The sequence below is a fragment of the Enterobacter cloacae complex sp. S2 genome (assembly GCF_015159675.1).
GTDB lineage: Bacteria > Pseudomonadota > Gammaproteobacteria > Enterobacterales > Enterobacteriaceae > Enterobacter > Enterobacter intestinihominis.
Genome location: NZ_JADDTS010000002.1, coordinates 1 through 56,959 on the forward strand (window position 1 = coordinate 1; position 56,959 = coordinate 56,959).

The following is a 56,959-nucleotide window of genomic DNA, read 5'->3' on the forward strand; positions in this document are numbered from 1 at the left end:
TTATTCGCACCTTCCCTAACAAAACTTTGTTAAGCACCGGCATTACTACCGCTCAAATCAGCGCTAATGATGCTGATAGCACCGCTCATACTGCGTTAGCTGCTGCTGGAAATGCTCAAATCACCGCAGACAACAATGCAAAAAATATTGCTGTCGTGGCAGATCAAACACGTATCAATAGCGGGTTAATTAGTATTAACGATACCCGTATCACTGCACTTGAGAATGCACCAGTGCCGAAAGATGGTATTGATGGTAAAGAAGGTGCAAAAGGTGATGCAGGTGCTCAAGGGATTCAGGGTGTAGCAGGTGCTATCGGGGCTGAAGGTAAACCCGGAGCTAAAGGCAATGATGGTAAAGATGGTGCTGATGGTAAAGACGGTAAAAACGGTGTAACAACAATCATCACGAAGAAAGAAGTTGATACAGCTACTATCAACAAAATTAAATTACTCAATACTCAAACAGCGGCACAAGCTGCTGACCTGAAAGCCACTCAACATGTTTTTGCCCAAGCACAATCTTCAAGCAATGCTCAATTCAAAAGCCTGCAAAATGAAGTTGACGAGAACAAGAAAGAAGCGCGTAGCGGCGTTGCCTCTGCTATCGCTCTCGCTTCCATGCCACAAGTAGAGAAAGAGCAATCTGTAATGTTCTCCGCCGGTGTGGGGTCATTTAAGAATGAGCAAGCTATCAGCGCAGGAGCATCTTTCCATGCAGGTGAACACGCTGTAATCAAGGCTGGTATAAGTGATTCTACAAACAGCGATCTTGCTATGGGTGCAGGCATCGGTATTGGCTTTTAAATCAAAAGCCTAAAACCTCTATAATATTACTTGTATAACTTAACAACTATTCGACGTCACACTTTTATTCATTAAACAGAACATGCTCAAACATATTTTTATTTCAGCTGCCCTGTACGTGATGCTCATTTCAATCGGGATCTGGATCGGCATGATGTACGTTTCTTATTATTTGTGTCGTTTTTAAGGCGATAAAATGAAAAAATTAATGATATTAGTCATAAGTACTGCCGTGCTTACAGGTTGTGTCTCGCCTGAGCAACGCATCGCAAATTGCACTGCGAAAGGGGTCAGTTACGATACCTGCTATCTTTCTGAACAACAAAGGCAACAAGGCATCAACAATGCGTCACTCTCTGCTGCATATGCAAATGCCGCTCGTGCGGCGGACGCTAATCAAAAACATCACCACCATAATTAAGGGTATTTATGAAAACTAAATTTACGCTGTTGGCGTTACTTTTCTCTGTGGTGGTGACGCCTGCGCACGCCATAAACGCCCATTATCGCGCGCAATTAGAGCGTTCGGGATGCACGCAAATTAGCGCTGGCGATGGCTCTTGCGATATCAGCAAAACCAAAGCGGAAAATGCGGCACAACACGAACCAACGACATCCGTTCACGATCCCCTGCGTGAAGCCTCGTTCTCGTCGGATACGGTTAACGCCACGCTTTCTAACGGCTTCTTTAGCGCCACCGTAAACGGCAAAAAAGCCAGCGTTAAACGTCTGAATGCGAATTTCTATGAGATCCGTGGTAATGGTTTTGTGATATCGCTAAGCCTGGATGAAAACGGTATTACGGACGCGTCGTGGAATAAAACGAAGGGACGTGAACACGGTATTTTACGCGTTAGCCAGAAATAAACAGCGTAAGGAGGCTCACTGCCTCCTTTTCACCTGACAATCGCACGATTTGTCACACTCTTTTGTCTGATTTTACAATGCGGATAAATCATACGTAAGCTGCTGTTTTTATTTAGCATAAAGTGCAATCTCTCCCATACAAACGGCGATCTTCCCTGCCCTGTGCCCTGTGTCACAAAACAGTAAGCAAATTAACCATTGAGCCCGGTGACAAAAGGCTCTATATTGGCGGCGTTTTTTTCAGGCCCCATCTGTTTTTTAACTTTTTATTCAATCGTTGCTCATAACGAAGCGGCGGTTGTAGGAGTGATATGATGACGGATAAAGTCCGTATTGACACCGTAGATGCCCACAAAAGCAACGAAACCTATCTGGCCCGTCAGGCCGAATTTGAATCTAACGTCAGGAGTTATCCGCGCAAATTGCCTTTAGCGATTACGAAAGCAGAAGGCGTGTGGATCACCGATGCAGATAATAAAGAATACCTTGACTGTTTAGCAGGCGCAGGCACCCTCGCGCTTGGACACAATCATCCTGATGTGCTGAAAAGCATCCAAAATGTCATTACCAGCGGCTTGCCGTTACATACCCTGGATCTGACCACGCCGTTGAAAGACGCGTTTTCAGAATACCTGCTCTCTCTGTTGCCTGGTCAGGGCAAAGAGTACTGCCTGCAATTCACTGGCCCGTCCGGGGCTGACGCCGTTGAAGCGGCGCTGAAGCTGGCGAAAAAAGTGACCGGTCGTAGCGGTATCATCAGTTTCTCTGGTGGTTACCACGGTATGACCCACGGCGCACTGTCCGTCACCGGCAACCTGTCTCCGAAAGAAGCGGTTGACGGTATGATGCCAGAAGTCCAGTTCATGCCTTACCCACACGAGTATCGTTGCCCACTGGGTATCGGTGGTGAAGCGGGCGTGAAGGCGCTGACCTACTACTTCGAAAATCTGATTAACGACGTCGAAAGCGGCGTGCGTAAACCTGCCGCGGTGATCCTCGAAGCCGTTCAGGGTGAAGGTGGCGTGAACCCGGCGCCTGTTGAGTGGTTGCAGCGCATCCGTAAAGTCACTCAGGAACACGGTATCCTGCTGATCCTCGACGAAGTCCAGGCTGGCTTTGCCCGTACCGGTAAATTCTTTGCCTTCGAACACGCTGGCATTGAGCCAGACATCATCGTGATGTCTAAAGCAGTCGGTGGCGGTCTGCCGCTGGCCGTGCTCGGTATCAAAAAGCAGTTCGATGCATGGGCGCCAGGTCACCATACCGGTACTTTCCGCGGCAACCAGCTGGCGATGGCTACCGGTCTGACCACGCTGAAGATCCTGAAAGACCAGAACATCGCGGGCAAAGTAGCCGCACAGGGCGAATGGCTGAAAGGCCAGCTGAAAGAGATGGCGAAACGCTATCCGGTGATCGGCCACGTTCGCGGTCTGGGCATGATGATCGGTATTGAAATCGTTAAGCCACATGAAGCCGCCGATCACATGGGTTGCTTCCCGGGCGATGGCGAGCTGTCTGCACTGATCCAGAAGAAATGCTTCGAAGCCGGCCTGATTCTGGAGCGTGGCGGCCGTAACGGTATCGTTCTGCGTCTGCTGCCTTCTCTGCTTATCAGCGATGACGAGCTGAAAGTCTTCCTGGATAAATTCGAGCAGGCACTGCTTGCTGCGGGCGTTAGCCCGGCATAACAGGAGTTGTTGAATACGATGTCTGATTCAAACCCAATTTTGTTCTCCTCTGCGCAGAGCATTGAAGCTTACCAGCAGGCGATTGAACAAAGCACTCAGGCTGTGATGCAGTGGCTGAAACAGCCTGAGATGTACCAGGGCAAAACGGTCGCAGAGCTGCGCGACCGTATTAAGCTGGATTTCAACCCGAAAGGGCTGGGCAACGAAGCGGCGATCGAACGCGCCGTGGAGTTCTTCCTGAAAGACAGTTTGTCCGTTCATCACCCGCAGTGCGTGGCGCACCTGCACTGCCCAAGCCTGGTGGTTAGCCAGGCGGCGGAAGTGCTGATCAACGCCAGTAACCAGAGTATGGACTCCTGGGATCAAAGCCCGTCCGCAACCATCATTGAGATCAAACTGATCGAATGGCTGCGTACCCGCGTGGGTTATCAGGCTGGCGACGCAGGCGTCTTCACCAGCGGCGGCACCCAGAGTAACCTGATGGGGCTGATGCTGGCGCGTGACGCGTTCTTTGCGCGTCAGGGCCACTCGGTTCAGCAGGACGGTCTGACAGGCGATCTGCGTAAGATCCGCGTGCTGTGTTCGGAAAATGCCCACTTCTCCGTGCAGAAAAACATGGCGCTGATGGGTCTGGGCTACCAGTCCGTGGTGCAGGTGAAAACTGACGAATTCTCCCGCATGGATCTCACCGATCTGGCGGCGAAAATCGAACAGTGCAACGCGAACGGCGAGCAGATCCTGGCGATTGTGGCCACGGCCGGTACGACCGATGCGGGTGCTATCGATCCGCTGCGTGCTATTGCTGAGCTGGCTGCGAAACAGAATATCTGGGTGCACGTTGATGCGGCCTGGGGCGGCGCGCTGCTGATGTCTGAGCAGTATCGTCACTACCTGGACGGTATCGAGCTCGTGGATTCCGTCACCCTGGACTTCCACAAGCAGTTCTTCCAGACCATCAGCTGCGGTGCGTTCCTGCTGAAAGAAGCGCGTCACTATGAACTGATGCGCTATCAGGCGGCCTATCTGAACTCTGAGTTCGATGAAGAAGCGGGTGTACCTAACCTGGTCTCCAAATCTCTGCAAACCACGCGCCGTTTCGACGCGCTGAAACTGTGGATGAGCCTGGAAGCGCTGGGTCAGGAGCAATACGCGGCAATCATCGATCACGGCGTGACGCTGGCACAGCAGGTTGCGGCTTACGTGAAAGAGCAGTCTGCTCTGGAACTGGTGATGCAACCCCAGCTGGCAAGCGTGCTGTTCCGATTCCGTCCGCAGGCGCAGATGGATGACGCCGGTATTGCCCTGCTGAACCAGAAAATTGGCGATGCGCTGCTGGAGTCTGGCCGTGCAAACGTCGGTGTGACCGAGCATAACGGTATCACCTGCCTGAAGCTGACCCTGCTGAACCCAACCGTGACGCTGGAGGACGTAAAAATCCTGCTGTCTCTGGTTGAGCGTACCGCGCAGGAAGTGATGGCGAAGTAATACTTATCCCTCTCCCACCCGGGAGAGGGATTGTTTTTCCCGCGCTAACGCCTTTCCCCTTTTTTCCTCGAAGCATAACCGTATTCATACTGGCTGTACCCCGAGCTGTAATACAGCGCTGCGGATTTAACAATATCGTTGAGGATTGTGCCGCTGACCTTCACGCCGACGTGCTGTAACCGTTTAACGGTATTCTCCATCTCTTTCACGCTGGTTTTATCGAAACGGGCAACCATTAGCGTTGTTCCGGCTGCTCTGGCGACCAGCGCGGCATCGGTGACGGCCAGGACCGGCGGTGTATCAATGATGACGATGTCATATTGCTCGTTAACCCAGGACATGACGGAAAGGAATCGTTCGCTTAACAGCAATTCTAACGGGCGCAGGGGTTCCGGGCCGCAGGTGATGACGTCAATTCCCCCTTTTTCAGCATGCTGAATGACCTCCGCTAAGTCGCGTTTCCCTTCGAGCAGGCAGGACAATCCGTGGCGGTTCTCCAGACCAAAAATATTATGAACATAGCCCTGGCGCATATCCGCATCAATAAACAGCACCCGCTGACCGCTCTGCCCGGCGATGGCCGCCAGATTCGTCGCCACCAGCGTTTTTCCGCAGTCCTGCGTGGGGCCAGAAATCATCACAATGCGGTTCTCAGCCTCCATCATGGTGAAATGCAGACTGGTCCGCAGCCCGCGTACTGCTTCAACAAACATATCAGCAGGGCGATCGACGGGCAGGAAAGGCACATCCGAGGTTTTGTGTTTCCAGCGACGAGAAAACGGATTTTTTCTGCGCAACTGCGTTTTACTCCACAGCCACTGTGAACGTGGCAACGTAGCCAGAACCGGCATCCCCTGCGCTTCCAGCTGTTCGGAAAGCGTGATCCCACGTTTGAACGCCTGACGTACCAGCACGGTCCCCATTGAGAGCATTAGCCCGAACAGCGCGCCAAGAACGATGATTAACGCTTTACGCGGCTTTATCGGGTCCGGCAGCGTAACAGCCTCATCAATGATCCTCACGTTTCCGACAGCGCTGGAGCGGGAAATATTCAGCTCCTGCTGGCGCGTCAATAGCTGTAAATAAATCGTGCGACCCGACTCAACATCGCGGCTCAGGCGTAAAATCTCCTGCTGCGTGGAGGGCATAGCTGACACACGGTTATTGAGACGCTCCCGTTCCCGCTCAAGGGTCTGTCTCTTTTCATGCAATGCACGATAGGTAGGGTGACTTTTTTTAAAGAGCTGGGAGATCTCAGCCTCCCGGAACGTCAGCTCATTTAGCTGATTCTCAACGTTAACAACCTGATCCAGGACAGATTTTGCCTCCAGAGACAGGTCCACCGAGTCTCGCTGCGCCCGGTAGGCATTCAGCCGCGCTTCTGCCTGATCAAGGTCCGCGCTGATTTTCGGCAACTGCGCCTGTAAAAAATCCAGACTACGAGAATCCTGAGCCTCCTGGCGCGCGATATTTTGCTGGAGATAATTTTCAGCAATTGCATTCAGCACCCGGGCGATGCTGTCAGGATCTTCGCCCGTCAGGGTTAAGGTCACGATACCGCTCTGTTTCTCCGATTCCGCAACCGTGAGACGCTTCTTCAGCGCGTTGATCGTCTCAAGCCGCGCCAACGACTTAAGCGAAAATTGCGTGCCTGGCTCAGCCTCAATCGACGTCACCAGCAGAACGATCCCTTGCGTAACCAGCGTTTTCCCAACCTGGCCGTCGGCCTCAATGTTTTCGCCCGTCAGGTGATATTTTCCCGCTTCCTGTACGGTCAGCGTGAGCTCTTGCGCTTTGCCTTCCACCTGCGGGATCTGGAGTTCGCCTAACGTGATTTTGCCCTGCTCACGCCCTTGCAGACGCTGCCAGAGACGCCCCACCACAGGCAAAACGCGCTGCTTTGCCTGCTGTGTCAGAGCTAATTTGTCAACGGTCTCGCCGAGGATCATGCGGGATTTCAGCAGTAAAATTTCAGGGGCAACATCCGGCGACACATCGGTGCCCAGCTGGCTCAAACCTTTGAGCAGGTTGTTATCGTGTTTGTTTTCAATTTGCACCATGGCATCCGCCTGATAAACAGGTGGCGCAATCCAGGCATAGAGACCGGCGCACAGGATGAACAGGAACGTCACGCACAGAATCATCGTGCGGTGGTCGATCATCTCGACGAGCAAACGAACGAGATCGACTTCATGTTGTTGGGGTGCCGCTGCACCATAATTGTCTGTTGTGTAAGACGACATTAATGCTTCATTCCTTTCTGACCTAAACGACGTGCCCATTCCTGACTGGCTTTACCCAATAGCCCAAACACATATTCAAACGCTTCCCGGCTTTGACGGTAGGGATCGGGGATCTCCTGCGGCTCCAGCCATTGCCCAAAAAGCAGCGACTTTCCTCGAATCTCCGGCGCCATGGCCGCAATGAAGCGAAGATGTTCCGGCTCCATAACCAGGATAAGATCGGATCCCTGCATCAAATTGCGTGTCAGCCTGCGCGCCACATGACCGTCGAGGGAAATCCCATGCCGCCAGGCTACGTCCTGGGCGCTGTCATCCGCCGGGCACCCTTCAAGCCCGAATATGCCCGCCGAGGCGATATATCTGTCGGGCAGGTGCTGGCGCAAAAGCCGCTCCCCAATCGGAGAACGGCAGACATTTCCGGTGCAAACCACGAGTATTGATTTGAACATTATTGCGGCCACGATCTGATGTAACGAACCGTTTCGGTAAGGTAATGCACCCCGCTGATGGTCGGAACAAGCTGTGATATCACGCGATTCCAGCGGGACAGTGGTGCAGTGGTGACATAGACAATGTCATAGGGCTCAAGCTGAAACTCGGTGCCTAACACCATGGCTGATGCGTCCTGAGCATTGAGCTGGTAGAGGTTGGCAATTATTTCTGAACGCTCGCTTTTCGGCAGCGAACGAATGACAAAAATTCCGGTGGCATCGGCCATATTCTGGTTCAGCCCACCGGCATTGCCCAGCGCTTCCGCCAGGGTCATGCCGCTGCGATCCATTTTCAGCGTGCTCTGTTTAACGACCTCGCCCATGACGAACACTTTCAGCGCATCGTTGCGGGGGACAAACAGAATATCGCCGGGATAGAGCAGCTTATTTTGCGTGAGATCGCCATGCTGCATCAGCGCATATAGCGAGAGGCGCGTGTCCTTCCCATTATGCGTCAGCACGACATTGCGCCAGTCCGCGTCGGCAGAGAGCCCCCCAGCGGCGTTTACGGCATCCATGACCGTTAACGGGATATTGGTAATAGCCTGCTGCCCTGACTTCACCACCTCGCCCGTCACATAGGCTTTTTGTGAGCGAAAAGAGGCGACGCTGACATCCACCTGCGGGCTTTCAATAACATTGTTCAGCCGGGCCGTGATCTCCTCGCGTACCCGTGCGACCGTTTTGCCAGCCACCGGCAATTTACCGACATAGGGATAGAAAAGCGTGCCGTCGGCATTGACCCAGTTACCGGTGTCACTGGCGCTACGATACTGCCCTGCCGGGGTTGTCAGTTCAGGGTGATCCCAGACGGTGACGGTCAGAATATCCCCAACGCCGATACGGTATTCCCAGTTTTTGACCTGTTCATCCAGATTAGGATTTGCCTGAGATTTCAAAACCGATGGTCGCATTTTTTCAATTAACGAAGGCGTAAGAGGATAAACATCAATCCGTTTCTCAAGACAATCATTTGCATCTTCTGCGGCAATTATCTTTTTCCCAGCGAGATCGAGATGCTGGCCAGGGTAAAATACGCAGCCAGATAAGGGGGTAATAATTAAAAATAATATCGATACAACTGTTGTGTTTTTCATTTATTACATAATATCTTTTATAGTAGTGATTATCGTATACAGGATAAAACAGTAACATTTCACTCAAGCACAAGTTGCTGTTATTCAATGAATTAACAGAAACACAGAGAGTATTTATAAAACCACACGACATTCCTTTGGGCAGACTTTACAGCCCTGCATTGTCTTAATCAGGCATTCGGAAAGAGGGTTTCAGGCAATCTTAAATGTTCTATTTGTTGAATGCATGCCTGAATCTTAGTAAATTTGCCTTGAAAATGTTTTTTCAGAATTAATTAATAAACCAATAATTATGTTATCTGTATAAGCTCATATTTATTCGTCGAAGTAATAATTAATGACGGTTGCGACTACACAAAACCGTGCACTTTTGTTACATTTTTTGCAAACTCACCCTGTGAGGATACTTAAAATGAACTGTCTGCCATCCGTTAGCGGATCTGCACACAAAAAGTATCAGTAACGATATGACTGGAGAAAAAATGGCTAAGCGTAAATTGTTGCTTCTGGGTGTATTACTGTCACTGGCGGGGGCCGCGCACGCTGCACCGCAAACATCGACAGCGCCTTCCGGCATCAAGGCCTATGAAGAGCAAGAGTTTATTGCCGATTTTACGAAGTTTAAAATCGGCGACACCGCGCCCGCGCAGTATCAGACGCCTGAGTACACCATCAAACAGTACCAGCTGCGTAACCTTCCCGCGCCCGATGCCGGCACACACTGGACCTACATGGGTGAGAATTATGTTCTGATTGGCGATGCCGATGGCAAAATCTACAAAGCCTATAACGGAGATATTTTCTATCACCGCTGATACGATCCTAATCCGTCCGTGGCAGGAGAGCGATCGCCCTTTCCTGCGCACGCTCTTCCTTCACACCCGACGTGAAGCCTGGCCGTGGATGGACAGTTCTGCGTGGCAGCTTGAAGATTTTGACGCGGCAACCCTGGACGAAGGGATTTGGGTGGCGGAGCAGGATGGGCACCGACTTGGCTTTGCCTCAGTCTCGACGAACGATAATTTTCTGCACAACCTGTTTGTCGATCCGAACTATCAGAGCCTGGGCGTCGGACATGTGTTGCTTGAACACGTGCAGAAGACGTTTACCAGCACGGGTTCACTCAAGTGTCTGGTGAAGAATGAGCGGGCGGTTGCGTTTTACCAGCGCCACGGCTGGCACATTGAGGCGACGGGAGATTCTCCGGACGGAGAGTATTATTTGATGCACTATCGGCTTGGGTAAAGTCAGGTGGCGCTACGCTTACCTGACCTACAAAATCGAGCCAGGCCGGGTAAGGCGAAGCCGCCACCCGGCACTAACGCGCAGAGGCGTTACACCGCGCGGAAGGCGATTTCACCCGGAATGACTTCGCCCTGCCAGTAAAGCTGCGCCGCAACGCGCCCCGCCAGCTGACGATAGATTTCCGTGAATTCGCTATCCGGACGGCTGACCACCGTCGGCTTACCGCTATCCAGATCTTCACGCAGTGTGATATGCAGCGGCAGTTGCCCCAGCAGTTGCGTGTGGTATTGCGCCGCCAGCTTTTCGGCGCCACCGGTACCAAAGATAGGCTCATGGTGCCCGCAGTTGCTGCAAATGTGCATGCTCATGTTCTCGACGATACCCAGTACCGGCACCTCCACCTTCTCGAACATGACGATGCCTTTTTTGGCGTCGATCAGCGCGATATCCTGCGGCGTGGTGACCACGACGGCGCCGGTAACCGGAATGTTCTGCGCCAGCGTCAGCTGGATATCACCGGTGCCCGGCGGCATGTCCAGTACCAGATAATCGAGGTCAGGCCACATTGTCTCCTGCAACATTTGCAGCAGCGCCTTGCTGGCCATCGGGCCACGCCAGACCATTGCGTTATCGTCCGTGACCAGGTAACCAATGGAGTTGGTCGCCAGACCGTGCGCCACGATTGGCGCCATGTGGGTGCCGTCCGGCGAGGTTGGACGCTGGTTTTCCGCCCCCAGCATGTTTGGAATGGACGGGCCGTAGATATCCGCATCCAGAATGCCGACTTTCGCCCCTTCAGCCGCCAGCGCAAGCGCCAGGTTCACGGCGGTCGACGATTTACCCACCCCGCCCTTGCCCGAGCTGACGGCGATGATGTTCTTCACGCCGTTAACGCCCGGCTGATTTTTCACGCGCTTGAGCGTGGCGATGCTGTGGCTTAGCTTCCAGTCAATTGCTTTTGCGCCGGTAATGCGCAGCAGCTCAGAGCTGGTTTGCTCTTTCAGGGCATCAAAGGCGCTGGTCCAGACGAACGGCATCTGTAGCTCAATGTGCAGCGTATCGTCCAGCCATGCGACGTGATGAAGCGCTTTCAGCGTCGTGAGATTGTGCTTCAGGGTTGGATGCTGAAAATTAGCCAGCGTCCCGGCGACCATTGCTCGTAAGGCTTCCGGTGATTTGGCCTGGGATTGAGAACTCATCCCGACTCCTTTGTTCTTGTGAATAAGACCTTAGACAAACAAGTTTACCTGAAAGGCCGCGGTTTGTGCTTACTTAATAATGCCCCTTTTGGTAATATCGAAAACCCTTTTCACAGTTAAAAGAAGTAATGCCTACTATGACTCAAGTCGCGAAAAAAATTCTGGTAACGTGCGCCCTGCCGTACGCCAACGGCTCAATCCACCTCGGCCACATGCTGGAGCATATCCAGGCTGATGTCTGGGTCCGTTACCAGCGAATGCGCGGCCACGAGGTGAACTTCATCTGTGCGGACGATGCCCACGGCACGCCGATCATGCTGAAAGCGCAGCAGCTGGGCATTTCCCCGGAACAGATGATCGCCGAAATGAGTCAGGAGCATCAGACCGATTTTGCTGGCTTTGACATCAGCTATGACAACTATCACTCCACGCACAGCGACGAAAACCGCGAGCTGTCAGAGCTGATCTACTCCCGTCTGAAAGAGAACGGTTTCATTAAAAACCGCACCATCTCTCAGCTGTACGATCCGGAAAAAGGCATGTTCCTGCCGGACCGTTTCGTCAAAGGCACCTGTCCGAAATGTAAATCCCCGGACCAGTACGGCGATAACTGCGAAGTGTGCGGCGCAACCTACAGCCCGACCGAGCTTATCGAACCGAAGTCCGTGGTCTCCGGCGCGACGCCGGTGATGCGTGACTCCGAGCACTTCTTCTTCGACCTGCCGTCGTTCAGCGAAATGCTGAAGGCGTGGACCCGCAGCGGTGCGTTGCAGGAGCAGGTCGCGAACAAAATGCAGGAGTGGTTCGAATCCGGGCTGCAACAGTGGGATATCTCCCGCGATGCGCCCTACTTTGGCTTCGAAATCCCGAACGCGCCGGGCAAATATTTTTACGTCTGGCTGGATGCGCCGATTGGCTACATGGGGTCGTTCAAGAATCTGTGTGACAAGCGCGGCGACACCGTAAGCTTCGACGAATACTGGAAGAAAGATTCCGATGCCGAGCTGTATCACTTCATCGGTAAAGACATCGTTTACTTCCACAGCCTGTTCTGGCCAGCAATGCTGGAAGGCAGCAACTTCCGCAAGCCGACCAACCTGTTCGTACATGGCTACGTAACGGTGAACGGCGCGAAGATGTCTAAATCTCGCGGGACGTTTATTAAGGCCAGCACCTGGCTGAACCACTTTGACGCGGACAGCCTGCGCTACTACTACACCGCGAAGCTCTCTTCCCGCATCGACGATATCGACCTGAATCTGGAAGATTTCGTACAGCGCGTGAACGCGGACATCGTCAACAAGGTGGTGAACCTGGCGTCCCGTAACGCAGGTTTTATCGCCAAACGCTTTGACGGCGTGCTTTCTGCCGAACTGGCCGATCCTGAGCTGTATAAAACCTTCACCGACGCCGCCGCTGCGGTTGCCGAAGCCTGGGAAAGCCGTGAATTCGGTAAAGCCATTCGCGAAATCATGGCGCTGGCAGACGTGGCCAACCGCTATGTGGACGAGCAGGCGCCGTGGGTGGTGGCGAAACAGGAAGGCCGCGACGCCGACTTGCAGGCGATCTGCACCATGGGTCTGAACATGTTCCGCGTGCTGATGACCTGGCTGAAGCCGGTTCTGCCGCAGCTGGCAGCCCGCGCGGAAGCATTCCTGAACACCGAACTGACCTGGGATGCCATCCAGCAGCCGCTGCTCGGCCACAAGGTGAACACCTTCAAGGCGCTGTATAACCGCATCGAGATGAAGCAGGTTGACGCGCTGGTGGAAGCATCCAAAGAAGAGGTGAAAGCGGCCGCCGCACCGGTGACCGGCCCGCTGGCGGACGATCCGATTCAGGAGACCATCACCTTTGATGATTTCGCCAAAGTCGACCTGCGCGTGGCGCTGATCGAAAACGCGGAGTTCGTGGAAGGTTCTGACAAACTGCTGCGTCTGACCCTGGATCTGGGCGGCGAGAAGCGTAACGTCTTCTCCGGCATTCGTTCCGCGTATCCCGATCCGCAGGTGCTGATTGGTCGTCAGACCGTGATGGTGGCAAACCTGGCGCCGCGCAAAATGCGCTTCGGCATCTCTGAGGGGATGGTGATGGCCGCAGGCCCGGGCGGGAAAGATATCTTCCTGTTAAGCCCTGACGAAGGCGCGAAGCCGGGTCAGCAGGTGAAGTAATAAAAAAGCCGGATGAGAATCCGGCTTTTTTTTTTGCCCGGCGGCGCTACGCTTGCACGGGCCTACGGGTTTTGTAGGCCGGGTCAGGCGAAGCCGCCATCCGGCTAAAATCACCCCTTCTGGTTATGCACCCGCTGCGTCAACCCACGCAGGAAATAACGCAGAAACTGATCCCCACACTCGCGGTAATTCTTATGATCCGGCGCGCGCATCATGGCGGTGATTTCCGGCATCGACACGCGAAATTTCTGCTCGGTCATGATCGCCAGAATGTCGTCAGTTTTCAGGGAGAAAGCAATACGCAGCTTTTTCAGCACCGTGTTGTTATTCACCCGACGCTCCAGCGCCAGCTCAGGCGCAGATTCATCTTTGCCGCGCTTGTCGTAGATGAGGCCATTCAGAAAGCCCGACAGAATAATGTCCGGGCAGCGAACAAAACCCTCTTCATCTTCTTTAGTCATCCAGGTGTCGAACCCGGCGGACGTGGATTCCATGTCGGAGAGCGCAAGAATGCGCACCATGTCATTATTGTTCGCTTTCAGGGTGTAGCGCAGGCTACGAAGAATATCGTTACTTAGCATAGAGCCTTCGAATGTCGATGATGCAATGGCGCGCAGTGTACCAGTTTTACAGCCCTATCGCCTCTTTCAAACTTTTCAGGTAGCGACGACTGACGGGAACGGTTTGCCCGGCACGTAACACCAGCTCGGCCTGGCCGTTATCCTCCAGACGGATCTCTTTCAGGTGCGCCATGTTCACCAGATACTGACGATGGCAGCGGATTAGCGGCGTGCGGCTCTCCAGCGTGCGCAGGGTCAGCTCGGTAAAGCCTTCGTTGCCTTCGGCGCTGGTGACGTATACCCCGCTCAGACGGCTGCTGACAAAGGCAACGTCGTCCATTTGCAGGAGGTAAATCCGGCTGTGCCCGGTACAGGGTATAAACTTCAGGGGCTGCTGATGCTCCGGCAGCAGCGCCACGTCCTGCACGGTACGCTCCTGATGCAGGCGGGTCAGGGTCTTTTCAAGGCGTTTCTCTTCAATCGGCTTCAGCAGATAATCAAATGCGTGCTCTTCAAACGCCTTTACCGCGTACTCATCAAAGGCCGTCAGAAAGACGATATAGGGACGGTGCTCCGGGTCGAGCATGCCGACCATCTCCAGCCCGCTGATGCGCGGCATCTGAATATCGAGGAACAGCACGTCCGGGCGCAGTTTATGCACCGCACCGATGCCTTCAATCGCATTGGCACATTCCCCCACAACCTCGATATCACTCTGCTCCTGCAACAGAACACGCAGGTTTTCCCGTGCTAACGGCTCATCATCGACAATCAGCACTCTTAACATGCGTTCTCCTCCAGCGGCAATCGTAAGGTAATTCGGGTATAGCGGTCTGGCTCACAGGCGACGGTGATACCGCAGTCGTCACCAAAATGCGCGCGCAGGCGTTTATCCACCAGGCTCATGCCCAGACCGCCTGACGCGGAAGCTTCATACAGCCCCGCGTTGTCTTCAATATCCAGCACCAGATGGTGGTTAAAACGGGAAGCGGAAATCATAATCTCTCCACTTCCCAGCAGCTGCGACGTCCCATGCTTAATGGCATTTTCTACAATCGGTTGCAGGGTAAAGGCCGGAAGATGCTGATACGCCAGATCGTCCGGGACGGATAACGACACCTGTAAACGTGACTGGAAGCGCGCTTTTTCAATTTGCAGATAGGCGTTTACATGCTCAATCTCGTCCGCGAGGGTGACGATCTCCGAGGGTCGCTTCAGATTTTTGCGGAAAAAGGTCGAGAGAAATTGCACCAGCTGCGCGGCCTGATCGCTGTCGCGGCGGATCACCGCTTTCAGCGTGTTGAGCGCGTTAAACAGGAAATGCGGGTTCACCTGAGCGTGCAGGAGCTTAATTTCTGACTGCGTCAGCAGCGCTTTTTGCCGTTCATACTGCCCCGCCAGGATTTGCGCCGAAAGCAGCTGGGCGATCCCCTCCCCCAGCGTGCGGTTGATGGAGCTGAACAGGCGGTTTTTGGCTTCGTAAAGCTTAATAGTGCCCATGACGCGCTGGTTTTCACCCCGCAGGGGAATGACCAGCGTAGAGCCGAGTTTGCACTGCGGATGCAGGGAACAGCGGTACGGCACTTCATTTCCGTCGGCATACACCACTTCACCCGTTTCAATAGCGCGCAGGGTATAGGCCGAGGAGATCGGTTTGCCCGGCAGATGGTGGTCGTCGCCGGTACCGGTAAACGCCAGCAGCTTCTCGCGATCGGTAATCGCCACGGCTCCGATATCCAGCTCTTTATACAGCACCTGCGCCACCTTCATACTGTTCTCCTCGTTGAATCCCTGCCGCAGGATCCCTTCCGTCGACGCCGCAACTTTTAAGGCGGTGGCAGAAAATGCCGAGGTGTATTTTTCGAACATGGCGCGTTTGTCGAGCAGAATGCGCATAAACAGCGCCGCACCTACAGTATTGGTGACCATCATCGGTGCGGCAATGCTGCTGACCAGATGTAACGCATCGTCAAACGGGCGCGCGATCAGCAGGATGATCGCCATCTGCGCCATTTCCGCCACAAAGGTAATCGCCCCTGCGGTAAAGGGACTGAACACTTTATCCGGGCGACCGCGCTTAATCATATAGCTGTGGACGAGACCACCGAGCAGCCCTTCGACGATGGTGGAGATCATGCAGCTCAGCGCCGTCATACCGCCCATCGAATAGCGGTGCAGGCCGCCGGTTAACCCCACCAGACCGCCGACAACCGGGCCTCCGAGCAGCCCGCCCATTACCGCGCCGATGGCGCGCGTATTGGCGATGGAATCTTCGATATGGAGACCAAACCAGGTCCCCATAATGCAGAATATGGAAAATACGACGTAGCAGAGGAATTTGTGCGGCAGACGGACGGTGACCTGCATCAGCGGGATAAACAGGCGCGTTTTGCTCATCAACCAGGCGATGACAAGGAACACGCACATCTGCTGAAGCAACAGCAGCACCAGATTAAACTCGTACATACTCACAAACCGCACATTCTAAAAACGCGTAACATACACTGATAGCGGTTAACTTTCTTTGAAACGTGCCAAAAAAGCGATAAATCGTGTCCGCCATCACACCTTTTGCCGGAGATAACCTGTCTTTCGTATAATTTGTACAAAAAAGAATCAAATCTTCCTGGTTCCGCAAAGTGGGTCTACAGTTAAGCTGGGGACGCGCAAGCCTGGGGGCGAAAATGGCGCTTTACACAATAGGTGAAGTGGCACTCCTGTGTGATATCAATCCCGTTACGCTACGGGCGTGGCAGCGACGGTATGGATTGCTTAAGCCGCAAAGAACGGACGGCGGGCACCGCCTGTTTAACGATGCGGATATTGACCGGATCCGCGAGATCAAAAGCTGGATCGACAATGGCGTACAGGTCGGCAAGGTAAAATCGCTTCTGAGCCAGGACGATCCAGATACGCAGCTTCTCTGGCGCGAGCAGCAGGAAACGCTGCTGAGGCTGTTGCAGAGTGGCAATTTGCAGCGTTTGCGCGGCTGGATCAAAGAACAGGGTCGAGACTACCCGGCGCAAACCTTGATCACCCATCTTTTTATTCCCCTACGGCGTCGGCTTCAGTGTCAGCAAACCACCTTACAGGCACTGCTCAGCATGCTTGATGGCGTGCTGATTAACTATATTTCCGTTTGTCTTGCCTCAGCGCGGAATAAAAACAGCAAAGATGCGCTGGTGATCGGCTGGAACGTACACGATACCACCCGACTGTGGCTCGAAGCCTGGATTGCCACCCAGCAGGGCTGGCGCGTTGACGTGCTTGCCCACTCCCTGGCCCAGCTCAGGCCGGAACTGTTTGAGGGACAGACGCTGCTGGTCTGGTGCGGCGAAGTCCCCTCCGCTTCCCAGCAGCAGCTCCTGACGGAATGGCGCGAACATGGTTATCCCGTTTACTCGCTGGGGCCAAATGCGTCGTAACGGCATTTAATGGTTCATTAACAGCTGCGCTTCACCGTATAATTGTTCCGTTAACAACAGGAGCACATGATGAAGGCAACGAAACTGGCCGTAATTACCCTCTTTGCACTGATGGCCATCAGCGGTATCGGTGGCGTTATGCTTGCAGGTTATTCATTTATTGTTCGCGGCGGTGTTGGCTGAGGTATCCGGCCAGACGTTCAAACAGGCGATCCACGACAATCGCCGCCAGCGCAACCAGAACCGCCCCCTGAATAATGTAAGCCGTATTAAACCCGCTTAACCCGATAATGATCGGCGTTCCCAGCGTATTGGCTCCGACCGTCGAGGCGATGGTTGCCGTACCAATGTTGATAATCACGGACGTTCGCACGCCGGCGATAATCACCGGTGCGGCCAGCGGCAGTTCGACCTTCACCAGCCGCTGCCAGGCGCTCATCCCCATCCCTTCCGCTACGCTCAGCACCGATGCAGGCACCGCCGCAATCCCCGCCAGCGTCCCTTGCAGAATGGGCAACACGCCGTACAAAATCAGCGCAATGATGGCAGGCTCCTGCCCAAAACCGATCGCCGGCACGGCAATCGCCAGCACGGCCACCGGCGGGAAGGTCTGCCCCGTTGCGGCGATGGTCTCCACCAGCGGACGAAACTCCCTGCCCGCGGGTCTCGTCACCGCAATCCCGGCGCCTGTGCCCAGCACGATGGCAATCACGCTTGACACCGCCACCAGCCAGAAGTGCGCCAGGGTGAGATTAACAAAGCTCTCCTGCTGGTACACCGGGCGCGGCAGCCCGGGGATAAGCGCATTAAACAGCGCCGCGCTGTGCGGCATCAGGTAGAGTAAGGCGATAAACAGCCCTGTCAGCCAGAGTAACGGATCACGGACCCACTTCACGCGTCACCTCCCCCGCCAGCAGATCGCGAAAATGGATCGTCCCGCATGGCGTCCCCTGCCCGTCCGCAACGGGTAATACCTCGCACTGCCGGGCGACAAACGCCGACAGAGCATCGCGCAGGCTCATCCCATCGTGCAGCGGTTCACCACCGATTTGCGCATCGTGCGGACGCAGATAGTCCCTGACGGTGCGCAGCGAGAGCAGCCTGACGCCCAGCTCGCTGCGGCCAAAAAATTCACGCACAAAATCATTCGCTGGCGAGGTTAACAGCTCAAGCGGCGTACCCTGCTGGACGACTTCGCCGTGATCCATCAGTATCAGACGATCGGCCAGCCGCAGCGCTTCGTCGATATCATGCGTCACCAGCACGATGGTGCGCCCTAGAATACGGTGGATGCGGCTCATCTCCGCCTGAAGTGCGCCGCGGGTGACCGGATCCAGCGCGCCGAAGGGCTCATCCATCAGCAGCACCTGCGGGTTAGCGGCCAGCGCGCGCGCCACCCCGACCCGCTGCTGCTGTCCGCCGGAAAGCTGGTGCGGATAGCGGTCGCGAAGCGACGCGTCCAGGCCCAGCAGCGCCATCAGCTCGTCGACACGCTCATTGATCTTCCCCCGGGACCATTTTTCCAGCTGTAGCACGGTGGCAATGTTCTGGGCCACCGTCCAGTGGGGAAACAGGCCGATGGACTGAATGGCGTAGCCCATACGCCGCCGCAGTTCCAGCACCGGCAGGCTGCGGATCTCCTCTCCGGCAAAGCGAATCGTCCCGCTGTCATGTTCCACCAGCCGGTTGATCATCTTCAGCGTCGTCGATTTTCCCGACCCCGACGTCCCGATCAATACCGAGAACGCCCCCTCGGCAAAATGCAGATTGAGGTGACTTGCCGCCGGACGGCCCGCAAAGGTTTTACTCACATCATGAAATTCAATCATTGGCTCTTCTCCTGAGCAGCGCGAGCCACAGGGCAAACAGGGCATCCAGTACGACCGCCAGCGCAATCGTGGGCACAACGCCCAGCAGCACCAGATCCAGCGCGCTGCTGAGCAGCCCCTGGAACACCAGTGCCCCAAAGCCGCCCGCCCCGATCAGCGCGGCAATCACCGCCATCCCCACGGTTTGCACCGTCACCACCCGCAGGCTGCGAACCAGCAGCGGAAGCGCAAGCGGCAGCTGTATTTTCCAGAAACACTGCCGCGCACTCATCCCCATCGCATGAGCGCTTTCCAGCACGTCAGGCGGAACCTGGCTTAACCCCGCCACCACGCCGCGCACCAGCGGCAGCAGCGCATACAGCACAAGGGCGATAAGGGCAGGCGTCAGCCCGGTTCCGGCAATGCCTGCCGCGGCCAACGCAGGGAAGGATTTCACCAGACCGGCCAGGGGGGCAATCAGCAGGCCAAACAGGGCAACGGAGGGGATGGTCTGAATAACGTTGAGCACGGTAAAGACGGCACCCTGGCGGCTGGGATGCCGGTAGCACCCGATGCCCAGCGGCACGCCCAGCAGCAGCGCCGGGATCAGCGTCCCGAACAGGATCGTCAGATGTTGCGCCAGCGCGTTGTCAAACACCTCCTGGCGGTTGGCGTACTCTTTTAACAGCGAGAGTTGATTCAGATCGCCGCTGAAGAGGATCAGCAGAGGGATGACCCAGAATTGCGCGTTCAGCAGCCAGCGCCAGACGGGTAGCGGCGTGAGACGGCGAATGGCATCGCTACAGACCAGCAGACAAAGTGCCAGCCACAGCCACAGCCCGCTGCCAATCGACGTGCGCGCCAGCGGGCTTTCAACCGAGGCCATCTGCGTTGCCGCCTGTCCCGCGCTCCAGAACAGCACAATAAACAGCGCTTCGCTGAGCAGAAGCGTCAGCCACAGGGCGGTTCGCCCTGGCCAGAAGGCTAAGGCTACAGTACTCGCCAGCGCCGCGCCCAGCAGTAGCGGCGTAAATGACCAGATCTGCCAGAGCGCGCGCGGTTCGCCCGACACCAGACGGTTTGGCGCGACATTTACAAAGGGTAACGCGACCGCCGCAATGGCCACACAGGCCAACAGCAGCAAGACGCGGTTATGACATTTTATTGGCACAGCCTTGTCCCGTTACTTCACAAGCCCTTGTTGTTTCAGGAAGTCGGCAGCCACCTTTTTGGCATCCAGCCCCTCAACGGCAATGCTGGCATTCAGCTGTTGCAGCGTTTTCGCATCCAGTTTTTCAAACACCGGTTTGAGCCATTCCGCAATATCCGGGTAGGCTTTTAGCACCGCCTCGCGCACGACCGGGGTTGGGGCGTAAATGGGCTGAACGCCTTTCGGGTCGGTCAGGGTTTGCAGACCAAGCGCCGCGACCGGGCCGTCGGTGCCGTAGGCCATCGCCGCGTTGACGCCGGAGGTTTGCTGTGCCGCCGCCTTAATGGTCACCGCCGTGTCGCCGCCCGCCAGCGAGAGCAGCTGAGACTGATCGAGCTTGAAATCATAGGCTTTTTCAAACGCTGGCAGGGCATCAGCGCGCTCGATAAACTCTGCCGAGGCCGCGAGCTTAAACTCGCCCTTCTCTTTCAGGTAGCGGCTGAGATCGTCAAGCGAGGTGAGCTTGCCTTTCTCGGCAATATCTTTACGCACCGCGATGGTCCAGGTGTTGTTGGCCGGTGCCGGCGTAAGCCAGACCAGCTTATTTTTTTCCGCGTCCAGCTTTTTGACTTTTTCGTACCCGGCTTTGGCATTTTTCCAGGCCGGATCGTTTTCATCCTTGAAGAAGAATGCCCCGTTGCCGGTGTATTCCGGGTAGATATCCAGCTCGCCGGACGTGATGGCACCGCGTACGACAGGTGTGGTGCCAAGCTGTACTTTATTGACCGTTTTCACGCCGTGGCTTTCGAGTACCTGCAAAATGATATTGCCGAGCAACGCGCCCTCGGTATCAATTTTGGAACCCACCTTAACCGGCTCTGCGGCCTGTAGCGGCAGGCTTAGCGCCGCCAGAAGCACCGCCGATCCTGTTATCCCCTTAATAATCGTCATTCTGCTTTCCTCATTATTTTGTGGCCTTTTTCATAGGCTTGAGACAAAAGCGTAGCTTAAAACAGCGAATTTAACCGTTTTTCGTACAAGATGAGAGGCATCCCCCGCCAGACGGGGGATGGGGGGAAGGTAAGATTATTGCAGTTCGAATTCGGCTTTGTTCACGCGGGCGGAATCCACGCCGATGAAGACGTTGAATTTGCCAGGCTCGGCATCGTATTTCATCTGCTGATTCCAGAACTTCAGCGCATTCACGTCAATCGGGAAGCTGACCGTTCTGGTTTCGCCCGGTTTCAGGTTGACCTTCTCGAAGCCGCGCAGCTGTTTCACCGGACGGCTCATGGAGGCCGTGACGTCCTGAACGTACATCTGGATCACCGTCGCGCCTTCGCGTTTGCCGCTGTTGGTCACCTCCACGCTGGCGGTCACTTTGCCGTCACGCTTCAGGGTCGGCGCCGACATTTTGACGTCAGACACCTTGAAGGTGGTGTAGCTCAGGCCATAGCCAAACGGATAGAGCGGGCCGTTAGCTTCGTCGAAGTAACGGGACGTGTACTTGTTCGGCTTGTCGGCGTTATACGGACGACCGGTGTTCAGGTGGCTGTAGTAAACCGGGATCTGCCCGACGGAGCGCGGGAAGGACATCGGCAGCTTGCCGGACGGGTTGTAATCGCCAAACAGCACGTCGGCAATGGCGTTACCGCCTTCGGTACCGGCGAACCAGGTTTCCAGAATGGCGTCAGCCTGCTGGTCTTCTTTCACCAGCGCCAGCGGACGCCCGTTCATCAGCACCAGCACCAGCGGCTTGCCGGTGGCTTTCAGGGCCGCGATCAGATCGCGCTGGCTTTGCGGGATGGTAATGTCGGTACGGCTGGAGGCTTCGTGCGCCATCCCCTGCGCTTCACCCACCACCGCGACCACCACGTCGGACTGCTTCGCGGCGTTCACCGCTTCGTCGATCATCTCTTTCGGCGTGCGCGGATCCACCTTCACCGCTTCCTCGTACTGGTTGAGGAAGGTCACGATGTCTTTATCGTTGGTGACGTTCGCGCCTTTGGCGTAAACCACTTTTGCATTATCACCCACGGCGCTCTTAATGCCGGTCAGCACGGTAACGGACTGATCCGCCACGCCTGCGGCGGACCAGCTGCCCATGACGTCGCGCTTGCTGTCGGCCAGCGGACCAACCACGGCAATGGTGCCGGATTTTTTCAGCGGCAGCGTGTCGAGACGGTTTTTCAGCAGCACCAGGCTTTCGCGCGCTACTTCCCGGGCTTCCTTACGGTGCAGACGGCTTTCGGCGTTAGTGTCCGCCGGGTCTGAATCCTTCGGCCCCAGATGGCTGTAAGGATCGTTAAACAGCCCCATGTCATATTTCACGTTCAGCACGTGGCGAGCGGCGTCGTCCAGCTCTGCCATCGTCACTTTGCCGCTCTTCACCAGCCCCGGCAGGTATTTGCTGTAGTACTCGTCGCTCATGCTCATGTTGATGCCGGACTTGAGCGCCACGCGTACCGCGTCTTCCGGATCGGACGCCGTGCCGTGTTTAATCAGCTCTTTAATCGCGCCGTGGTCAGAGACGGTAATGCCCTTAAAGCCCCACTGGTCGCGCAACACGTCTTTCAGCAGCCACGAATCGGAGGTGGCAGGCGTGCCGTTGAGAGAGTTCAGCGCTACCATCACCGCCCCGCTGCCCGCGTCCAGCCCTGCCTTGTATGGCGGCATGTAGTCGTTAAACAGGCGCTGTGGGCTCATGTCGACGGTGTTGTACTCTTTACCGCCCTCCACCGCGCCATAGGCAGCGAAGTGCTTGACGCTGGTCATGACCGAGTAACGATCTGCCGGGCTTTTGCCCTGCATCGCTTCCACCATGGTTTTGCCCATCGTGGCGGTTAAATACGTGTCTTCACCGAAGCCCTCCGAAGCGCGGCCCCAGCGCGGATCGCGGGAGACGTCAACCATCGGCGCCCAGGTCATATTCAGGCCGTCGTCTGCGGCTTCATATGCCGAAACGCGCCCGACGGTTTTCACCGCATCAAGATTAAAAGAGGAGGCTAAGCCGAGGCTAATCGGGAAGACGGTACGCTGGCCGTGCACCACGTCATAAGCGAAGAACAGTGGAATTTTCAGGCGGCTCAGCTCCATCACCTGATCCTGCATCTTGCGGATATCCTGGCGGGTAACGGTGTTAAAAATGGCCCCTACCTGCCCGTCTTTGATCATCTCGCGAATGGCTTCTTTCGGGTTATCCGGACCGACGCTGATCAGGCGCAGCTGGCCGATTTTCTCATCGACCGTCATCTTTTTGAGTAAATCCGTGACAAAGGCGTCGCGGGCTTCGGGCGTGAGCGGGTGATTACCAAACAAATCCTCTGCCAGCGCAGGTTGCAGCGCCAGGCTGACGGCGACACCTACAGAACATAGCCATTTCATGTTGTTATTCTCTCTCATCAATAACCGCGGGAAGCACCCGGCCAGACCGTGCGAAAAGCGCAGTGTGCCATAAAGCCTGAAAACCTTGCAGGGTTATTCTCTGATTTTTCTCATGAATACCCGACCGCTCAACGGCTAATCGCGCTATGCTTTACAGCGAGAAATTTGCCCCACCACAAGGAGTGGAAGATGTCTTCTGTTCGAACTGACGATAACACTACATTTATTAACGAACTGTCTCGCCTGGTTGGTCACTCTCACCTGCTTACCGACCCGGCCAAAACCGCCCGCTATCGGAAGGGCTTTCGCTCCGGCCAGGGCGACGCGCTGGCGGTAGTCTTCCCCGGTACGTTGCTCGAACTGTGGCGCGTGCTCAGCGCCTGCGTTGCGGCAGACAAGATTATTTTAATGCAGGCTGCGAATACCGGCCTGACCGAAGGCTCCACGCCGAACGGCAACGATTACGATCGTGACATCGTGATTATCAGCACCCTGCGCCTCGACAAACTGCACCTGCTGGACAAGGGCGAACAGGTGCTCGCCTTCCCCGGCACCACGCTTTACTCGCTGGAAAAAGCGCTTAAGCCGCTGGGACGCGAACCGCACTCGGTGATCGGCTCATCGTGCATTGGCGCCTCGGTGATCGGCGGGATCTGCAATAACTCCGGCGGCTCGCTGGTGCAGCGCGGCCCGGCTTACACGGAAATGTCGCTGTTCGCCCGTATCGATGAAAACGGCAAGCTGACGCTGGTTAACCATCTGGGGATCGATCTGGGCGTAACGCCTGAACAGATCCTCAGCAAACTTGACGATGACCGCGTGAAGGACGAAGACGTTCAGCACGATGGCCGTCACGCGCATGACCACGATTACATCACCCGCGTGCGCGATATCAATGCCGATACGCCGGCGCGCTATAACGCCGATCCGGATCGCCTGTTTGAATCCTCCGGCTGCGCGGGCAAGCTGGCCGTTTTTGCGGTGCGCCTCGATACCTTCCCGGCAGAGAAAAAGCAGCAGGTGTTTTACATCGGCACCAATCAGCCGGAGGTGCTGACGGAGATCCGTCGTCATATTCTGGCCGAGTTCACTCACCTGCCGGTGGCGGGCGAGTATATGCACCGGGACATTTACGACATCGCCGAGCGCTACGGGAAAGACACCTTCCTGATGATCGACAAACTCGGCACCGACAAAATGCCGTTCTTCTTCACTATGAAGGGCCGCACCGACGCGATGCTGGAGAAAGTATCGTTGTTCAAACCGCACTTCACCGACCGCTTTATGCAGAAGCTGGGTAACGTCTTCCCGGCGCATTTACCGGAGCGGATGAAGACCTGGCGCGACAAGTATGAGCACCATCTGCTGCTGAAAATGGCCGGGGACGGAATTGCCGAAGCGCAGAGCTGGCTCACCGAATTCTTCAAAACCGCCGACGGGGATTTCTTTGCCTGTACGCCGGAAGAAGGCAGCAAAGCCTTCCTGCACCGCTTCGCCGCGGCGGGTGCTGCCATCCGTTATCAGGCGGTGCATTCCGAAGAGGTGGAGGATATTCTGGCGCTGGATATCGCCCTGCGTCGCAACGATACCGAGTGGTTTGAACATCTGCCGCCGGAGATTGACAGCAAGCTGGTGCATAAGCTCTATTACGGCCACTTTATGTGCTATGTCTTCCATCAGGATTACATCGTCAAAAAAGGGGTTGATGCGCATGCGCTGAAAGAACAGATGCTGGCGCTGCTGCACGAGCGTGGCGCGCAATATCCTGCCGAGCACAACGTAGGACACCTGTACAAAGCGCCGGAGACGCTTAAACAGTTTTATCGCAAAAATGACCCTACAAACAGTATGAACCCGGGCATTGGTAAGACAACGCGGAAGAAATACTGGAAAGAGAGTGCCGAAACAGAGGAACACAATACGCAAGCCTCTGATGAACTCTTATAGCCAAATTTAAGAGATTGTTAAGCCCTCCTCAAACGTACTAGAGTATCTGCCTGTTGCCAGAGAAACGTTTCTCTGGCTTTCCAAACAAGGAGCGGGCAGAACATGTCGGCTGTAGAAATTTTCCCCGAAACTGAAATCGAGGTGCGCGACGCCCTTCCTGACGATGCGCATGCCATCTCGGCGATATACGCCTGGCATGTGCTTCATGGCCGTGCGTCCTTCGAGGAAGTTCCTCCCACCGTCGATGAGATGCGTCAGCGGATGAAGAGCGTGACCGACAGCGGTTTACCTTGGCTGGTTGCGCTGTATCGCGGCATTGTTGTCGGCTACTGCTACGCCACGTTTTATCGTCCACGCCAGGCCTACCGGTACACCCTTGAGGAATCCATCTATGTGGATGCCAGCACTACCGGGCGCGGGTTTGGCTCGGCCTTACTCCAGGCACTGATCGCCCGTTGTGAACAAGGACCCTGGCGGCAGATGATTGCCGTGGTTGGTGACGGAAACAATAATGCGGGATCGTTACGGCTGCATAAAAAACATGGCTTCGAGGTTGTCGGTCAACTGCGCAGCGTGGGGTATAAGAAGGGGGACTGGCGGGATACGTTGATCATGCAGCGTCCACTCAACGATGGTGACTGGACGCTGCCGGAGTAGGCGCTTTCGCCCGGTGGCGCTTCGCTTACCGGGCCTACGTATCGGGGCCGCTTTAGGGCCGTAGGCCGGGTAAGGCGAAGCCGCCACCCGGCACAGACAGGCGGCTCAGTCGTTCTGCGCCGTCGCCATCTGTTCCGCTTTCTGCTTTTTATACGCCAGCGCTGAAGCCGGCACCGGCTGCACTTTCCCGGTTTCAATCCAGGTGCGCAGGCGGCTGGCGTCCGCAAAGTGGGTATATTTGCCGAAGGCATCCATCACCACCAGCGCTACTGGCTTACCGTTAAACACGGTGCGCATCACCAGGCAGTGCCCTGCCGCATTAGTGAATCCGGTCTTGGTTAACTGAATATTCCAGTTATCGCGATACACCAGATGGTTAGTGTTGCGGAACGGCAGCGTATACGCCGGGTTCGAGAATGTCGCCATCTCCTCACGCGTGGTACTGAGCTGACCGATCAGCGGGTATTGCTTACTGGCGATCAGCAGCTTGGTTAAATCACGCGCCGTCGAGACGTTATGAATCGACAGACCGGTTGGCTCCACGAAATGGGTATTTTTCATCCCCAGCGCTTTGGCTTTGGCGTTCATCGCGCGGATAAACGCGTCGTAACCACCAGGATAATGGTGGGCAAGGCTTGCCGCCGCGCGGTTCTCAGAGGACATCAGCGCCAGCAGCAGCATATTTTTACGGCTGATTTCACTGTTCAGACGCACGCGAGAGTAGATCCCTTTCATCTCTGGCGTGTGGCTGATATCCACCTTCAGCTTTTCGTCCAGCGGCAGTCGTGCATCAAGCACCACCATCGCGGTCATGACTTTGGTTATGGAAGCGATCGGGCGCACCAGATCCGGATGACTGGCGTAGATCACCTTGTTGGTATTCAGGTCAACGATCATCGCGCTGCCGGACGCAATCTGGGGTTGCGCAGCAGCGGTGGCGACTGCGGTCGTTTTGGCGATGGCTGGCGCGGTAGCGGAGACGCCCAGCAGCAGCGCAAGACTAAGGAGTGACACTCGAAATTTCAGCATGATGAGACTTCTGATAATGATTCACGCACGTTATGACGTACACCGCCTGTGTCAACGGATAAACACAGGCTGGCTTCGGCATCATAGCGGTCACCGTGCGTTGTCGCCAGCGGAGAATCATAACCAGATGCTGCATTGCTGGCATTTACGCCAGCAATGCAGGGAACTTAAAAGAGACGGTATCCATAACCCCAAAGAATAACTGTCAGGGCCAGTAGCGCTTCCAGGACCAGCACGCCGATGGCAAGCGTAGAGCTGGAGAAGCTCAGGCCCTCTTCTTTATTGATATTGAGGAAGGTTGGCACCCCTACATACAGCAGATAACCGGTGTAAAAGAGGGCAACCGTACCGATCAGCGCGCACAGCCAGACCAGTGGATAGAGCGCGACAATACCGCTTAAAAACAGCGGGGTCGCGACGTATCCGGCGAAGACCATACAGTGTGCCAGCGACGGGCGCTGCGGATAGTTGCGCGCCATCCAGTGGATGACCCGCCCCATCACCGCCACCCCGGCCAGCATCAGGCCATAAAACAGAATGGCCAGGTACAGTCCGGTAAACCAGGAAAGCTGAACCACGGTGCCGTCACCAAAGTTCCAGCCTATCTGCGTAGTACCAATAAACGCGCAGACCACCGGCACCGCTGCCATCAGCAGGACATGGTGGGTATAGTGATGCGCGACCGTTTCGTTCTCGTTACGGATCACCTGCATTTCACGATCGGGATGGGAGAAAAGTCCCCAGACATGGTTCATAACGCCCCCTTGTTGTCGGCCCGTCAGCGATAGCTTAAGTATAATGCAGGCTTTAGATTATTTTATGTACAGTGGGAAATTTCCGTTGATTGCCGCGCGGTTGATGGATGGGGTATATGATTAACGCAGGCACAGTAAGGGAGATGACGTTTACGTAATGGATATCAACGGTCTTATTGAACAATATGGATACGCCGCGCTGGTGATCGGCAGCGTCGCGGAAGGCGAAACCATCACGCTGCTGGGCGGGGTGGCCGCACATCAGGGATTGCTGAAATTCTCGCTGGTGGTCGCCGCCGTCGCGTTGGGCGGTATGATTGGCGATCAGCTGCTCTACTTTCTGGGGCTGCGCTTTGGCCCGACGCTTTTGCAACGTTTTGCTAAGCATCAAAAGAAAATTCGCCGTGCTCAGCGGCTTATCCAGCGACGTCCCTGGCTGTTTGTGATTGGTACCCGCTTTATGTACGGCTTTCGCATCATCGGGCCAATACTGATTGGCGCGAGCCGCTTACCGCCGAAAATCTTCCTGCCGCTGAACATTCTCGGGGCGATTGCCTGGGCGCTGATTTTCACCACGCTTGGCTACGTGGGTGGCGAAGTAATAGGTCCGTGGCTGCATAATCTCGATCAGCATCTTAAACACTGGGCCTGGTTGATCCTGGTTGTTGCAGTGGTGATTGTGGTACGGCTGTGGATGCGGCACAGAGAGAAGAGGCGGGATCAGGAGTGAGTGCGGCCTGATGCCCTCACCCCGGCCCTCTCCCACAGGGAGAGGGGGTTTTTAGTTCCCTCTCCCACAGGGAGAGGGTTAGGGTGAGGGGAACCTATCCCTCCGGCTTAAACTGCGGATTCGCCAGCATAAAACCGCCGTCGACGATAAACGACTGCCCGGTGGTGTAGCTGGCGTCGCTGTCACACAGCCACGCCACCAGGCTGGCAATTTCTTTGGTATGCCCTGGCCGTGCCAGCGGGATTTCCGGCATTGCGCCTTCTTTCACTTCGCTGTCGTCCATATCATTCATCGGCGTGGCGATCGCTCCGGGCGCAACGGCGTTCACCAGAATCTTATGTTTAACCAACTCCAGCGCCATCGACTTTGTTAACCCGCCCAGCGCATGTTTGGCCGCCGTATAGGCGCTGGCGTCCGGCAATGGCGTATGTTCATGCACCGAGGTGATATTCACGATCCGCCCCCCTTCCCCCTGCTTCACCATCTGACGCGCCGCGATTTGCGAGCAGAGAAACGCGCCGTCCACGTCAACGGTGAATATGTGCCGCCAGTCGTCAAACGACAGGTCCAGAAATGGCGCTTTATTCATCGCCCCGGCATTGTTAACCAGCACATCCAGCCGCCCGAAACGCGTAATCAGGGTTTCAATGGCCTTTGCGCCTTCCGGCAAATTGCTTAAGTCGAGATGAATGGCCTCGGCACGCTGCCCGCGCGCTTCAATTTCACGGCAGGTTGCCAGCGCCCCTTTCTCATCTGAATGCCAGGTTACTCCGACATCAAACCCGCGTTCGGCCAGCATCAGGGCCGTCGTTTTGCCAATTCCTGAATCCGATGCGGTAACAATTGCGACTCGCGTCATACTCACCTCCTGATAATCTGCAAAGAGGTAAGTATAGATAATGCGCAATGTTAGCCGTGATGATATCCGCCACCCAGCGCGGAGGTGAGCTGGAGCGTGGCATCCACGTACTGACCTTTCAGCATCAACCCGGTAATACGCTCTTTGAGCGCCGGAATTTTTGCTTCACTCACCCGGGAGCCGGCAATGATCCCGGCGCTGAAACGCGCCTGTGCCAGCGCAACGACGCGCGCCGCATCTTTTTCGATCTGCTGCTGGTGCTGATTTTTGGCGGTCAGCGTTTCCACTTCGCTGGCCGTCCGGGCAACCTGGTTTACGGCATCTACCACGGCCTTGTTGTAGTTCGCCACGGAGAGGTTGTTTTGCGCCTGGGCGATATCCAGGTTCGCATTCAACCGACCGCTGTCAAAAATTGGCAGCGTCAGCCCGGCGGTTACGCCCATTTGCTGCGCAGATGAGCGGAACAGGTCACTCAGGTGCAATGCATCCTGCTGCAAGAATGCCATCAAATTGATGTCAGGGTAGAACGCGGCTCTGGCGGCATCCACTTCGCTCATGGATGCTTCGATATACCAGTGCGCCTCCTGCAAATCCGGGCGCCGAGCCAGCAGTTCATAACCGAGCGTTGATGGCAACGACGCCTCTGCGTCAGGTAAGGCATGCCGGGCGAGCGTGACTGAAGGGGTATGGGTCAACGCATTCAGACGCGCCTCAATGACCTTCATTTTGCCGTGCACGTCAGCGAGCTGTTCATCGGTTTTGCTGGCATTAATATCCGTTTCAACGCCTTCCACCGAGGAGGTAATGCCGTGCTGATAAAGCTCACGATCGGCACCGATGATATTTTCCTGCTCCCGTTTGATTTGCGCGAGTACGTCACCCACCGCGGCCTCGGTCTGCCAGTCCCAGTACAGCCGCGCGACGCTGCTGGCGAGCAGCTGGCGGGTCTGCTCCAGCTCCGCTTTTTGCGCATTCACCTGACCGATGCGGGCCTCAATTTGGGCGCGGTTTTTACCCCATAAATCCAGATCCCAACCCGCCGTCAGACCAAAGGTGCCGTTGGTGTACCAGGGGCCGGTTGTCCCCGCCGCCGGGTCGGTCAGCGCAAATGGCCCCATCAGCCCCTCTGCCGACATTTTTTGCCGTTCAACATCTGCGGAAAAATCCAGCTGTGGACCCTCAGCAGCGACAGCGGCTTTCGCCTGTGCTTCCGCCAGGGTGATACGCTGACGGGCAATTTGCATATCCGGCGCATCCTCCAGCGCTTTGTCGATCAGCGCGTTGAGCTGGGGGTCGTTAAAGTCTTTCCACCATTCGCTTTTTGGCCAGTCGGCATGACGCAGTTGGGTATTTACAGCTGCGGCGGCGGCTTGCGTTTTTACTGGAGACACCGTGGCATGTTCCGGCGCGCAGGCGGCCAGCATAAAAACAAGAGGAGCACTCAGAGATAAAGTAAGAGAACGTTTCATTACGCCATGAACTCAAAAAAATAAAGGCGCAACTTACGCTTACTGACGTTCCGTTTTTTAGTAACGCGTGGCAATCCGCATATTGTTATACATTTTCATATCCGGAAATTTATTCTCCAAGACAATGATTTAATTTCATGTATTCATGCTAATTATGAATTGGCTGCTACACTTACTTCGACAGACATACGCAGGAGAGGCGAATGAAAATATTATTGTGGGTTATTTTGATTATATTTCTGATAGGGCTGCTGGTGGTAACCGGCGTATTTAAGATGATTTTCTGATTCTGTTGCCCGGCTCCGCGCCGGGCAAACACTTCACACTTCGCTCAGGATTTTGACTGGATCACCCGGGCAATATCCGCAGACGTCTGTAGGGTACGGATCTCCTGAAATAATCCCAGCGCGTCGTCGTACTCTTTACGCAAATAACTCAGCCACTGCTTAATGCGCGCGACGTGATACAAGCCGGTATCGCCCTGCTTTTCCAGCCGCGTGTATTTTTGCAGTAGTTTCACCACATCCGCCCACGGCATCCGCGGCTCATTATATTTCACCACCCGGCTGAGGTTCGGCACGTTCAGCGCACCGCGGCCAATCATCACGGCATTACAGCCGGTCTCTTTGAGGCAGGCCTGCGCGCTCTCATAATCCCAGATTTCGCCGTTGGCAATCACCGGGATCGTAAGCCGTTTGCGGATCTCGCCAATCGCCTGCCAGTTAATGCGCTCGGCTTTATAACCATCCTCTTTGGTTCGCCCGTGCACCACCAGCTCGGTGGAGCCCGCCTGCTGCACCGCGTCAGCAATTTCAAACTGCTTGTCGTCGCTGTCCCATCCCAGACGCACTTTGACCGTCACCGGCAGGTGCGATGGCACCGCCTCACGCATGGCCTTTGCGCCGCGATAAATCAGCTCCGGATCTTTAAGTAGCGTCGCCCCCCCGCCGCTGCCGTTGACCAGCTTTGACGGACAGCCGCAGTTAAGATCGACGCCGTACGAACCAAGCGCTACCGCGCGGGCGGCGTTTTCAGCCAGCCACTCGGGATACTGGCCGAGCAGCTGGACACGCACCAGCGTACCGGACGGGGTACGGCTCTGACGATGCAGTTCCGGGCAGAGACGATAAAATGATTTTTCTGGCAGCAACATATCGACCACGCGCAGGAACTCCGTCACGCAGAGATCGTAATCGTTCACCTCGGTAAGCAGCTCGCGCACGAGAGAGTCGAGCACGCCTTCCATCGGGGCCAGTAAAACACGCATTCTGAGTACCTGTGAAAAAAGACGCGCTATAGTAGCTGCTCTCTATGTATGTTGAAAGCCCGGCGTTCCATTCCGGAATGTCTGGTATGCCCAAAATTCATGATGTGATCCGTGGCACATTTTCAGGTTTAATTGTATGATGAATACGTCTCAGCAAGGACTTTCACCATGAGCAAATCACTGAATACTATCTGGCAATACCTTCGCGCCTTCGTCCTCATTTATGCCTGCCTGTACGCCGGCATTTTTATCGCTTCGCTGCTGCCGATTACGATACCCGGCAGCATTATCGGCATGCTGATCCTGTTTGTGCTACTGGCATTACAGGTGCTGCCCGCGAAATGGGTTAATCCGGGGTGCTTCGTTCTCATTCGCTATATGGCCCTGCTTTTTGTGCCTATCGGCGTTGGGGTGATGCAGTATTACGATGTGCTTAAAGCGCAGTTCGGCCCGATTGTGGTCTCCTGCGCCATCAGTACGCTGGTGGTATTCCTGGTCGTCAGCTGGAGTTCACACATTGTGCATGGCGAACGCAAGGTCGTCGGGGAGAAAACAAAAAAATGATGGCGAATATCTGGTGGTCCCTGCCGTTAACCCTGGTGGTGTTCTTTGCTGCGCGTAAGCTTGCGGTGCGTTTCAAAATGCCGTTGCTCAACCCGCTGCTGGTCGCCATGGTGGTGATTATTCCTTTTCTGCTGCTCACCGGCATTCCTTATGAGCGTTACTTCGCCGGGAGCAAGATCCTCAACGATTTGTTGCAGCCTGCCGTGGTGGCGCTGGCGTTTCCTTTATATGAGCAATTGCATCAGATCCGCGCGCGCTGGAAATCCATCATTACCATCTGCTTTGTGGGTAGCCTTGTTGCGATGATCACCGGCACCTCGGTGGCCTTATTGATGGGCGCGTCGCCGCAGATCGCCGCCTCTATCCTGCCTAAATCCGTCACCACGCCGATTGCCATGGCCGTGGGCGGCAGCATCGGGGGCATTCCGGCCATCAGCGCCGTGTGCGTGATTTTTGTCGGTATCCTGGGCGCGGTGTTTGGTCATACGCTGCTCAATATCATGAAAATTCGGACCAAAGCGGCACGCGGTCTGGCGATGGGTACCGCCTCGCACGCGCTGGGCACCGCACGCTGCGCGGAACTGGATTATCAGGAAGGGGCATTCAGCTCGCTGGCGCTGGTGATCTGCGGGATTATCACTTCCCTGGTCGCGCCGTTTATCTTCCCGATTATTCTGGCAGTCATGGGCTAAAATTTGCGATGCGTCGCGCAATTTTCATTTTCATTTCATAAGTTGCACACATAATGAGATTTGGATCACATATAAAGGCCGTACGGCTCCGTACACTACCGATCCATTAACCTTGATGAGGCAACGTCATGCATCCACGTTTTCAAGCTGCTTTCTCTCAGCTTGCAGAGAATTTGCAATCAGCCCTGGCTCCGGTTCTGGCGGATGCGCATTTCCCCGCCCTGCTGACGGCAGATCAGGTCACGGCCCTTAAACAGGCAACGGGGCTGGACGAAGACGCGCTGGCTTTCGCCCTGCTGCCCCTTGCGGCTGCCTGCGCCCGCGCTGACCTTTCCCATTTTAACGTAGGCGCAATTGCGCGCGGCGTGAGCGGAACCTGGTACTTCGGCGGAAACATGGAGTTCATCGGTGCGACCATGCAGCAAACCGTCCACGCGGAGCAGAGCGCCATCAGTCACGCCTGGCTGCGCAGCGAAAAAGCCCTGCGCGCCATCACCGTCAACTATACCCCTTGCGGCCACTGCCGCCAGTTTATGAATGAGCTGAACAGCGGTCTTGAACTGCGTATCAACCTGCCGGGACGCGCACCGCATACGCTGGGTGATTACCTGCCGGATGCTTTCGGCCCGAAAGATCTTGAGATCAAAACCCTGCTGATGGACGAGCAGGACCACGGTTATGCGCTCTCGGGAGATGAGCTGAGCGAAGCGGCCATTGCCGCCGCCAATAAAAGCCACACGCCATACAGCAAATCTCCAAGCGGCGTCGCCCTTCAGTGCCGCGACAGCCGCATCTTCACCGGCAGCTATGCAGAGAACGCCGCATTTAACCCGACTCTGCCTCCGCTCCAGGGTGCCCTGAACCTGCTTAGCCTGAACGGGTATGACTACCCGGATATTCAGCGCGCAATCCTGGCTGAAAAGGCCGATGCGCCGCTGATCCAGTGGGACGCGACCGCAGCCACGCTGAAAGCGCTGGGCTGTTCAACCATCGACCGCGTGCTGCTGGCATAATCTGTTCGGCGGGCAGAGTTGCCCGCCAGTCTGACGAAAAACCCCTCAGTTGAATCGCTGTTTCTTGCGCTAACCAGGCGGGTACAGTAGCCTGAGGGAAATTTCATCATCGGTACGAGCCATCTGCATGTTAAAGCGCGTGTTTTACAGCCTGTCTGTCCTGGTCGGCATACTGCTGTTGATCGTGCTGGGTCTCGACCGCTGGATGAGCTGGAAAACAGCCCCCTACATTTTTGATGACCTACAGGATCTCCCCTACCGTCAGGTTGGTGTGGTGCTTGGCACCGCCAAGTATTACCGCACTGGCGTCATAAATCAGTATTACCGGTATCGTATTCAGGGCGCGCTGAACGCCTATAACAGCGGCAAGGTGAACTATCTGCTGCTGAGCGGCGATAACGCGCTGCAAAGCTATAACGAGCCGGTGACGATGCGCAAAGATCTGATTGCCGCAGGCGTCGACCCGGCCGATATCGTGCTCGACTACGCCGGATTCCGCACGCTTGATTCCATCGTGCGTACCCGCAAGGTGTTCGACACCAATGATTTCATCATCATTACCCAGCGTTTCCACTGCGAGCGGGCGCTGTTTATCGCCCTGCATATGGGCATTCAGGCGCAGTGTTATGCGGTGCCATCGCCAAAGGATATGCTGAGCGTGCGCGTACGTGAGTTTGGCGCTCGTTTTGGCGCGCTGGCTGACCTGTACTTATTCAAACGTGAACCGCGCTTTTTAGGCCCGCTGGTGCCGATCCCAACGATGCACGAAGTGCCGGAGAATGCACAGGGTTACCCGGCGGTAACGCCAGAGCAGTTGCTGGAAATTCAGAAGAAGTAATAACTTTTGTCGGGTGGCGGCTTCGCCTTACCCGACCTACGATCGCGATTTTGTAGGCCCGGTAAGCGTCGCGCCACCAGGCAAAAAAAGGCCCGCTACGTGAGCGGGCCTTTTCATTCTGAAGATCTTACTTCTTACGCGCGTACTTCAGTGAATCCAGCGCAACCGCGAAGATGATGATGGCGCCCTTGATGATGTACTGCCAGTAGGGGTTCACGCCGATGTAGGTCAGGCCGTAGTTGATAACGGTGAAGATGATCACACCGGTCACCACGCCCAGCACGGTACCCACGCCGCCGCTGAAGGAGACGCCGCCAACCACGCAGGCTGCAATCGCATCCAGTTCGTACATAAAGCCGAGGTTGTTGGTTGCAGAGCCGATACGGCCCGCTTCCAGCATCCCGCCGAAGGCGTAGAAGACCCCGGACAGGGCGTAAATCATCAGCAGGTTCAGAGCCACGTTGACCCCGGACACTTTCGCCGCTTCAGGGTTACCGCCGATAGCAAAGATGTTTTTACCGAAGCGGGTTTTGTTCCACAGGATCCAGACGAACGCTACCGCAATCAGCGCATAGAAGGTGATGTAGGAGAGACGGAAGCTGCCCAGCGCAACAAACCCCTGCGTGAAGGTCGAGAAGCCGCTGTCGAAGCCAGAGATTGGAGACGCGCCGACGAAATCGTAGTACAGGGAGTTGATACCATAAACGATGATCATCGTGCCAAGCGTGGTGATGAATGGCGTCACGTTCAGGTAAGCAATGATGATGCCGTTAATCAGGCCAATTACCGCGCCGATGGCGCACACGATCAGGATCACCACGAAAATCGGCATGGTCGCCATCTCCGGGAACACCTTGTTGGCGTTTTCCATCGACTGCAACAGGGTTGCCGCAATGACCGCCGCCAGACCCACCTGGCGCCCTGCCGAAAGGTCAGTCCCCTGGGTAACGATAAGTCCCGCCACGCCAAGCGCGATAATAATACGTACGGAAGACTGGGTCAGAATGTTACTCAAGTTCAGCAGACTTAAGAACGTAGGGTCCTGGAAAATAATAATCGCCAGCAAGACTAAAAGAACAACGTAAATACCGCCTTCTTTCAGATAAGTGAGAAAACTTTTTTTATTTAACGCACTCATGAGGAGCCCCTGATCTTAAAGGTGCAAAGACGCAAGACGCAAAATTTCGTTTTGCGTTGTCGTTTTGGTTTCAACAATACCGGCAACGAGACCATTGCTCATAACCAGAATACGGTCTGTGATCCCTAACAATTCCGGCATTTCGGAAGAAATAATAATGATCCCTTTATCTTTTTTCGCCAGCTCGGCGATCAGCTGGTAAATCTCAAATTTTGCACCCACGTCGATACCGCGCGTAGGTTCATCCAGCATCAGAATTTCAGGCTGGGTTAATAGCCAGCGACCAATAATGACTTTCTGCTGGTTCCCTCCCGAGAGTGAGCCAATTTGCGTGCGGTGGCCCGGCGTTTTCACGCGCATGGAGTCAATCACCCACTGGGTATCGCTCTTCATGCGGGAATTATCCAGCAGCCCGACTTTATTTTTGTAATTGCGAATATTAGAAATTAACGAGTTAAAGTTAATATCCAGATAAGCGTAAATACCGGTGGAACGACGCTCTTCCGTCACCAGCGCAAAGCCATTATTAATGGCTTCGTTGGCGTTGTGGTTGTTGATCTTCTTACCGTGCAGCGTAATGGTGCCTTCGGCTTTCTCACGGATACCAAACAGGGTTTCCACGATATCGGTGCGCTTAGCGCCCACCAGCCCTGCGATGCCAAGGATCTCCCCCTTGTGCAGATCGAAAGAGACATCGCGGATAGACGGCTGACGCAGCGAGGTCAGGTTACGCACCTCCAGAATCACTTCGCCTGGCTTGTTTTCTTTATCCGGGAAGCGCTGGTTCAGAGAACGGCCAACCATCATGGCGATGATCTTGTCCATATCCAGCCCTTCCAGCGGCTGGGTGGCGATCCACTGGCCGTCGCGCAGGATGGTGATTTCATCGCACAGCTGGAAGATCTCTTCCATTTTATGTGAGATATAGACAATGCCGCAGCCGCGATCTTTCAGCTTACGAATAATGGTAAAAAGGTGGTTAACCTCTTTTTCCGTTAATGACGATGTCGGTTCATCCATGATCACGATTTTCGCATCATAGGAGAACGCTTTGGCAATTTCGATCATCTGCATCTGGGAAACGGATAATGTCCCGACGCGTGCGCGCGGGTCGATATCAATATCCAGCTCATCAAAAATGGCTTTGGTGTCGCGATACATTTTATCCTGATCGACAAAGACACCTTTGGTTGGATAACGACCCAACCACATATTATCCATAACTGAACGTTGCAGAACCAGGTTTAATTCCTGGTGTACCATCGAGATACCGTTCTCCAGCGCTTCTTTCGCTGAATGGAAGTCGATCTCTTTTCCCTGAAAAAGAATGCTGCCAGAATCTTTTTGATAGATCCCAAAGAGGCATTTTAATAATGTTGATTTACCCGCACCGTTTTCACCCATTAACGCATGAATAGAGTGTGGACGAACTTTTAAATTAACATTATCGAGCGCCTTAACACCGGGGAATGACTTGTTGACACCGGTCATTTCCAACAAGTATTCACCGGACGACTGAGTAGTTGTGCTGACCATAATTATACCTTGTTGGCCTCGCATATCGCGTTATAAAAGGGCGCAACGAATTGCGCCCAGTGAAGACAATGCAGATAACTTATTTACCGATAAACTCAGCCAGGTTGGACTGGTCTACGCCCACGTAAGGAACGCGAACGATTTTGTTGTCAATTTTCCAGTTAGTCCCGTCAGCGGCGCCTTTACCGTCGGCCAGGTTTTTCGCCAGATCGAAGGTGGCTTTCGCCTGGTTGTTGGCATCGTTCAGCACGGTACCGGCCATAGCGCCAGATTTCACCAGCGCCAGCGCTTCTGGCAGGGCATCCACACCGAATACAGGAATGGCGGATTTGTTGTGGGCTTTCAGCGCTTCTACCGCACCCATTGCCATCGCATCGTTGTTGGCGATGACCACTTCAATTTTGTTGGCGTTCGGACCAGACAGCCACGCGTCCATCTTATCTTTCGCCTGAGCGGTGTCCCACATTGCGGTGTCTAACGCCAGCTGCTGGGTTTTCAGGCCCTTGTCGTTCAGCTCTTTAATAACGTAGGTGGTACGTGCTTCAGCATCCGGATGGCCCGGTTCGCCTTTCAGCAGAACGAACTGAATCTGACCATCTTTGTTCAGATCCCAGTTCGGGTTCGCCGCCCAGTGTTTCGCAATCAGATCGCCCTGGATAATCCCGGACTCTTTGGAGTCGGTACCCACGTAATACGCTTTGTCGTAGCTGTCCAGCGCCTTACGGGAAGGTTCTTTGTTGAAGAAGACAATTGGCACGTTCTGGCCGCGCGCTTTCTCGATCACCGTGCCTGCCGCAGCCGGGTCAACCAGGTTAATAGCCAGCGCTTTCACGCCTTTTGCCAGAAGAACGTCAATCTGATCGTTCTGTTTGGACTGGTCATTCTGGGAGTCATTCATCAGCAGCTGCACGTCTGGCGCTGATTTAGCATCTTTTTCAATTGCTTTACGCACAACGGACATGAAGTTGTCGTCGTATTTATAGATAGTCACGCCAATACGGGTATCCGCTGCGTGCGCTGCTGCGCCAAAAAGCATGCTTGCCATGACAGCAGACAGAGTCAACACCTTCTTATTCATGGTATCTCCGGTTTTTTTTATGCAGGGTAGTTCTTGTGAAAAACGGTCGGCGGGCAGAAGTTAATAAAACGTTACTGATCGCCGAAGTTCACTTATAAAATGTCCAGCTTCCGTGTTCGGTAACGCTCCAGAAATGCGTTTTATTCGTTGTTTGAGGCATGCTGGTAACGGTAAAAGTGAATAATCACCGTTACATTGTGTTTCAGCCCCTAAAACGCTGACATCATAGACAGCGGCTTGTTAAGATACTGTGAATTTACTCACAGATTGAAAACGGTTACATCACGTGATGTTATCAGTTAGTGATCGGAGCCACAGTTTGTCGGATAGCGACCGAATGGCGGCGTACTAAAGTCGGCATAAAACAATGCGTTGCGTCAGGATCTAACAGCCCTGCCGCCCCCTGTAACGCCAGCTCTGTCGCCAGTTTCGCCATCGACGCAATGGGGTAACGCACCGTTGTCAGCTGCGGATCGGTGTAACGGGCAATCGGGATATCGTCAAAGCCGATCAGCGATAAATGCTGCGGCACCGCAATGCCGTTGTCTTTCAGCGCGGTAAGCGCACCTGCCGCCATGCTGTCGTTATAGGCAAACACGGCCGTCAGCTGAAGATTACGCCCCAGCAGTTCCACCATTGCCGCTTCACCGCCCTGCATGTCCGGCGAACCGGTACCTACCCAGCTTTCCAGCGGCGCAATGCCCTGCTCTTTCAGGGCGTTTTGCCAGCCCTCGCGGCGCATCATGTCGTCTTCAATACCGTGGCTGGAGGCCAGATAACCAATGCGCTGATGGCCGTTGCTGATGAGCATCCGCGTCGCCATCATCGCGCCGCTGATGTTATCCAGACCGACGCAGCGGTGCGCGTAGCCGGGGACGATACGGTTGATCAGCACCATGCCGGGGATCTGCTCCATAAACCCGGCCAGCTCTTCATCGCTCAGGGCTTTAGAGTGCACAATCAGGGCGTTACAGCGCTGGCGGATCAGTACCTCAATGGCATAACGCTCTTTTTCAGCCTCGTGATAGCTGTTGCCAATCAACACATATTTCTGGTGCTGCTGGGCAACGACGTCCACCGCTTTGACCAGCGCGCCGAAGAAGGCGTCAGACACGTCCATCACCACTACGCCAATGGTATCGCTGACCTGCGTCGCCAGCGCCTGGGCATTAGCGTTTGGCCGGTACCCCAGCTGGGTCACGGCTTTCATTACGGTTTCACGCGTTTCAGGGCTGACCAGCGCACTGTTGTTCAGCACGCGGGAGACAGTAGCAACAGAAACACCCGCCTGGCGGGCGACGTCACGAATGGTGATCATATTCACCACCCTTTAAAGGATTGCAGCAACTCACAGACACCCCCTGTGTTTAGCAAGGTGGCTATTCTGGCAGCGAGAGAGAGGAGACTACGTGAAGAAGCTCACACAGATGAAAACGCTTACATCCGTTTTGTTAATGATTGTGATCCAGATCGTTATCTGGATGTATTACGCAATGACACGCCCGAAGCACGGGCGGTTAACCGTCGCCATGCCCATTCCAGCGGGCCCTGGCGGAAAAAACGCAGCCAGACAACCGAAAACACCACGTTAACAATCCAGATCGGAATAACAAACGCCAGCAGCGTCAGGCGGTCGAATTTCATAAACAGGCCGAATCGGTAGAAAAGCGTGGTGCATATCAGCGTTTGCAGGATGTAATTGCTTAACGCCATCCGCCCAACGCAGGCCACCGCACTGACGATCCACAGGCGGGAAAGCTGGAGCCAGAAGCCGTAGATCAGCGCCGCATAGCCAATAGTCTGGAACGGCGCGCTCAGTTCGCGCGGCACCTGCAACAGGAATGCACACCAGCGGTAATCCCACTGAAGATGCCACTGCATCATCACCGCCGGGAGGTTGATGATCACGCCGAGCAGCACCAGCCCTGCTCCCGTACGACGATAGTGTCGCAGGCTAAATTCCCCTTTCAGCCAGCCGGTGCGCATCAGGGCTGCGCCCATCAGCATCATCCCCGCCAGCTGCCAGCCGTATTGCGCGCCCAGCGCCAGCAGATTATCGCCGAGCATATCGGCCCGGTTGCCTATCGCTTCCATGCCGCCTTTCAGCTTCCAGAACTGCTCATATTGCAGGTTGGCCGCATCCGGGATCCATGAACGACTGGTGGAAGCATCGGCAATCATGCCAAGCAGCAATAACACGGCCAGTCCCATGACATAGAGCATCACGCCGGTATTAAACAGGCTTTTCACACCGGGCGCGTCGCGGATCAGCCGCCAGCAAATCAGCCCCACCAGACCATACGCGAGCAGAATATCGCCGTCCCAGAACAGCAGCCCGTGAATAAAACCGAGGATAACCAGCAGCGTTAAACGCGACTGGATCCAGCGCGTACCGCGTTTGAGGAGAAGCTGAAGTCCCGCGCCAAACAGAAGCGCAAAGAGGGTCAGGAATTTAACCTGTGCAAAGAGATCGAGGATTGCCCACGTCCAGGCGTCGCTGCGCGTGATGTCGCCATACCACGCAGGATTCAGATAAGCGGCCTTCGGCAGACCGAAGGCGCTGATATTCAGCAGCAGGATACCGAGAATGGCGACGCCGCGAACAAAATCGAGCGTGACGTTTCGCTCCATGGTCCCTGCCCTGTCTGATTAGTTGTGGTGACGCACGGCGCGCAGGAACTCCTGGCGGGTGTTCTGGCTCGATTTGAACAGGCCGCCCAGCGAAGTGGTGGTGGTTGCGCTGGTTGCATCACGCACGCCGCGCGCCTTCACGCAGTAGTGCACCGCGTCGATAGACACCGCCACGTTGTTAGTACCCAACAGAGTTTGCAGTGCGGTCAGGATCTGCTGCGTCAGACGCTCCTGCACCTGCGGACGCTGGGCAAAAAACTGCACGATGCGGTTGATCTTGGACAGGCCAATGACCGTATCTTTTGGAATATAGGCCACCGTCGCTTTACCATCGATGGTCACAAAGTGATGCTCGCAGGTGCTGGTCAGCGTGATATCGCGTACCGTCACCATCTCATCGACCTTCATCTTATTTTCAATGACGGTGATTTTCGGGAAGTTCGCGTAATCCAGGCCGGAGAAAATTTCGTCGACGTACATCTTCGCGATGCGGTGCGGCGTCTCCATCAGACTGTCGTCGCTCAGATCGAGATTCAGCAGTTGCATGATCTCCGTCATATGGCCGGCGATCAGACTCTTGCGGGTATCATTGTCCAGCTCCTGCACGGGCGGGCGCAGTGGCGTTTCAAGACCGCGCGCAACCAGCGCTTCATGGACAAGGGCTGCTTCTTTACTGAGTGATGACATTCTTTTCTCCTGCAGGTGTGGCGTCTTTTGCCCTCGTTGTGGCAAAAGTGTGCGCTCATTGTGCGTGAGGCGACGCACATAATCCAGTATTCACGACGATAATTATTGCAATTGCTGTTGCCTTTCAGCCTGACGGTTCCAGACTAACGCTCCGCCAACGAACAGCGCGATCCCCGCCAGCCCCAGCGCAGGTTCCAGCCGATGCGTGAGCCAGGTCGACAGTGCCGACGTGACCGGACCCACCAGCTGACCAATGGCATACCCGGTGGTGAGCAGTCCCGCCATATAACGCGTGTGGTCTGGCGCCAGCTCGCGACCGTACAAAAGAGAGAGCTGCACGGCGCAGAGGAACCCGCCGCCCACCAGCAGCCCACCCGTCAGCAAGCCGCCTATGCCCGGCAGCAGCCAGGCCGCCAGCACGCCAATCCCCTGTAACCACAGAACAATCGCCAGCCTGCGGTTAGCGCTTGATGTATGCCGCAGGGCAATGCTGAGCGCAATTCCCACCACCGAGGCGGCGCCAAATATCGGCCAGACAAACTGGGCAAACAGGCTGCCAGGAAAACGCACCGCCGCCATTTGCGATAAAAAGGTCGCCGGGAGGATATAGCCGAACCCTGCCAGGCTATAGCTCCAGACCAGACGCTTGAGATCTGCGGTCAGCAGCAGCGGTTCAGGCGCGGTACCGGGCCGATGGAGCTGCCCGGACCGCGGCAGGTAGCGCGCCACCAGCACAATCAGCACCAGCGCCAGTACGCCGTAGATTTGCCATGCCGCCCCGGCGGACAAGGATTTCGCCTGAATATAGACCGCCAGCAGGCCGCTCAGAGCGATGCCGGCCCCGGGTCCGGCAAAGACGGCCGCACTGAGTCCCGGTTTGCCCAGCTGCCCCAGCCGCTCGTTGGTCCAGGCGGCAATCAGCACCATCGACCAGCCGCTCATGCAGCCGATCACAAAGCGCAGCAGACCGTGAACAACGGCATTATCTGCCGCCGCGGAGAGCAGCGTTAGCGCCACCGCACCGGTGATGCCAAGCCAGAGACGCGTTTCAACGAAGCGATGGGCGCGCATGGCATCCCATGCCCCCACCAGATAGCCCAGATAGTTCATTGCCGCCACCAGCCCCGCGCTGGTAAGCGTGAGTTGCCCGGCGGCTATCATCAGCGGCACCTGAGGCGTGAAGGCGAAGCGCCCTATCCCCATCGCCACGACCAGAACCACAAATCCGCTGAGCGCGATACGCAGCGCCATGATCGCTCCAATTGTTAAAGAAAAGTAAATTTATGATGCAACATCTCGCCGTCCTGCGAAAGTGAAAGTTGCTCACAGGTCAATGAAAACTCTGTATTATGCGTTTTATGAATCGTCTTACCTTTAAGGAGCCCTGCATGGAACTGCTCGAAGAGCATCGTTGTTTTGAAGGTCGACAGCAGCGCTGGCGGCACGACTCCACCGCGCTGAATTGTGCTATGACGTTCAGCATTTTCCTGCCCCCTGCGGACAATCCACCGGTGCTGTACTGGCTTTCAGGCCTGACCTGCAACGACGAAAACTTCACCACCAAAGCGGGTGCCCAGCGTATTGCCGCCGAACTGGGCATTGCGCTGGTGATGCCAGATACCAGCCCGCGTGGCGATGACGTGGCCGACGATGCCGGATACGATTTGGGTAAAGGCGCCGGGTTCTATCTCAACGCCACGGAACAACCGTGGGCGAGCCATTACCGCATGTATGACTACATTCGCGATGAACTGCCTGCCCTGGTGCACTCTCAGTTCGCGGTCAGCGAGCGCTGCGCGATAAGCGGACATTCGATGGGGGGCCACGGGGCGCTGATAATGGCGCTGAAAAATCCGGGGAAATACACCAGCGTGTCCGCATTTGCGCCGATTGTGAACCCAACGCAGGTGCCGTGGGGGCAAAAAGCCTTTACGCACTATCTGGGTGAAGAAGCAGAAAAATGGCAGGAATGGGACAGCTGCGCGTTGATGCTGGCGAGCGATTCGGTGAATGCGATCCCGATGCTTATCGATCAGGGCGATGCGGATCAGTTCCTCGCCGGACAGCTACAGCCTGCGGTGCTGGCGGAAGCCGCGCGCCAGAAGGACTGGCCGCTAACGCTGCGCATTCAGCCGGGATACGACCACAGCTATTACTTCATGGCGTCCTTTATTGAGGATCATCTCCGCTTCCATGCGGAGCATCTGTTCAGATAAGTTCCGCCTTTTGCCCGGTAGCGCCTCCTGCCTACCGGGTCTTCCCCTCCCCCTCTTTACATACTTCTATCCGCTTGAATCCAGCCTGATTTCTGTCTCCGACACCCAAACACAAATGATTTCAATTATCATTTGTGTTTACAATTCTACATTCTTTTGTACAATTCCAGGCTCTTCTCCATCTCAAAGAGTTCTTACAAGACAAAAACATACAGTTCTCAGGGTTATCCCGATGGAGTTTTATTCATTTTTATACGGAATGTACAAATGACAATACCACGCATTAAGCTCCTGGCCGTTGCCATTGGCGCTGCCACATGTTCCCCCTTCGTTCACGCAGCCGATCAGGACACCGTTGTCGTCACCGCGACGGGTTTTGAACAAAAAATCCAGAATGCCCCCGCCTCCATCTCTGTGATTTCAAAACAGCAGATTGAAGATAAAGCCTACCGTGATGTTACCGATGCCCTGAGAGACGTCCCGGGCGTTGTCGTCACTGGCGGCGGGAGCAGCAGTGATATCAGTATTCGCGGCATGGCCTCTCAGTACACCCTGTTCCTGGTGAACGGCAAACGCGTCAGTACGCGAAGCACCCGCCCCAACAGCGACAACTCGGGTATTGAACAAGGCTGGCTGCCGCCGCTGGAGTCCATTGAGCGCATCGAGGTCATCCGCGGCCCGATGTCCTCGCTTTACGGCTCCGATGCTATGGGTGGCGTAATTAACGTCATTACCAAAAAAGTCTCGAACACTAAAGCCTGGACCGGTTCGTTGCATGGCGATGCGACCTTCCAGGAAAACAATGATTCCGGCGATATCTTCCAGACCAACGCCTACGCTTCTGGTCCCCTGATCGACGGACTGCTGGGCGCAAAAGTGACGGGGCTGTTGTCACGCCGCGCAGAAGATAAAATCGTGAACGGCTATAACGAGCAGAAAATGCGTAACGGTGGCATTACGCTGAACTTCACGCCGGACGAGAAGAACGATTTCGACCTCGACTTTGCTCGCGAGCTTCAGGACAGAAACAGCACCCCGGGGATGTCGAAAGCGGCTGAAACCTGCCGGGGAACAACCTGTACGCCAAATACCAAAAGCGACTCGCGCTATGAGCACACGACCTACTCCTTAACGCACAGCGGGTATTACGACGACTTCAATACCACCAGCTATATCCAGCAGGAAGAGACCAATAATCCAGGTCGCAAAATGCGCTCCTATAACACCACCTTCAACAACCAGAACCAGATTTTCCTCGGCGATCATACGTTGACCCTCGGCGGGCAGTATCGTTATGAGAAACTGCGCGACAAGGGTAATCAGCTGGAAGCTGCTGACGGCCTGAACAAACTGACGCGCTGGAGCTGGGCCCTGTTTGCCGAAGATGAATGGGCAATGACGGAAAGCTTTACGTTGACCGGCGGCCTGCGTATGGACAAAGACCAAAACTACGGTACTAACTGGACGCCGCGCGGTTACGGCGTATGGCACCTGGCCGATCAGTGGACGTTAAAAGGGGGGGTTTCGGCTGGCTATCGTGCGCCGGATCTGCGTCAGTCGTCTGCCAGCTGGGGCCAGGTAACGGGTGGCGGCCGTCTTGACGGTATCATCGTTGGCAACCCGGATCTGAAACCAGAGAAGAGTCTGAGCGAAGAGCTCGCCCTGCTCTGGGATAACAACGATAACCTGAATGCCGGCGTAACGCTGTTTAATACCGACTTCAAGGACAAGATTACGGAAGTTCGCCGCTGTAACAGCAGCGCCGATCCCGCCTGTACGATTGGCGATCACAGCTATGATTTCGTCAGCGATCGCGTCAACGTGGACAAAGCCAACATGCGCGGTGTGGAGTCCTCCTTCGGGTGGAAGATCACGCGTGATGTGAACTGGACTGCAAACTACACCTATACGGAGTCTGAGCAGAAGAGCGGCCAGTTCTCCGGCAAGCCACTGAACAAAATGCCGAAACACATGTTCAACACCACCCTGGACTGGCAGGCGACGCCAGATGTCGGATTCTGGAGCCGTCTCAACCTGCGCGGTAAAACGTCTGAGTACCTGAGCCGCACGTCAATGTCCCAGGGTACGCCGTCCTACACTCAGGTTGATGTCGGTATGCGCTACAACGCCAACAAAAACCTGCTGGTTACTGCCGGTGTGTATAACGTGCTCGATAAGCAGATTGATTACGATACGTATGACACCGTGCTGGATGGCCGTCGCTACACCGTCGGCATGACCTACAGCTTCTGATCTGCCCATAAAAAAGCCCGCTCAACTGAGCGGGCTAAAAAAGAGGAAGTGCGGTTATTGTTTAAATCGTTCCGGGAAATCCATTTCACTGTAGCGAACGAAGCGTGTTCCTTTCGTCAGTTTGTAGCCAAACCAGATGATCAGGAACAGCGGAATGCCAATATAGGTGGCCGTGACGGCGCCCCAGTCAATGGTGTCCGCAAGGAAGGCCTCATAGTTCTGACCCAGGGTAATAATCAGGCACAGAACGAAGGCGAAGATCGGCCCCAGCGGGAAGAACCCTGACCGGTACGGCAGATTATTCAGATCATGACCCTGCTTGACGTACCCGCGACGGAAACGGTAGTGGCTGATGGCAATGCCCAGCCAGGCAATGAAGCCCGTCATACCAGAGGTGTTAAGCAGCCACAGGTAGACCGTCTGATTGCCGAACATGGAGGTCAGGAAACAGAGACCCGCAATCACCGTGGTCGCATACAGCGCGTTGCGCGGCACGCCACCGCGAGACAGTTTCGAGAAAATACGCGGCGCTTTACCGTCGCAGGCCAGGGTGTAGAGCATGCGGGTGGAGGCGTACATCCCGGAGTTACCCGCAGACAGTACCGCCGTCAGGATCACCGCGTTCATCACCGCCGCGGCAGAGAGCAGACCCGCGTGCTGGAAGACCAGCGTGAACGGGCTGACGCTGATGTCTTTCACATCGTTACGCAGCAGGCTTGGGTCGGTATACGGAATAATCAGGCTGATAATCAGGATCGCGAACACATAGAACAGCAGGATACGCCAGAACACCTGACGCACCGCGCGCGGAATGTTCTTCTCCGGGTTTTCGGATTCACCGGCCGCGATACCAATCAGCTCGGTACCCTGGAAGGAGAAACCGACAATCATCGCCACGCCAATCATCGCCGAGAAGCCCCCGGCAAACGGCGCATCGCCTATAGTCCAGTTACTCCAGCCCGCCGGTTCAGCCCCTTTGAAAATACCAACGATCATCGCCACACCGACGACGATAAAGATGATGACGGTTGCCACTTTAATCAAAGAGAACCAGTATTCCGCTTCGCCAAAGCCGCGCACGGAGATGTAGTTCAGCAGGAAGATGACCGCCAGGAACAGGGCGCTCCAGATCCAGCCTGGCGTGTCCGGGAACCACCAGGTCATCACCAGTTGTGCGGCGACGAGGTCAACGGCGATGGTCACCGCCCAGTTGTACCAGTAGTTCCAGCCCAGCGCGAAGCCGAAGCCTTCCTCAACGTATTTTTGTCCGTAGGTCGAAAACGAACCAGACACCGGCATGTATGCCGCCAGTTCACCCAGGCTGGTCATCAGGAAGTAGACCATCAGGCCAATCAGGATATAAGAGAATAATGCCCCACCCGGGCCGGCTGCCGAAATTGTTGCGCCAGAGGCAACGAAAAGACCCGTACCGATGGAGCCGCCAATGGCGATCATCGTCAGGTGACGCGCCTTAAGTGCGCGACGTAGCGCGGGCGCTTCTGTGGTTTTAGTTTCTGAAACCATGTGAAAATGCTGTCCATTCAATAAATGAGGCGCGATTGTAGCAGACGATCTGCGTTGCTTCCGGCAGAAATGCTCAGTTATAAGAGAGCTTCATGACTCGGCCAGGATTATAAGTAAAGCATAAAAATGTGGGGTGATAAGCGCACATAGCCCCGGTAAGCGAAGCGCCACCGGGGAACGTTAAATGGCGCAGTAGCGCAGAAAACGCTGGAGCGAGCTGGAAAGGTGTTTCTGACGATGATGGATGCACCACAGCGTGCGCACCAGCTTCGGCAGCGGAACGGGGATCTCAACCAGAGAGCCGGTCTCCAGCTGTTCGGCAATCACCCGTCGGGAAAGACAGCTAATGCCCAGGCCATGACGCACCGCATGCTTAATCGCCTCGGAGTTACCTAACTCCATCCCTAACTGGAACTGCGGCAGATGGGACAGCAGCAGATAATCGACAATCTCACGCGTGCCGGAGCCCTGCTCTCGCAGGATCCACTGCGCCTGCGCCAGACGCTCCAGCGTCACCTCGCCCTGGAGTAAAGAAGAGGCCGGGGAGGCAAACACCACCAGCTCATCCTCCAGCCAGGGTTCCGCAATGATATCCACGTTGTGGCACGGCCCTTCGATAAGCCCGATGTCCACGCGGAAATCGATCACCGCGTTGATCACGTCCTGGCTGTTGCCGACGCTCATTTCCAGCGGCAGGGTCGGAAAATCCCGGCGGTAGCGGGCAATCACTTCCGGCAGGATGTAGTTACCGATCGTGCTGCTGGCGTAGACGCGAATAGCGCCGTTGTCCTCGCGGAACAGCTGTTCGATCTCCGTTGCCTGCTCCAGCAAGGCCAGGGCACGCGGGTACAGCAGGCGGCCATGTTCGTTCACCACCAGCCGCTTTCCTACCCTGTCGAAAAGCTGAACGCCCAGTTGCCCTTCAAGATCGGTCAAGGCCGCGCTAACGGCGGACTGCGAGAGCGCCAGCATTTGTGACGCCTGGGTTGTCGAGCCGCTTTTCAGCACCTCGGCAAAAACTTCCAGCTGACGCAATGTAATGTGCATGGTTGCTTACCACTTATAAAGATTGATTATAAATATATAATCAATTTTATTTTTAAGCCAGAGCGCCGTAACCTTTAGCCAGACAAAGGAGAAGGTTATGTCAGAAATCACCTTACAACATCATCGTACAGTGTGGCACTTCGTGCCGGGTCTCGCGCTCAGCGCCGTGGTTACCGGCGTGGCTTTATGGGGCGGGAGTATACCGGCGGTTGCCGGCGCAGGGTTCAGCGCCCTGACGCTGGCCATTCTGCTCGGCATGGTGGTCGGGAACACCGTTTATCCACACATATGGAAATCCTGCGACGGCGGCGTGCTTTTCGCCAAGCAGCATTTATTACGTCTCGGGATCATCCTTTATGGCTTCCGTCTCACCTTTTCGCAGATTGCGGATGTCGGTGTCAGCGGGATTGCCATTGACGTCCTGACCCTTTCGAGCACCTTTTTACTGGCGTGCTTTATCGGCCAGAAGATCTTTGGGCTGGACAAACAGACCAGCTGGCTGATCGGTGCGGGTAGCAGCATCTGCGGCGCGGCGGCGGTACTGGCAACAGAACCCGTCGTTAAAGCCGAAGCCAGTAAAGTCACGGTTGCCGTCGCGACGGTAGTTATCTTCGGTACGCTGGCGATCTTCCTGTATCCGGCCATGTATCCGCTGGTGGCGCACTGGTTTAGTCCGGAAACCTACGGCATTTATATCGGCTCAACCATGCACGAAGTGGCGCAGGTGGTGGCGGCAGGTCACGCCATTAACCCGGAAGCGGAAAACGCGGCGGTCATCGCCAAAATGCTGCGCGTGATGATGCTGGCCCCGTTCCTGATTTTCCTCGCGGCGCGGGTTAAACAGCTTGCTCCGGCAGGCGGCAGCGAGAAAAGCAAAATCACCATTCCGTGGTTTGCGATCCTGTTCATCGTGGTCGCTGTCTTCAACTCTTTCCACCTGCTGCCAAAAGCGATGGTGGATATGCTGGTGACGCTGGATACGGTCCTGCTGGCGATGGCGATGGCGGCGCTGGGCGTCACCACACACGTCAGCGCGCTGAAAAAAGCCGGCGCGAAACCGCTGCTGATGGCGCTGGTGCTGTTCATCTGGCTAATCGTTGGCGGTGGTGCGATTAACCTTGCGGTACACAGCCTGTTGGCATAAACCATCTCGTCCTTCTCCTGTTAACCCGCTATCATAGGCATTTCGGGTTAACAGGAGTCTTTTTATGAAATATGTTGGAGCGCACGTCAGCGCTGCCGGTGGCCTTGCGAATGCCGCCATTCGCGCCGCCGAAATCGAGGCGACCGCTTTCGCCCTGTTCACCAAAAACCAGCGCCAGTGGCGCGCCGCAGCGCTCACCGCTGAAGTGATTGATGATTTCAAAGCCGCCTGTGAGAAATACGGCTACGGGCCTGGCCAAATCCTTCCCCACGACAGCTACCTCATTAACCTCGGTCACCCGGTTGCCGAGGCGCTGGAAAAATCCCGCGAAGCGTTCCTGGATGAGGTTCAGCGCTGTGAACAGCTGGGGCTGACGCTGCTGAACTTCCATCCCGGCAGCCATCTGATGCAGATTGACGAAGACGCCTGTCTGGCGCGCATCGCCGAGTCCATCAACATGACGCTGGATAAAACCCAGGGCGTGACGGCGGTGATTGAGAATACCGCCGGTCAGGGCAGCAACCTCGGCTTTAAGTTTGAGCATCTGGCGGCGATCATCGACGGCGTGGAAGATAAATCCCGCGTGGGGGTGTGCATCGATACCTGTCACGCCTTTGCCGCCGGCTATGACCTGCGCACAACCGAGGCCACGAAAAATACCTTCGAGGAGTTCGAGCGTATTGTCGGTTTTAAATACCTTCGCGGTATGCACTTAAACGATGCGAAAAGCGCGTTCGGCAGCCGCGTTGACCGCCACCACAGCCTGGGCGAAGGCAACATCGGCCATGATGCGTTCCGCTTTATCATGCAGGACGCCCGCTTCGACGGTATTCCGATGGTGCTCGAAACCATTAACCCGGATATCTGGGCGGAAGAGATTGCCTGGCTGAAGGCGCAGCAAACCGCTGAACAGGCGGCATAAAAAAAGCCGGGCTGCTTACGCACCCGGCTTTTTTTGTAGGTCGGGTAAGGCGAAGCCGCCACCCGACACCTCTTTTAGGCTGCTTTTGCGACCACTTCCGCTTCCGGGCGCTTCAGCACCGCGTAAGACAGGCCTGCCACCAGCGTACCGGCAACAATCGCCAGCAGATAACCCAGCACCGGCGTGATGGCGCCAGGGATGAGCAGGACGAACAGACCGCCGTGCGGCGCCATCAGTTTCGCACCTACCGCCATGGAGATAGCCCCCGTCACCGCACCACCCACGATACAGCACGGCAGAACACGCATTGGATCGCGTGCCGCAAACGGGATTGCGCCTTCGGTGATGAAGCACAGGCCCAGCACCAGCGCCGCTTTACCGCCTTCCTGCTGCGCTTTATCGAACTTACGGCGGGCAATAATCGTCGCCAGACCGAGCGCCAGCGGAGGCACCATACCGGCCGCCATGATCGCCGCCATCGGCGCGTAGGTCTGGGTACTCAGCAGGCCAACGCCAAACGCATATGCCGCTTTGTTCACCGGCCCCCCCATGTCGGTACACATCATACCGCCGAGGATTGCGCCCAGCAGCACCGCGTTCGCCGTCCCCATGGTTTGCAGCCAGTGGGTCAGACCTTCCAGAATGCCCGCGACCGGCTTACCAATCAGGTAAATCATCGCCAGACCGACCACCAGGCTGGAAATCAGCGGAATGATCAGGATAGGTTTCAGCGCCTCCATACTCTGCGGTAGCTTCAGCTTCGAGCTGATCAGCTTCGCCACATAACCGGCGAGGAAACCGGCAATGATACCGCCGATAAAGCCAGAACCGGTGCTCACGGCGAGCATACCGCCGATAAGACCCGGCGTCAGACCCGGACGGTCAGCAATGGAGAAAGCGATAAAGCCCGCCAGCACCGGCACCATCAGCGCAAACGCGGAGCCGCCGCCAATCTGCATCAACGCAGCCGCCAGCGTGCCCGGCTCTTTAAACGCCTCGATACCAAAGGCGAAGGAGAGCGCAATACACAGGCCGCCCGCCACCACCATCGGCAGCATGTAGGATACGCCGGTCAGCAGGTGACGATACGCGCCCGCAGACTCTTTTTTCCCTTCGGTCGCAGTTTTAGCCGCACCGGTTGCCTGATACGGTTTGGCTTCTGCCAGCGCCTTATCAAACTCCTGCGCGGTCTTCTTCAGCGCCAGGCCGGTAGAGGTACGGTACATCGGCTTGCCGGCAAACTTCGCCAGATCCACTTCGATATCCGCCGCCACAATCACCAGATCGGCTTCCGCCACCTCTTCAGGCGTGATGGCATTGCCCGCACCAACAGAGCCGCGGGTTTCAACCTTCACCCACCAGCCACGTTTTTTCGCTTCGGTTTCAATGGCTTCAGCCGCCATAAAGGTGTGCGCCACACCTGTCGGGCAGGCCGTTACCGCAACAATGCGTTTCGGCCCAGCGGCGGCAACCGGCGCCGCCTCAACAGGTGCGCTGTAAACCGTCGCATGACCTTTTGCTTCGCTCAGAAACAGTTCAGGGTGTGCCACCGCGCGATTAATATCACCCAGCCACACTTTTTTACCGTTCAGGGCGCTGTCCGCGGGGATTTTGTCGCCCAGAACAATCGCCATTTCAGCATCACCCGGGTTATCAATGATATCCAGGTGCGCTTTTTGTGCCGCCGCGCCCAGCAGGGTCTTCGCCATATAGGCACGAGCCTGTCCGAGACCGGAGTCAATGATCAGCAGCGTTTTCATTATTCCTCTCCTGCTGTTAGTTAAAAGGTTTTAAGTCAACGCGCGCCATCATCGCGGCTAACTGGGTACGATCGGTAATACCGACATTGCTCTGGCTCACGGCCAGGGCCGCAACGGCGGTAGCAAGACGTAAGGTATGTTCACTGGATTCGCGCATCAGCAGACCGTAGATCAGGCCGCCAACCATCGAATCCCCTGCACCCACGGTGCTGACCACCTCCATTGAAGGCGGTTTGGCAATCCATTCCCCGGAGGCGTTAACCCACAGGGCACCTTCTGCACCCAGCGAAATCACCACGTGAGCGATACCCTGCTCGCGCAGCGCATGGGCAGCGTCAATCACATCCTTTAATTCTGGCAGCTTACGGCCCGCCCAGATCTCCAGTTCGCGGCGGTTAGGCTTAACCAGCCATGGCGAGGCTTTCAGACCGGCGACCAGCGCGTCGCGGCTGCTGTCGAAAATAATGCACGGGCACTGGCTGCGCAGGCGCGTCATCCAGTCGGTGAACGCTTCCGGGCTGACGCCGGACGGCAGACTGCCGCTGACGCACACCATGTCAAACTGGCCCAGCCAGCTCAGGGAATCGGCAACAAAGCGCTCCCAGTCAGCCGGGGTCACTTCGAAGCCGGAGAAGTTCAGATCGGTCACTTCACCGTCTTTCTCGGTCAGCTTAACGTTGATGCGGGTACGGCCCTGCACAACCTGAAAACGGTTAGCGATGCCCAGTTCACTGAACAACTGCTGAAAACCATCCTGGTTGTCTTTACCGAGGAAGCCGCCTACGGTGACGTCGATGCCGAGATCTTTCAGCACCTTCGCCACGTTAATCCCTTTTCCTGCGGCATGCAGGCCGGTCGTCCGCACCAGGTTGACTTCGCCACGCTCAATTTCCGGGCAGAAGCCCACCAGATCGTAAGCCGGGTTCAGCGTAATGGTCGCAACACGTCTGCTCATTATGCGCCCTCCCCCAGACCGGCCGCGATGGCGTCGCCAATCGCTTTCAGCGCCTGTTCAGCATCCGCACCCTGCGCGGTAAAGCGCAGACGATGGCCTTTCTTCACGCCCAGCGCGACAACTTTCATCAGGCTGCGCCCGTTGGCTGGTTTACCCGAACCGTCCAGATTGGTCACGGTGATCTCACTTGCAAATTGTTTAATGGTATTCACCAGCATGGTGCCCGGACGGGCATGCAGGCCGTGTTCGTTACGCACCACGTACTCTGCGCTCAGCAGGTCATCCGTCAGCTCATCGTCGCTGGTCAGCAGGGCCAGCACCGTCGCCGCGTCTGCGTTCAGCAGTTTTTCAGCTTTATTGTTCAGCAGCAGATCGCCCAGACGCTTCAGCACGGATACCGGCTGATCGTCCGCCATGGCGACCGTTACCAGCATCGCGGCGCGTTCGCCGTCTGTCTCAAAGGCAACCGCAGCACGGCTGACCGCGATAGCGCTACGCAGGTTGCCTTCAGCACTGTCGTTCAGCCAGATGCCCTGACCCAGGTTTAATGGCTTATCATTGATGGCGCGCGTCACAAAAGTGGTATCTGCCGCTCCCACTTCTTTCAGGCGGGCCGCGTTCAGCGCCTGGAGCGTCAGCAAATCGGACGCAACGACGTCCAGCGTCAGGGTTTCATTATCCAGCTTCAGCGCTTCGCTCTGTTTTTCGCCCATCAGCAGGGCACGCAGCTCTTCAGCAGTGGTGGCGGATTTAAGCTGTTCCGCGACGGCATCATCGCTCAGCACGTGCGTCAGCTGACGCAGCAGGCCCAGGTGTTCGTCACCGCTGGCCGCGATGCCGATCGCCACATAAGCCACCTGCCCCTCGCCCCACAGCACGCCCTGCGGGAACTGGAAGACCTGCACGCCGGTTTTCAGCACCTGATCGCGGGTGTCCGTGGTGCCGTGCGGAATTGCAATACCGTTACCGAGGAAGGTGGAGGTCTGCTGTTCACGCGCCAGCATGCCGTTGACGTAGCCGTCAGCCACGTTGCCAGCCTGCACGAGCGCAGCGGCGACCTGGCGAATAGCCTCTTCTTTATTCCCGGCCTGTTCGCCCGGGTGAATATCCTGAACAGATAACTGGAACATGATTCTCCTCTCCTGCTGAAATTGAATCGTTTCAGCTTAACTGAGAAACCAGGCGCTAACCTGCTTCTTCAGGACAGGCAAGATAGCGCTGAAACGTTTCAAGAAGTCTTGTCTTTTCTACAAAAGGTTGCAAGAAAAGTTACATTTCTTGTTGCAGAATTTAGAAGTGCAGCACATTTCTTCTTCAGTCGGGAGGTTTTTGCTGATGTTCAGCAAACAGGTTCAGCACGCTTCAGCGAAACGGCGATAAACTGAAATGCTATTTTGATTTATTGTGGCAATCTTGATTTTGCCCTCTGTTTATTTAATGACAGGCGGCGTAAACTCCGCCTCTCTCTGTTACTCGCAAAGACTGAACATGCATAACACCCCCGCTGCCGCCTCACCAAAGCCTTTTGATTTGACGTCAACGGCGTTTTTGATCGTTGCTTTTCTCACCGGTATTGCCGGTGCGTTACAAACGCCTACGCTGAGCCTGTTTCTGACCAACGAAGTTCATGCCCGCCCGGCGATGGTTGGCTTCTTCTTCACCGGGAGCGCCATCATCGGCATTTTCGTCAGCCAGTTTCTAGCCGGGCGTTCAGACCGCAAAGGCGATCGCAAAAGCCTGATCGTTTTTTGCTGCCTGCTCGGGGTGTTTGCCTGCCTGCTGTTTGCCTGGAACCGTAACTACTTCATTCTGCTGTTCGTGGGCGTCTTCCTGAGCAGTTTCGGCTCGACCGCCAACCCGCAGATGTTCGCCCTTGCCCGCGAGCATGCCGACCGCACCGGGCGAGAAGCGGTGATGTTCAGCTCGATACTGCGCGCGCAGGTGTCGCTGGCGTGGGTGATTGGCCCCCCGCTCGCCTACGCGCTGGCGATGGGTTTTGGCTTTACGGTGATGTACCTCAGCGCAGCCGTGGCCTTCGTGGTATGCGGCGCAATGGTCTGGTTCTTTCTGCCCTCCATGCGCAAAGAGCCGAAAGTGGCGACCGGTACGCTGGAAGCTCCGCGACGTAACCGGCGCGACGCGCTGCTGTTATTCATTATCTGTACGCTAATGTGGGGAACCAACAGCCTCTATATCATTAATATGCCGCTGTTTATTATTGATGAGTTGCATCTGCCGGAGAAGCTGGCCGGGATCATGATGGGAACCGCCGCGGGGCTTGAGATCCCCACCATGCTGATTGCGGGCTATTACGCGAAGCGCTTCGGCAAGCGCTTTTTGATGCGCGTCGCCGCCGTAGCCGGGCTGCTGTTTTATGTCGGTATGCTGACGGTTCATACGCCAGCCCTGCTTCTTGCTTTACAGCTGCTGAACGCCATTTACATCGGCATTCTGGCCGGTATCGGCATGCTCTACTTCCAGGATCTGATGCCGGGTCAGGCAGGCTCTGCCACCACCCTTTATACTAATACCACCCGCGTGGGCTGGATTATTGCAGGCTCACTGGCGGGCGTTGTGGCTGAAATCTGGAACTATCATACGGTGTTCTGGATTGCGCTGGTGATGTGCG

General features: G+C 55.7%; 51 protein-coding genes (1 of these 51 cut by a window edge). 22 read left to right on the forward strand and 29 right to left on the reverse strand.

Annotation, left to right across the window (positions count from 1 at the left end; genetic code table 11):
• The 5 genes from IPZ49_RS00695 to IPZ49_RS00715 form a co-directional block, all read left to right on the forward strand.
• A partial coding sequence (locus IPZ49_RS00695) for a YadA C-terminal domain-containing protein (protein ID WP_193762827.1) occupies positions 1 to 806 on the forward strand: 806 nt, incomplete at its 5' end.
• 196 nt (positions 807 to 1,002) lie between these two features.
• Positions 1,003 to 1,227 carry a hypothetical protein gene (locus IPZ49_RS00700; RefSeq protein ID WP_071524132.1) on the forward strand — a complete coding sequence of 75 codons (225 nt, stop codon included), beginning with the start codon at positions 1,003 to 1,005 and terminating at the stop codon, positions 1,225 to 1,227.
• A gap of 8 nt (positions 1,228 to 1,235) precedes the next feature.
• Positions 1,236 to 1,673, forward strand: coding sequence for a hypothetical protein (locus tag IPZ49_RS00705; RefSeq protein WP_033487338.1), 438 nt, complete (start codon positions 1,236 to 1,238; stop codon positions 1,671 to 1,673).
• Between the two features lie 311 nt (positions 1,674 to 1,984).
• Positions 1,985 to 3,361: a diaminobutyrate--2-oxoglutarate transaminase gene (locus tag IPZ49_RS00710; protein ID WP_015572345.1), complete on the forward strand. Its 1,377-nt coding sequence runs from the start codon at positions 1,985 to 1,987 to the stop codon at positions 3,359 to 3,361.
• A gap of 18 nt (positions 3,362 to 3,379) precedes the next feature.
• Positions 3,380 to 4,846, forward strand: a complete 1,467-nt coding sequence (locus IPZ49_RS00715) for an aspartate aminotransferase family protein (protein WP_033487339.1) — start codon at positions 3,380 to 3,382, stop codon at positions 4,844 to 4,846.
• 44 nt (positions 4,847 to 4,890) lie between these two features.
• On the opposite strand, the gene IPZ49_RS00720 is transcribed toward IPZ49_RS00715, so the two are convergent.
• The 3 genes from IPZ49_RS00720 to IPZ49_RS00730 are packed head-to-tail and all read right to left on the reverse strand — an operon-like array spanning position 4,891 to position 8,677.
• Entirely contained in the window at positions 4,891 to 7,089 is a 2,199-nt protein-coding gene (locus IPZ49_RS00720) for a polysaccharide biosynthesis tyrosine autokinase (RefSeq protein ID WP_063932869.1), read from the reverse strand.
• Positions 7,089 to 7,538 (reverse strand): protein-tyrosine-phosphatase, encoded by a 450-nt coding sequence (locus IPZ49_RS00725; RefSeq protein ID WP_017383364.1) that lies wholly within the window; start codon positions 7,536 to 7,538, stop codon positions 7,089 to 7,091. Before IPZ49_RS00725 ends, IPZ49_RS00720 begins: the two co-directional genes overlap by 1 nt.
• On the reverse strand, positions 7,538 to 8,677 hold the full coding sequence (locus tag IPZ49_RS00730; RefSeq protein WP_063932868.1) for a polysaccharide export protein: 1,140 nt from the start codon (positions 8,675 to 8,677) through the stop codon (positions 7,538 to 7,540). The genes IPZ49_RS00725 and IPZ49_RS00730 overlap by 1 nt, the downstream gene beginning before the upstream one ends.
• Positions 8,678 to 9,159: 482 nt before the next feature.
• Between IPZ49_RS00730 and IPZ49_RS00735 the strand changes: the two genes are divergently transcribed.
• Entirely contained in the window at positions 9,160 to 9,492 is a 333-nt protein-coding gene (locus IPZ49_RS00735) for an RcnB family protein (RefSeq protein WP_017383366.1), read from the forward strand.
• A complete protein-coding gene (locus tag IPZ49_RS00740) occupies positions 9,443 to 9,922 on the forward strand; it encodes a GNAT family N-acetyltransferase (RefSeq protein WP_032669489.1) in 480 nt (159 codons plus the stop codon). The genes IPZ49_RS00735 and IPZ49_RS00740 overlap by 50 nt, the downstream gene beginning before the upstream one ends.
• Positions 9,923 to 10,011: 89 nt before the next feature.
• On the opposite strand, the gene apbC is transcribed toward IPZ49_RS00740, so the two are convergent.
• Positions 10,012 to 11,121: an iron-sulfur cluster carrier protein ApbC gene (apbC, locus tag IPZ49_RS00745; RefSeq protein WP_017383367.1), complete on the reverse strand. Its 1,110-nt coding sequence runs from the start codon at positions 11,119 to 11,121 to the stop codon at positions 10,012 to 10,014.
• 137 nt (positions 11,122 to 11,258) lie between these two features.
• Here apbC and metG point away from each other — a divergent pair, with 137 nt between their 5' ends.
• Positions 11,259 to 13,292, forward strand: coding sequence for a methionine--tRNA ligase (gene metG / locus IPZ49_RS00750; protein WP_023295047.1), 2,034 nt, complete (start codon positions 11,259 to 11,261; stop codon positions 13,290 to 13,292).
• Between the two features lie 110 nt (positions 13,293 to 13,402).
• Here metG and IPZ49_RS00755 read toward each other — a convergent pair whose 3' ends face one another.
• From IPZ49_RS00755 to IPZ49_RS00765, 3 genes are read right to left on the reverse strand one after another with little or no spacing between them, the layout of a single operon-like run.
• Entirely contained in the window at positions 13,403 to 13,873 is a 471-nt protein-coding gene (locus IPZ49_RS00755) for a DUF1456 family protein (RefSeq protein WP_015572337.1), read from the reverse strand.
• Positions 13,874 to 13,919: 46 nt separating this feature from the next.
• The gene (btsR, locus tag IPZ49_RS00760) at positions 13,920 to 14,639 is read right to left on the reverse strand and encodes a two-component system response regulator BtsR (RefSeq protein WP_063932867.1); all 720 of its coding nucleotides are present in this window, start codon (positions 14,637 to 14,639) and stop codon (positions 13,920 to 13,922) included.
• A complete protein-coding gene (locus IPZ49_RS00765; RefSeq protein WP_017383370.1) occupies positions 14,633 to 16,318 on the reverse strand; it encodes a sensor histidine kinase in 1,686 nt (561 codons plus the stop codon). The genes btsR and IPZ49_RS00765 overlap by 7 nt, the downstream gene beginning before the upstream one ends.
• 218 nt (positions 16,319 to 16,536) lie before the next feature.
• On the opposite strand from IPZ49_RS00765, the gene mlrA reads away from it, so the two are divergent.
• Together mlrA and IPZ49_RS00775 are read left to right on the forward strand one after the other, a co-directional pair.
• Entirely contained in the window at positions 16,537 to 17,277 is a 741-nt protein-coding gene (mlrA, locus tag IPZ49_RS00770) for an HTH-type transcriptional regulator MlrA (protein ID WP_017693055.1), read from the forward strand.
• Between the two features lie 69 nt (positions 17,278 to 17,346).
• A complete protein-coding gene (locus IPZ49_RS00775; RefSeq protein ID WP_017383372.1) occupies positions 17,347 to 17,460 on the forward strand; it encodes a protein YohO in 114 nt (37 codons plus the stop codon).
• Here the strand turns inward: IPZ49_RS00775 and IPZ49_RS00780 are convergent.
• From IPZ49_RS00780 to bglX, 5 genes are all read right to left on the reverse strand, one after another.
• On the reverse strand, positions 17,435 to 18,172 hold the full coding sequence (locus IPZ49_RS00780) for an ABC transporter permease (RefSeq protein WP_017383373.1): 738 nt from the start codon (positions 18,170 to 18,172) through the stop codon (positions 17,435 to 17,437). The genes IPZ49_RS00775 and IPZ49_RS00780 overlap by 26 nt on opposite strands.
• Positions 18,156 to 19,106 (reverse strand): ABC transporter ATP-binding protein, encoded by a 951-nt coding sequence (locus tag IPZ49_RS00785; protein ID WP_032654271.1) that lies wholly within the window; start codon positions 19,104 to 19,106, stop codon positions 18,156 to 18,158. The genes IPZ49_RS00780 and IPZ49_RS00785 overlap by 17 nt, the downstream gene beginning before the upstream one ends.
• Positions 19,099 to 20,256, reverse strand: coding sequence for an ABC transporter permease (locus tag IPZ49_RS00790; RefSeq protein ID WP_033487343.1), 1,158 nt, complete (start codon positions 20,254 to 20,256; stop codon positions 19,099 to 19,101). The genes IPZ49_RS00785 and IPZ49_RS00790 overlap by 8 nt, the downstream gene beginning before the upstream one ends.
• A 12-nt stretch (positions 20,257 to 20,268) precedes the next feature.
• Positions 20,269 to 21,186, reverse strand: coding sequence for an ABC transporter substrate-binding protein (locus IPZ49_RS00795; RefSeq protein WP_015572333.1), 918 nt, complete (start codon positions 21,184 to 21,186; stop codon positions 20,269 to 20,271).
• 135 nt (positions 21,187 to 21,321) lie between these two features.
• Positions 21,322 to 23,619 carry a beta-glucosidase BglX gene (gene bglX / locus IPZ49_RS00800; RefSeq protein WP_023304110.1) on the reverse strand — a complete coding sequence of 766 codons (2,298 nt, stop codon included), beginning with the start codon at positions 23,617 to 23,619 and terminating at the stop codon, positions 21,322 to 21,324.
• A gap of 189 nt (positions 23,620 to 23,808) precedes the next feature.
• Here bglX and dld point away from each other — a divergent pair, with 189 nt between their 5' ends.
• Positions 23,809 to 25,566, forward strand: coding sequence for a D-lactate dehydrogenase (gene dld / locus IPZ49_RS00805; protein WP_015572331.1), 1,758 nt, complete (start codon positions 23,809 to 23,811; stop codon positions 25,564 to 25,566).
• A 102-nt stretch (positions 25,567 to 25,668) separates the two neighbouring features.
• The gene (locus IPZ49_RS00810) at positions 25,669 to 26,223 is read left to right on the forward strand and encodes a GNAT family N-acetyltransferase (RefSeq protein ID WP_017383377.1); all 555 of its coding nucleotides are present in this window, start codon (positions 25,669 to 25,671) and stop codon (positions 26,221 to 26,223) included.
• A 105-nt stretch (positions 26,224 to 26,328) separates the two neighbouring features.
• On the opposite strand, the gene pbpG is transcribed toward IPZ49_RS00810, so the two are convergent.
• Together pbpG and IPZ49_RS00820 are read right to left on the reverse strand one after the other, a co-directional pair.
• Positions 26,329 to 27,252 (reverse strand): D-alanyl-D-alanine endopeptidase, encoded by a 924-nt coding sequence (gene pbpG / locus IPZ49_RS00815; protein ID WP_015572329.1) that lies wholly within the window; start codon positions 27,250 to 27,252, stop codon positions 26,329 to 26,331.
• 167 nt (positions 27,253 to 27,419) lie between these two features.
• Positions 27,420 to 28,007 carry a Yip1 family protein gene (locus IPZ49_RS00820; protein WP_003859296.1) on the reverse strand — a complete coding sequence of 196 codons (588 nt, stop codon included), beginning with the start codon at positions 28,005 to 28,007 and terminating at the stop codon, positions 27,420 to 27,422.
• A gap of 157 nt (positions 28,008 to 28,164) precedes the next feature.
• Here IPZ49_RS00820 and IPZ49_RS00825 point away from each other — a divergent pair, with 157 nt between their 5' ends.
• The gene (locus IPZ49_RS00825) at positions 28,165 to 28,737 is read left to right on the forward strand and encodes a DedA family protein (protein ID WP_032669483.1); all 573 of its coding nucleotides are present in this window, start codon (positions 28,165 to 28,167) and stop codon (positions 28,735 to 28,737) included.
• Between the two features lie 94 nt (positions 28,738 to 28,831).
• Here the strand turns inward: IPZ49_RS00825 and IPZ49_RS00830 are convergent, their stop codons facing one another.
• The 3 genes from IPZ49_RS00830 to dusC form a co-directional block, all read right to left on the reverse strand.
• Positions 28,832 to 29,596 carry an SDR family oxidoreductase gene (locus tag IPZ49_RS00830; protein WP_072203318.1) on the reverse strand — a complete coding sequence of 255 codons (765 nt, stop codon included), beginning with the start codon at positions 29,594 to 29,596 and terminating at the stop codon, positions 28,832 to 28,834.
• A gap of 50 nt (positions 29,597 to 29,646) precedes the next feature.
• Positions 29,647 to 31,065 (reverse strand): multidrug resistance outer membrane protein MdtQ, encoded by a 1,419-nt coding sequence (gene mdtQ / locus IPZ49_RS00835; protein ID WP_033487345.1) that lies wholly within the window; start codon positions 31,063 to 31,065, stop codon positions 29,647 to 29,649.
• A gap of 331 nt (positions 31,066 to 31,396) precedes the next feature.
• Positions 31,397 to 32,332: a tRNA dihydrouridine(16) synthase DusC gene (gene dusC, locus IPZ49_RS00840; RefSeq protein ID WP_063932866.1), complete on the reverse strand. Its 936-nt coding sequence runs from the start codon at positions 32,330 to 32,332 to the stop codon at positions 31,397 to 31,399.
• Positions 32,333 to 32,500: 168 nt separating this feature from the next.
• On the opposite strand from dusC, the gene IPZ49_RS00845 reads away from it, so the two are divergent.
• From IPZ49_RS00845 to sanA, 4 genes are all read left to right on the forward strand, one after another.
• A complete protein-coding gene (locus tag IPZ49_RS00845; RefSeq protein WP_003859308.1) occupies positions 32,501 to 32,896 on the forward strand; it encodes a CidA/LrgA family protein in 396 nt (131 codons plus the stop codon).
• Entirely contained in the window at positions 32,893 to 33,588 is a 696-nt protein-coding gene (locus IPZ49_RS00850; RefSeq protein WP_015572322.1) for a CidB/LrgB family autolysis modulator, read from the forward strand. The genes IPZ49_RS00845 and IPZ49_RS00850 overlap by 4 nt, the downstream gene beginning before the upstream one ends.
• 128 nt (positions 33,589 to 33,716) lie before the next feature.
• On the forward strand, positions 33,717 to 34,601 hold the full coding sequence (gene cdd, locus IPZ49_RS00855; protein ID WP_063659536.1) for a cytidine deaminase: 885 nt from the start codon (positions 33,717 to 33,719) through the stop codon (positions 34,599 to 34,601).
• 127 nt (positions 34,602 to 34,728) lie between these two features.
• Positions 34,729 to 35,439, forward strand: a complete 711-nt coding sequence (gene sanA / locus IPZ49_RS00860; RefSeq protein ID WP_017383381.1) for an outer membrane permeability protein SanA — start codon at positions 34,729 to 34,731, stop codon at positions 35,437 to 35,439.
• Positions 35,440 to 35,566: 127 nt separating this feature from the next.
• Here sanA and mglC read toward each other — a convergent pair whose 3' ends face one another.
• From mglC to IPZ49_RS00895, 7 genes are all read right to left on the reverse strand, one after another.
• On the reverse strand, positions 35,567 to 36,577 hold the full coding sequence (gene mglC, locus IPZ49_RS00865) for a galactose/methyl galactoside ABC transporter permease MglC (protein WP_003859318.1): 1,011 nt from the start codon (positions 36,575 to 36,577) through the stop codon (positions 35,567 to 35,569).
• Between the two features lie 15 nt (positions 36,578 to 36,592).
• Positions 36,593 to 38,113, reverse strand: a complete 1,521-nt coding sequence (gene mglA, locus IPZ49_RS00870; protein ID WP_003859320.1) for a galactose/methyl galactoside ABC transporter ATP-binding protein MglA — start codon at positions 38,111 to 38,113, stop codon at positions 36,593 to 36,595.
• A 79-nt stretch (positions 38,114 to 38,192) separates the two neighbouring features.
• Complete coding sequence (mglB, locus tag IPZ49_RS00875; protein WP_017383382.1) at positions 38,193 to 39,191, reverse strand: galactose/glucose ABC transporter substrate-binding protein MglB; 999 nt, start codon at positions 39,189 to 39,191, stop codon at positions 38,193 to 38,195.
• A gap of 295 nt (positions 39,192 to 39,486) precedes the next feature.
• The gene (galS, locus tag IPZ49_RS00880) at positions 39,487 to 40,509 is read right to left on the reverse strand and encodes an HTH-type transcriptional regulator GalS (protein ID WP_003859324.1); all 1,023 of its coding nucleotides are present in this window, start codon (positions 40,507 to 40,509) and stop codon (positions 39,487 to 39,489) included.
• Between the two features lie 155 nt (positions 40,510 to 40,664).
• The gene (yeiB, locus tag IPZ49_RS00885) at positions 40,665 to 41,822 is read right to left on the reverse strand and encodes a DUF418 domain-containing protein YeiB (protein WP_063138636.1); all 1,158 of its coding nucleotides are present in this window, start codon (positions 41,820 to 41,822) and stop codon (positions 40,665 to 40,667) included.
• An 18-nt stretch (positions 41,823 to 41,840) separates the two neighbouring features.
• A complete protein-coding gene (folE, locus tag IPZ49_RS00890; protein WP_015572317.1) occupies positions 41,841 to 42,509 on the reverse strand; it encodes a GTP cyclohydrolase I FolE in 669 nt (222 codons plus the stop codon).
• A 102-nt stretch (positions 42,510 to 42,611) separates the two neighbouring features.
• Positions 42,612 to 43,760 (reverse strand): YbfB/YjiJ family MFS transporter, encoded by a 1,149-nt coding sequence (locus tag IPZ49_RS00895; RefSeq protein ID WP_017383385.1) that lies wholly within the window; start codon positions 43,758 to 43,760, stop codon positions 42,612 to 42,614.
• A 137-nt stretch (positions 43,761 to 43,897) separates the two neighbouring features.
• On the opposite strand from IPZ49_RS00895, the gene fghA reads away from it, so the two are divergent.
• Both fghA and IPZ49_RS00905 read left to right on the forward strand, forming a co-directional pair.
• Entirely contained in the window at positions 43,898 to 44,725 is an 828-nt protein-coding gene (gene fghA, locus IPZ49_RS00900) for an S-formylglutathione hydrolase (protein ID WP_062938285.1), read from the forward strand.
• A 267-nt stretch (positions 44,726 to 44,992) separates the two neighbouring features.
• Positions 44,993 to 46,978: a ligand-gated channel protein gene (locus IPZ49_RS00905; protein ID WP_015572315.1), complete on the forward strand. Its 1,986-nt coding sequence runs from the start codon at positions 44,993 to 44,995 to the stop codon at positions 46,976 to 46,978.
• Between the two features lie 54 nt (positions 46,979 to 47,032).
• On the opposite strand, the gene IPZ49_RS00910 is transcribed toward IPZ49_RS00905, so the two are convergent.
• Together IPZ49_RS00910 and yieE are read right to left on the reverse strand one after the other, a co-directional pair.
• Positions 47,033 to 48,502: an amino acid permease gene (locus IPZ49_RS00910; RefSeq protein WP_006811308.1), complete on the reverse strand. Its 1,470-nt coding sequence runs from the start codon at positions 48,500 to 48,502 to the stop codon at positions 47,033 to 47,035.
• 180 nt (positions 48,503 to 48,682) lie between these two features.
• Entirely contained in the window at positions 48,683 to 49,549 is an 867-nt protein-coding gene (gene yieE, locus IPZ49_RS00915) for a DNA-binding transcriptional regulator YeiE (RefSeq protein WP_017383387.1), read from the reverse strand.
• 97 nt (positions 49,550 to 49,646) lie between these two features.
• Here yieE and IPZ49_RS00920 point away from each other — a divergent pair, with 97 nt between their 5' ends.
• Both IPZ49_RS00920 and nfo read left to right on the forward strand, forming a co-directional pair.
• Entirely contained in the window at positions 49,647 to 50,693 is a 1,047-nt protein-coding gene (locus IPZ49_RS00920; protein WP_033487350.1) for a YeiH family protein, read from the forward strand.
• Positions 50,694 to 50,757: 64 nt separating this feature from the next.
• On the forward strand, positions 50,758 to 51,615 hold the full coding sequence (gene nfo / locus IPZ49_RS00925) for a deoxyribonuclease IV (RefSeq protein WP_017383389.1): 858 nt from the start codon (positions 50,758 to 50,760) through the stop codon (positions 51,613 to 51,615).
• 74 nt (positions 51,616 to 51,689) lie between these two features.
• Here the strand turns inward: nfo and fruA are convergent, their stop codons facing one another.
• From fruA to fruB, 3 genes are read right to left on the reverse strand one after another with little or no spacing between them, the layout of a single operon-like run.
• Positions 51,690 to 53,375, reverse strand: coding sequence for a PTS fructose transporter subunit IIBC (gene fruA, locus IPZ49_RS00930; RefSeq protein WP_015572312.1), 1,686 nt, complete (start codon positions 53,373 to 53,375; stop codon positions 51,690 to 51,692).
• 16 nt (positions 53,376 to 53,391) lie between these two features.
• Entirely contained in the window at positions 53,392 to 54,330 is a 939-nt protein-coding gene (gene fruK / locus IPZ49_RS00935; protein WP_006811313.1) for a 1-phosphofructokinase, read from the reverse strand.
• On the reverse strand, positions 54,330 to 55,460 hold the full coding sequence (gene fruB / locus IPZ49_RS00940; RefSeq protein ID WP_063932865.1) for a fused PTS fructose transporter subunit IIA/HPr protein: 1,131 nt from the start codon (positions 55,458 to 55,460) through the stop codon (positions 54,330 to 54,332). Before fruB ends, fruK begins: the two co-directional genes overlap by 1 nt.
• A 358-nt stretch (positions 55,461 to 55,818) precedes the next feature.
• On the opposite strand from fruB, the gene setB reads away from it, so the two are divergent.
• Positions 55,819 to 56,959 carry the 5' portion of a sugar efflux transporter SetB gene (gene setB, locus IPZ49_RS00945; protein ID WP_015572310.1) on the forward strand. It continues 41 nt past the right edge of the window, so the window shows 1,141 of its 1,182 coding nt (coding positions 1-1,141); it begins with the start codon at positions 55,819 to 55,821; its stop codon lies beyond the right edge, outside the window.

Bases quoted from the DNA above. Each gene is read 5' to 3' on its own strand.
- sanA (WP_017383381.1), top strand. From the start codon at position 34,729: ATGTTAAAGCGCGTGTTTTACAGCCTGTCTGTCCTGGTCGGCATACTG.
- IPZ49_RS00740 (WP_032669489.1), top strand. From the start codon at position 9,443: ATGGCAAAATCTACAAAGCCTATAACGGAGATATTTTCTATCACCGCT.
- IPZ49_RS00850 (WP_015572322.1), top strand. From the start codon at position 32,893: ATGATGGCGAATATCTGGTGGTCCCTGCCGTTAACCCTGGTGGTGTTC.
- IPZ49_RS00715 (WP_033487339.1), top strand. From the start codon at position 3,380: ATGTCTGATTCAAACCCAATTTTGTTCTCCTCTGCGCAGAGCATTGAA.
- fruA (WP_015572312.1), bottom strand. From the start codon at position 53,375: ATGAAAACGCTGCTGATCATTGACTCCGGTCTCGGACAGGCTCGTGCC.
- IPZ49_RS00735 (WP_017383366.1), top strand. From the start codon at position 9,160: ATGGCTAAGCGTAAATTGTTGCTTCTGGGTGTATTACTGTCACTGGCG.
- cdd (WP_063659536.1), top strand. From the start codon at position 33,717: ATGCATCCACGTTTTCAAGCTGCTTTCTCTCAGCTTGCAGAGAATTTG.
- IPZ49_RS00825 (WP_032669483.1), top strand. From the start codon at position 28,165: ATGGATATCAACGGTCTTATTGAACAATATGGATACGCCGCGCTGGTG.
- fruB (WP_063932865.1), bottom strand. From the start codon at position 55,460: ATGTTCCAGTTATCTGTTCAGGATATTCACCCGGGCGAACAGGCCGGG.
- IPZ49_RS00795 (WP_015572333.1), bottom strand. From the start codon at position 21,186: ATGACGATTATTAAGGGGATAACAGGATCGGCGGTGCTTCTGGCGGCG.
- mlrA (WP_017693055.1), top strand. From the start codon at position 16,537: ATGGCGCTTTACACAATAGGTGAAGTGGCACTCCTGTGTGATATCAAT.
- dld (WP_015572331.1), top strand. From the start codon at position 23,809: ATGTCTTCTGTTCGAACTGACGATAACACTACATTTATTAACGAACTG.
- IPZ49_RS00705 (WP_033487338.1), top strand. From the start codon at position 1,236: ATGAAAACTAAATTTACGCTGTTGGCGTTACTTTTCTCTGTGGTGGTG.
- IPZ49_RS00895 (WP_017383385.1), bottom strand. From the start codon at position 43,760: ATGGCGCTGCGTATCGCGCTCAGCGGATTTGTGGTTCTGGTCGTGGCG.
- galS (WP_003859324.1), bottom strand. From the start codon at position 40,509: ATGATCACCATTCGTGACGTCGCCCGCCAGGCGGGTGTTTCTGTTGCT.
- nfo (WP_017383389.1), top strand. From the start codon at position 50,758: ATGAAATATGTTGGAGCGCACGTCAGCGCTGCCGGTGGCCTTGCGAAT.
- apbC (WP_017383367.1), bottom strand. From the start codon at position 11,121: ATGAGTTCTCAATCCCAGGCCAAATCACCGGAAGCCTTACGAGCAATG.
- IPZ49_RS00765 (WP_017383370.1), bottom strand. From the start codon at position 16,318: ATGTACGAGTTTAATCTGGTGCTGCTGTTGCTTCAGCAGATGTGCGTG.
- IPZ49_RS00910 (WP_006811308.1), bottom strand. From the start codon at position 48,502: ATGGTTTCAGAAACTAAAACCACAGAAGCGCCCGCGCTACGTCGCGCA.
- fruK (WP_006811313.1), bottom strand. From the start codon at position 54,330: ATGAGCAGACGTGTTGCGACCATTACGCTGAACCCGGCTTACGATCTG.
- btsR (WP_063932867.1), bottom strand. From the start codon at position 14,639: ATGTTAAGAGTGCTGATTGTCGATGATGAGCCGTTAGCACGGGAAAAC.
- IPZ49_RS00905 (WP_015572315.1), top strand. From the start codon at position 44,993: ATGACAATACCACGCATTAAGCTCCTGGCCGTTGCCATTGGCGCTGCC.
- mglC (WP_003859318.1), bottom strand. From the start codon at position 36,577: ATGAGTGCGTTAAATAAAAAAAGTTTTCTCACTTATCTGAAAGAAGGC.
- yeiB (WP_063138636.1), bottom strand. From the start codon at position 41,822: ATGGAGCGAAACGTCACGCTCGATTTTGTTCGCGGCGTCGCCATTCTC.
- IPZ49_RS00720 (WP_063932869.1), bottom strand. From the start codon at position 7,089: ATGTCGTCTTACACAACAGACAATTATGGTGCAGCGGCACCCCAACAA.
- IPZ49_RS00810 (WP_017383377.1), top strand. From the start codon at position 25,669: ATGTCGGCTGTAGAAATTTTCCCCGAAACTGAAATCGAGGTGCGCGAC.
- IPZ49_RS00820 (WP_003859296.1), bottom strand. From the start codon at position 28,007: ATGAACCATGTCTGGGGACTTTTCTCCCATCCCGATCGTGAAATGCAG.
- IPZ49_RS00920 (WP_033487350.1), top strand. From the start codon at position 49,647: ATGTCAGAAATCACCTTACAACATCATCGTACAGTGTGGCACTTCGTG.
- IPZ49_RS00730 (WP_063932868.1), bottom strand. From the start codon at position 8,677: ATGAAAAACACAACAGTTGTATCGATATTATTTTTAATTATTACCCCC.
- IPZ49_RS00830 (WP_072203318.1), bottom strand. From the start codon at position 29,596: ATGACGCGAGTCGCAATTGTTACCGCATCGGATTCAGGAATTGGCAAA.
- IPZ49_RS00725 (WP_017383364.1), bottom strand. From the start codon at position 7,538: ATGTTCAAATCAATACTCGTGGTTTGCACCGGAAATGTCTGCCGTTCT.
- IPZ49_RS00845 (WP_003859308.1), top strand. From the start codon at position 32,501: ATGAGCAAATCACTGAATACTATCTGGCAATACCTTCGCGCCTTCGTC.
- dusC (WP_063932866.1), bottom strand. From the start codon at position 32,332: ATGCGTGTTTTACTGGCCCCGATGGAAGGCGTGCTCGACTCTCTCGTG.
- mdtQ (WP_033487345.1), bottom strand. From the start codon at position 31,065: ATGAAACGTTCTCTTACTTTATCTCTGAGTGCTCCTCTTGTTTTTATG.
- IPZ49_RS00700 (WP_071524132.1), top strand. From the start codon at position 1,003: ATGAAAAAATTAATGATATTAGTCATAAGTACTGCCGTGCTTACAGGT.
- metG (WP_023295047.1), top strand. From the start codon at position 11,259: ATGACTCAAGTCGCGAAAAAAATTCTGGTAACGTGCGCCCTGCCGTAC.
- fghA (WP_062938285.1), top strand. From the start codon at position 43,898: ATGGAACTGCTCGAAGAGCATCGTTGTTTTGAAGGTCGACAGCAGCGC.
- mglA (WP_003859320.1), bottom strand. From the start codon at position 38,113: ATGGTCAGCACAACTACTCAGTCGTCCGGTGAATACTTGTTGGAAATG.
- yieE (WP_017383387.1), bottom strand. From the start codon at position 49,549: ATGCACATTACATTGCGTCAGCTGGAAGTTTTTGCCGAGGTGCTGAAA.
- IPZ49_RS00785 (WP_032654271.1), bottom strand. From the start codon at position 19,106: ATGATTGAATTTCATGATGTGAGTAAAACCTTTGCGGGCCGTCCGGCG.
- pbpG (WP_015572329.1), bottom strand. From the start codon at position 27,252: ATGCTGAAATTTCGAGTGTCACTCCTTAGTCTTGCGCTGCTGCTGGGC.
- IPZ49_RS00755 (WP_015572337.1), bottom strand. From the start codon at position 13,873: ATGCTAAGTAACGATATTCTTCGTAGCCTGCGCTACACCCTGAAAGCG.
- IPZ49_RS00775 (WP_017383372.1), top strand. From the start codon at position 17,347: ATGAAGGCAACGAAACTGGCCGTAATTACCCTCTTTGCACTGATGGCC.
- IPZ49_RS00710 (WP_015572345.1), top strand. From the start codon at position 1,985: ATGATGACGGATAAAGTCCGTATTGACACCGTAGATGCCCACAAAAGC.
- bglX (WP_023304110.1), bottom strand. From the start codon at position 23,619: ATGAAATGGCTATGTTCTGTAGGTGTCGCCGTCAGCCTGGCGCTGCAA.
- mglB (WP_017383382.1), bottom strand. From the start codon at position 39,191: ATGAATAAGAAGGTGTTGACTCTGTCTGCTGTCATGGCAAGCATGCTT.
- folE (WP_015572317.1), bottom strand. From the start codon at position 42,509: ATGTCATCACTCAGTAAAGAAGCAGCCCTTGTCCATGAAGCGCTGGTT.